This window comes from Caballeronia hypogeia, assembly GCF_001544875.2.
GTDB classification, from domain to species: Bacteria; Pseudomonadota; Gammaproteobacteria; order Burkholderiales; family Burkholderiaceae; genus Caballeronia; species Caballeronia hypogeia.
This window is the reverse complement of record NZ_FCOA02000010.1, coordinates 167,031-222,794: the sequence shown is the minus strand read 5'-3', so window position 1 is coordinate 222,794 and position 55,764 is coordinate 167,031. Positions and strand designations below refer to the sequence as shown.

Genomic DNA, 55,764 nt, shown 5'->3' with positions numbered 1-55,764 from the left:
GGGTTCGTCTTGGCCAGGTTCGTCTGGCTGCTTTGGTAGACGATCGAATCGTCGACGATACCGTACAGCGTGACGCTGCTCTGCGCGAACGCCGGCGCAGCGGCTGCGAACGCCGTGGCTGCGACGATTGCGACCTTGGTCATCGTGAAACCCTTCATTTTTTCTCCTCAAGCGGTGGGCGGTTACTTCCGTGCGAGTCTTGGAACCGGTGCCGCAATAACGGCTTAGTTATGTTTCAACTCGTAACTTTTATCGAGCGCAAGTGTATGGCTTACAGACAGAATGCGAAAGAAAGACGCAATTCTGTGTCGTTTTTTTTCACTGTCTGGTTAACCAGTATTTTCTGTCTTGCAGATATTAGGCAACCGGGCACGAAACTGACGGCGAGCTGACAGAAAGATGGCGTAGAAGCGGCTTCACGGGCGTGCTGCAACGCCGCTCAGGGCCGGCGGCGCGCGTCTTGGGAAGAGGTGGAGCTTGACGGAGAAGGCTGTCGCGAATGTTGCAGCGCAAGGCTCGCGGCGACTATCGGGGCGGGATGATGACTTGACCAGCGGTGCGACGCAACCACGCGCGCGCCGCGTCAAACGATGATTCAGGCGTCGAGAAAACGACCGCGCAACGAAAGCAATATGTAAATTAATCCGACGTTGCGCCGACGTAGATATAGCTCCGGGCGTTCTCGGGGCATCCTTACATTGCCCGTACAAATCTGTTAATGCTCGATTTTCGCGCGCAGCTCGCGTGCCGTTTCGAGCAGGCCTTCGTAGCCTGAGCGCGCGTGCGCCGGCAAGTCCGGATCTCCGACCAGCGTGCCGAGCGTTTCGATGATGCTGTACAAGATGCCCTTCGCCGCGCCCGCGGCCATCTTGCCTGCGGCGTAGGACTCGTCGACGTGCGAGATCGCCGCGTTGAAATGCTCGACTTCGGGGTGGGCGTCTCCGATCTCCGATGCATCTTTGCGCGGCTCGGTCGGGTCGCTGTTCATGATGATGATCCTCCGTAGATGGTCTTTAGCTTTCTGTATAGCGCCACGACGCCGCGCGCGCAAATCGCGGATCGCTGCCCGCGTCACGACGCGGGCAGCTCCTGCACCGGCTGGATGAAATGCACGCGCCGCGGCTCGCCCGCGCTCTTTCCTGTGCCATGCGCCACGCCGCGCTCCATCAGCAGCGCGCGCAACTCGATGATCACCGGAAATACCTCATGATTGTGATCCGCGCCCTGCCGGTCATGCGCCTCCTGCTCGCGCTCGACGATCCAGCGATCTTCCGTGAAGATGCGTTCGGTGAACCACACGAGGAGCGGCCAGGCGGCGTCGAGCACGAACGGCACCTTCGGGCGACGAACCGACAAGAGCCCGAAGGTGCGATTGGTGCGCTGCTCGGCGTCGAGCGGCACGTAGGCAATCCACAGGTCCATGACCATGGTGTCGTCTTTCGTGCGGATCTTGAGCGTCTGATACGGATACTCGGTGCGGATCGTCATCACGTCTTGCTGATCGTCGCGGGGGGCGGCGCCGCGCTTCTGACCGAAGACCAGCGCCTCGCCGATCGGCTGCTTGCCCGCTTCGCGCTCAAAGGTGTAATCGACCTCGATCCAGTCCTCGCCGCGCCGCCGTCCGAGCGAACGCGCGCGCATGCTGCCCATCTGCCGGCGATGCAGGAACTGATGGTTCATGTCCATCAGATTCTCGTGCATGAACGTGTAGTGGCACTTCACTTCGCCGCCGAAGCGGCGCGTCTTGTAGGCGCGATCGGTGACGGAGCCGAGCTCGGGAAACTTCGCCGTTGCCGCGAGCGCCGGGTCGCCGGTGAACACGAAGATGAGTCCGCCCGACTCGCGGCACGGATACGCGCGCACGCCGTTGGGCAGACGCTCGCGGCCGAGATAGGGAATATCGGTGCAGCGGCCGGTGCAGTCGTAGGTCCAGCCGTGATAGCAGCAGCGAATCGATTCACCGTCGACGACGCCCGCCGACAGCGGCACCTGCCGATGCGCGCACCGGTCCTCCAGCGCGAACACATTTCCCGATGCGGTGCGCACGAGCACGATCGGCTCGCCCGCGAAGCGCACGCCATGCGCACGGCCGGTCCTCACTTCGCGCGACCACGCGAGCGGATACCAGTGATCGGGATGAATGTCGACGCGACGCAGATCGCGCGGCGGCCTGGACGATGTGTCGATGGAACCGGCTTCCTGCTCGCCTTGCGGCAACGCTGCGTGCATGTACGACGCCTCCGGTGAAATGGAGATCGGATGGAGCGCCGCGTTCCCATGCGGCGCAATGAACGACCATTCGCAGTCAGTCTACACGGCGATTCTCGTTTCGGCGCAGGCCCGCTCGCTGGGGAATACGCCCATGAGCCTGGGCGTCACGCTTGCTGCCCGAGATGCGCGTGCAGATGATCGATCAGCGCGCGCACCTTCGGCGGCAGAAAGCGGTTCGGCGGATACAGCAGCCACACCGGCCCCTGATATGCGCGCGCCTGCATTTCCCAGTCACCGAGCACGACCTGCACGCTGCCCGAGGCGAGCGCGTCGCGGGCGGCGAACTCCGGCAACGTCGCGATGCCCAGACCGCCCTCCGCCGCTTCGAGCCGCGCGCCCGCGTGGTTGGCGATATAACGTCCGCGCACGGTGACCGTCACGGTCTCGCCGCTTTTCGTTAAGCGCCAGCGGTTGTCGTCGGCGGTTTCGCCCAGCGGGATGCAGACATGCTGCGCGAGTTCGCGCGGATGCGCGGGCGCGCCGCGTTCCCGCAAATAGTCCGCCGACGCGCACAAGAGCCAGCGCACACGCCCGAGCTGCCGTGCCGCGAGCCCTTGCGGCGGATGACTCGTCGCGCGGATGACGAGATCGAGATCGCTATCGAGCGGATCGACGTCGTGATCGGTGAACACGAGTTGCAGGTCGACGTCGGGAAACGCCGCGAGAAACGCCGGCACGAGCGGATGAATGACGGATTTCGCGTACGCCGTCGGCGCGGACAGCGCGACACGCCCCTGCGGCTTGCCCGACGAACGTCCCGCTGCATCGACCGCGCCCGACGCGGCCGCCGCCATGTCACGGCAATGCCGGTAGACCTGATCGCCCGATTCCGTCACGCGGACCTTGCGCGTCGAGCGTTCGAGCAGCCGCGTGGCGAGCGCCTCCTCGAGCCGCTTGATGCGGCGGCTGACCGTGGATGGCGTACTGCCGAGCTGGCGTGCGGCGACCGAGAAGTTGCCCGCATCGACCACGCGTGCGAACACGGCCATGTCGGGCAACAGATCGAAGAGATCGGCGGGGTTCATTTGTGCATTCTCGACAATAAGTCTATGCATCGGAACCCGATTATCGCGCCAGCTGCACCATTCGACAATGACGGCTCCCACATCCGAGGAGCCGACGCATGACAACCCAATCGACCGTCCGACGCCTGCTGCCCATATCCGATCTGCTGCTTTTCGCCGTCGCGATGGTGTGGGGCAGCAGCTACGGCATCGTCAAGAGCGCGCTCGCGTTCTATCCCGTGCTCGCGCTGCTGGCGCTGCGTTTCGGAATCACCTTTGCGCTGCTCGCGATGAATCTGCGGCATCTGCGACGCGCGAGCGCCGCGACGCTCGGCGGCGTGTTCGTTCTCGGTCTTCTGCTGCTTTCGATCTTCCTCGCCGAGACCTTCGGCGTGCTGCACACGCGTGCCGCGAACGCCGCGTTCCTCATCAGCCTGTGCGTGGTGCTGACGCCGCTCGTCGAATGGGCGCTGCTCAAGCGCAGGCCCGGTTCGTCGGAATGGCTCGCGGTGGGCGTGTCGTTCGCGGGCGCATGGCTGCTCGCCGGCGACGGCGCCCTCGCCTTCGACTTCAACCCGGGCGATGGACTGATCCTCGTGGCCGCCGTGCTGCGCGCGCTGACGGTCTGCGTGACCAAGCGCGTGCTGCGCGCCGCACCTCTGCCGGCGCTCACGGTGACGGCCGTGCAGGCGGGCGTCGTCGCGTCGGGAAGCGCACTGATCGCGTTGATGTTCGCGCCCTCGCAGTGGCAGCCGCTGCCCGCGCTGTCCGGTCACGGCGTGTTCTGGGGCTCGGTGCTCTATCTGGTTGGCGCATGCACGCTTTTCGCGTTCTTCGCGCAGAACTACGCGATCAGCCGCAGCAGTCCGACACGCGTCTCCTTGCTGATGGGAAGCGAACCCGCTTTCGGCGCGCTCTTCGCGAGCGCCTGGCTCGGCGAGCACGTCTCGACGACCGGCTGGATCGGCGGCGCGATGATCGTCGCGGCCTCGCTGATGGCCACGGTGCCATGGAGCGGCATGTTCGCGACGCGCCCAGAGCGGGCGTAAGCGGGCATGAGCGCCGCGTGCGCTATTCGCGCTTCACGAACACCAGACTGAAGTTGTTGGCCGGCATCGCCACGCTCTCCGCGATCCTGAAACCGGCCTCCTCGCCCAATGCCTCGACCGCTTCCATGTCGCGCACGCCCCAGCGCGGATCGTTCGCGCGCAACTGCTGATCGAAGGCTTCGTTGCTCGGCGCGGTATGCGCGCCATTGCGCCGGTACGGCCCATAAAGGTACAGTACGCCCCCCGCGTCCAGTCGCGCGCCTGCGCCCCGAAACAGCGCGCATGCGGCTTCCCACGGCGCGATATGGATCATGTTGATGCACACGATGGCCGCGGCTTTCGCGATGCCCCAGTCGTCGCTCATCACGTCCAATGCGAGCGGTGAGTTGAGATTCGCGAGCGCTGCGTGAGCGCGCCACGCGGCGATCGAATCGCGCGCGCCGGCATCGGGATCGCTCGGCTGCCAGACGATGTCGGGCAACGCCGTCGCGCAGTGCACGGCGTGCTGACCGGTGCCGCTCGCGATCTCCAGCACGACGCCGCTTCGGGGCAGCACGCGCGTGAGGACCGCCAGAATCGCGTCGCGGTTACGTTCGGCGGCGGGCGCGCGCCGGCGGATCGTCGCGTCGGAACCGGATGCGGCGTCGTTCATGCCGGACGGGGGCTGATTGGTGTGCGTCATGTGCGGGGGCGCTGTGCGTGCGTGGATGGCGAGAGTCGCATCGAGGCTAAGCGCTCGCGCGGCGCAGCGTCAAGCGTGGTGTATCGCGGCGAGCAATCACGGCAGTGAAGGTGCTACGGGATGGCGCGTTTCGTGCTACCGGATGACGCGCTTCGCGCTGCCCTGTCCCGGGTGAATACGCGGCCGGCGAGCAAACCTGTGTATGCTCCCGGTTGATTCCGCGCCGCGGCCGGCAGTTTTAGGCGGCCGATCGCGGCTACGCGCACCCGCATGCGTTTGCGTTTTGCATGCATTCGGATTGCATTTCGAATGCCAGATTGAATGCATTCCACACGCATGCAAAATACCCGCTAAAGAGACGGAGGGACTGCGGGCACGCGAGGCATCCCGACCACACAGGACCGCGCACGCGGCGCGATCGAAATGGAGTGAACCATGCAGGATGATCCCGACGGCAAAGACGCCAATGCATCGAACGACGGTCCCGACGCCGACATGATCGCGTTCGCGAGCGAAGTGTTCGACGTGGCGCGCCGCGGCGATGCCGCGATGCTCGATGCGCTGTTGGTAAAGGGCCTGCCGCCCAACCTGCGCAACGACAAGGGCGACAGCCTCGTCATGCTCGCGAGCTACCATGGCCATGCGGATGCCGTGCGCGTGCTGCTGGAGCACAAGGCGGACCCGGACCTGCGCAACGACAATGGCCAGACGCCGATCGCGGGCGCGGCGTTCAAGGGTTTCGCCGCCGTGATCGAAACTTTGCTCGATCACGGCGCGAGCGTGGAAGGCGCATCGCCCGACGGACGCACCGCGTTGATGATCGCGGCGATGTTCAATCGAGTCGAGATCGTCGACTTGCTGATCGCACGCGGCGCCGACCCCGACGCGCGCGACGCCGGCGGTTTTTCCGCACGCGACGCCGCCGAGAAAATGGGCGCGCCCGACACCGCCGCGCGGCTCGCCAGGGCGACCGATGCACCAGACGCGTGAAGCATCGTCGATGAGCACAGGAACGAACGCAGCCGCAAAGCTGGTTCTTTGCATGCACGATTCAATCCGCCTGCGCCGCGCGCCTGCAACGAACCAACGAGCCGGCGCGCGTGTCGCTACGATCCGACCAACTAACAGGACAAGCAGGTAACTCGGAACCATGGAGCTTTTGCGATGACAGGCGGTATTTCGCATCGGGGTGATGCGCAGTCGGCCGGCCTTCACACGCGTGGAAGAGCGCATCCGTCGTGCACGGGCGATCGCGTGCGCTGCTTGGCGGCGCGCCTCATGCTGCACGCGGCCGCCTTCATCGCCGCGCTATTCAGTTCGATTCCGCGCGCGCTGCACACGTTGCGGCTCACGACGAGCCTTTCCATCGCCGCCGCATTCGCGCTGTCCGCGTGTTCAGTGATACAGCCGCAGACGCCCGCGCCGATCGTCGAGCACTCCTATATCCCGGCGCCCGACGAGGCCGGCTCCGGCGAACCCGAGGAGCCCTTGCCCGCCGTGCAGGCGCCCGAGCCCGCGTCCACGGTGAAGCCAGCGCCCGCGCCTAAGCCCAAGCGCCGCGTCGTCAGGCCGAAGCCGCCCGAGCCCGCCGTCACGCCACCGCCCGAGCCGCCCGAACCGCCGCCACCGCCGCAGATCATCTCGACGCGCATCATGCAGCACGAACAGGTGCACGGCCTGCTCGACGCCGAGGTGCAACGGCCCGACGGCAAGATCGTCGGCCGCGCGGTGGACATGTATATCGACGCCGCCGCGAAGCCAAAGCTGCTGATGGTCAATCTGGCTGGGTTCATGGGCGTCGGCGACCGCAAGGTCAACTTCCCGTGGACGGCCTTCCGCTTCACGCCCAACTCGAAGACCGCGCCGATCACCTTCGTGCCGCCTCCGCCGCCCGCCAAGGGCAAGCCGGCCGAGCCGGTGCCGAAGCCGCAGACCGTCACCGACGCGCCCGCGAATCTCTTGCAACTCGTCGATTCGACGGTGACGCAGAAGAACGGCGCGCGCATCGGACGCGTGGTGGACGTGCTGGTCGATTCGCAGGCGCAGCCACAGGCGCTGGTGCTCGATCTCTCCAGTTCGCTCGCGGGCGACAAGCGCCATGTCGCGGCCAACTGGGGCGACCTGCACGTTCTCTCACGCAACAAGCAATGGCAACTGCAGATGGATTTCAATGACGCGCAACTGAAGGCCACACCGACCTACGCCCCCGAGCAGCCGATCAAGATCGTGTCGCCGGTCGTGCCCGCGCCGGCATCCGCCGCGAGCGCGGCGTCGGCGCCGGCATCGTCGGGGGCCGCCGGCGCGACGGCGTCGGGCGCGGTATCGGGGGCGCCCGCTTCGGGCGCGCATCCGGCCAGATAACGGATAACGACATCGAGAACAGATTCACAACATGGTAATTGCACGCAGTCTGCGCGCGCTCGACTGGCTGAACTTCTTCGTCGCCAACGTGCAGACCGGCTTCGGCCCTTTCATTGCTTCGTACCTCGCGGCCAACAAGTGGACGCAGGGCGAGATCGGCCTGATGCTCTCCGTCGGCACGATCAGCGCGATGGCGAGCCAGTTGCCGGCAGGCGCGCTCGTCGACGCAATGCGCAACAAGAAGTTCGCCGCGCTCTCCGCGATCGTCGCGATCATCGTGAGCGCGCTTTTGCTCGCCGCGAGTCCGACCTTCGTCCCCGTGTTCGCCGCCGAGGTGCTGCACGGCTTCGCGAGCTGCATGCTCGTCCCGGCGATGGCCGCGATCTCGCTCGCCCTCGTCTCGCGCGCCGATCTCGGCGACCGGCTCGGACGCAATGCGCGCTGGGCGTCGATAGGCAGTGCGCTGACCGCGGCGCTGATGGGCGCGTTCGGCGAGTATCTGTCCCTGCGCTCGGTGTTCTTCCTGACGGCCGCGCTCGCGCTGCCGGCGATCGTCGCGCTGCGCATGATCCACTACGATGCGCCGCCGGTCGTGCCGCGCGCGCCGCCGGGCAAGCCGAAACTGACGCCTGAAGGCGAAGAGCGCGAATCGTTGCGCGAGCTGCTCAAGGACCGGCGGCTTTTGATTTTCGCGGCCTGCGTGGTGCTGTTTCACCTCTCGAACGCGGCGATGCTGAATCTCGCCGCCGGCGAAGTGACTGCGCACATGGGCGACAACGTTCAACTCGTGATCGCGGCGTGCATCATCGTGCCGCAGTTCCTGGTTGCGGCCATGTCGCCGTGGGTCGGACGGCAGGCGCAGAAGTGGGGGCGAAGGCCGGTGCTGATACTCGGCTTTTGCGCGCTCCCGGTGCGGGCTATCCTGTTTGCCGGCGTGAGCAGCCCTTACCTGCTGGTGCCGGTGCAGATGCTCGATGGCATCAGCGCGGCGGTGTTCGGCGTGATGCTGCCGCTGATTGCGGCCGACGTCGCGGGTGGGCGCGGACACTACAACCTGACAATCGGCTTTTTCGGGCTTGCGGCCGGCGTCGGCGCCACGTTATCCACGGCGGCGGCCGGATTTGCCGCCGACCGGTTCGGCACTGCGATGAGCTTCTTCGGGCTCGCGGGCGCGGGCGCGCTGGCGGTCGTCATGGTGTGGCTCGCCATGCCCGAGACGCGCCCCACGCATGCGCTCGAGGAGACGGAGAAGCCACCGGTGAAGGTCTAGATCGCCGGGCTTTCCTGCGCTTTCGAGGACCACGAAAGCCCGGCCACAAGTCCCCGCGCGGCCGTCCGCGCCGCATTTGGGCTATGATCGAACTCTATCCGCAGGAGTCAAAATATGTCACAGATCGCTGATTCGGCGCATCTCGAAGCCTCATCCTCCAACGCTCCGACACCGGCCTCGCTCCCCTGGATCGAGCGCCTCGTTTCCATCGACACCGTCAGCCGCAATCCGAATCTGGGCCTGATCGAGACCGTCCGCGACGAACTGCGCAAGTCCGGCGTCGACGCCGTCATTACCACCGATCCGCGCGGCCAGTGGGCCAATCTCTTCGCCACCGTGCCCGCGCACGACGGCGAAACCAATGGCGGCATCGTGCTGTCGGGTCATACCGATGTCGTGCCCGTCGACGGTCAGGACTGGCAGAGCGACCCGTTCAAGCCCGAAGTCCGCGACGGCCTGCTGTATGGCCGCGGTTCATGCGACATGAAGGGTTTCATCGGCGCGGCGCTCGCCATGTTGCCGAAGATGCAGGCGACGAAGCTCGCCAAACCCATCCACTTCGCGCTTTCGTACGACGAAGAAGTGGGCTGCGCCGGCGCGCCGCTGATGATCGCCGAGCTGCAAAAGCGCGGCGTGAAGCCGGACGGCTGCATCGTCGGCGAACCGACGTCGATGCGCCCGGTCATCGCCCACAAGGGCATCAACACGTATCACTGCTGCGTGCGCGGCTTCGCGGCGCATTCGTCGCTGACGCCGAAAGGACTCAATGCGATCGAATATGCGGCGCGGCTCATCTGCCATATCCGCGATCTCGTCGATGAATACCGCGCGAAAGGTCCCTTCGACGAACTGTACGACGTGCCCTTCACCACCGGCCAGACGAGCACGATCAAAGGCGGCAACGCGATCAACACCGTGCCCGCCGAATGCAACTTCGAGTTCGAGTTCCGCAATCTGCCGACCATCGACCCCGAGCAGATTTTCAGGCGCATCGAATCGTACGCGCACGACACGCTGCTGCCGAAGATGCTGAAGGAACATGGCAGCGCCGCGATCGAATTCACGAAGCTCGCCTCCGCGCCCGGCCTCGACGCCACCGAACAGGCCGCGATCACGCAACTCGTGCGGGCGCTCACGCAGAATCAGGAGAAGCGCAAGGTCGCGTACGGCACCGAGGCCGGCCTGTTCGCCAACGCGGGCGTGCCGAGCATCGTGTGCGGGCCGGGCAATATCGAGCAGGCGCACAAGGCGAACGAGTACGTGTCGCTGGAACAACTGGCGCAGTGCGAGGCGTTCCTGGGCAAGTTCATCCACAGCATGTCCGTCGAAGCACAGGCGCGCTGATCTCATCGAGAGCACAAGAACCGCCATGTCCACCGCCACGCAGCATTCCGACAATACGATCGACGGCACGCCGATTCCGACACTCGACGAAATCGCCGAGCAGCACATGGCGCTCACGCCGTGGGTCGCGCGCACGCCGACCTTCGAGCGCCACGACTTCCCGACGCTCGAAGGCACGCCGATCACGTTCAAGTTCGAACTGCTGCAGGCGAGCGGCACGTTCAAGGCGCGTGGGGCGTTCTCGAACATCCTCGCGCTCACCGACAGCGAGCGCTCGGCGGGCGTCACCTGCGTGTCGGCGGGCAATCACGCGGTCGCGGTCGCGTATGCCGCGCAGCGCATGGACGTCGGGGCGAAGGTCGTCATCATCAAGAGCGCGAGCCCGGCGCGCGTCGCGTTGTGCCGGCGCTTCGGCGCGGAAGTCGTGTTCGCGGAGAACGTGGCCGAGGCGTTCGATGTCGTGCGGCGCGTGGAAGCGGAGGAAGGACGCGTATTCATCCATCCGTTCAACGGTTATCGCACCGTGCTCGGCACCGCGACGCTCGGCTACGAATGGACCTCGCAGGCGCCCGATCTCGATGCGGTGATTCTGCCGATCGGCGGCGGCGGGCTCGCCGCCGGCGTATCCACGGCGATGCGACTTGCCAATCCATCGCTGCGTGTGTACGGCGTGGAGCCGGACGGCTCGGACGCGATGAAACGCAGCTTCGAGGCGAATCACACGATCAAGATGGGCGCGATGCACGGCATCGCCGACTCGCTGATGGCGCCGCATACCGAGCAGTACAGTTACGAGCTGTGCCGACGGCATATCGACGAGATCGTGACCGTGTCGGACGACGCGCTTCGTCACGGCATGCTGCAGCTATTCAACGAGCTCAAGCTCGCGGTCGAACCGGCGTGCGCGGCCGCCACCGCCGCCCTGCTCGGGCCGCTGCGCGAACGTCTGCAAGGCAAGCGCGTGGGCGTGCTCTTGTGTGGGACGAACACCGATCCGGCGACCTTTCACAAGCATCTGTCGAACGTCGTCTGAAACGCAAACGGCCCCGTCAGGGGCCGCGTTCTTTTCAGGCGCTACAAGCGTTACAGCACCGCCGCGAGCCTGCGCCGCTCGCTGCGCTGCATGAAGTAATTCGCCGCGAGCACACCGATCGTCACCAACGCGATGAACAGCGTCGCCAGTGCGTTCATCTCCGGATTCAAGCCCAGACGCACGCGCGAGAACACGACGAGCGGCAGTGTCGTCGAACCGGGACCGGACAGGAACGCCGACAGCACGAGGTCGTCGATCGACAGCGTGAACGACAGCAGCCAGCCCGCGACCAGCGCCTGCGAGATCAGCGGCAGCGTGATCGAGAAGAACACGCGCAAAGGCGTGGCGCCGAGATCGAGCGCGGCTTCCTCCAGCGACGGATTGAGCTCCCGCACGCGTGACTCCACGATGATCGCGACATACGAAATGCAGAGCATCACGTGGCCGATGAAAATCGTGAAGAAGCCACGCCCCGGCCAGCCGATCAGCTTCGCCATTTCGACGAACAAGAGCAGCAGCGAAATGCCCTGAATGACCTCGGGAATCACGAGCGGCGCGTTGATCATGCCGGTGTAGAGCGTGAAGCCGCGAAAGCGCCCCATGCGCGCCAGCACGAAGCCCGCCCAGGTGCCGATCACGACCGACGCGCACGCCGTGACGAACGCAATGCGCAAGGACAGCCACGCCGCGTTGATGAGTTCGTCGTCGTTGACGAGCGCGCGATACCACTTCAGCGACGGCTCGGTCCACACGGTGACGAGCGGCGAGTCGTTGAACGAATAGACGATGAGACTCAGGATCGGGATATACAGGAACGCGAACCCGATCCCGAGCGCGGTGATTTGCAACGGGCGGCTGGGCTTGATCATCGCTTTTCCTCCAGTTGCTTCGCCTGGAAGTGCTGGAAAAGCGCCATCGGCACGAGCAGCAGGAGCACCATCGCGCAGGTGACGGCGGAGGCCATCGGCCAGTCGGCGTTGTTGAAGAACTCGTTCCACATGACACGGCCGATCATCAGCGTGTCCGCGCCGCCGAGCAGCTCGGGAATCACGTACTCACCCACCGCCGGAATGAACACCAGCAGGCAGCCCGCGATAATCCCGTTCTTCGACAAGGGCAGCGTGATCTGCAGGAACGCTTTCCAGGGCTTCGCGCCGAGATCATAGGCCGCTTCGAGCAGCGTGAGATCCATCTTCACGAGATGCGCGTACAGCGGCATCACGAGAAACGGCAGATACGAATACACCATGCCGATATACACCGCGATGTTCGTGTGATACAGCTCGATCGGCGAATGCAGAAGACCGATCGACATCAGAAAGTTGTTCAGCAAGCCGTTGTTCTTGAGAATGCCGATCCACGCGTACACGCGGATCAGGAACGACGTCCAGAACGGCAGCATCACCGCCATCATCAGGATGTTGCGCGAGGCCGGATTCGAGCGCGCGATGTAATACGCCATCGGATAGCCGAGCAGCAGGCACAGCAGCGTCGAAATCGCCGCGACCAGCAGCGAGTTCATGTAGGTCGCGAAGTACAGGCTGTCCTGCACGAGGAACGCGTAATGCGCGAAGTCGAGCGCGATGTGCATCACGCCCTCTTCCATCTTCACGATGTCCGTGTACGGCGGAATGCCGAGCTGGCTGTCCGCGAAACTGATCTTCACGACGAGCAGGAACGGCACGAAGAACAGCGCAAGCAGCCACAGATACGGCCCGCCGATGACCAGCGTGCGCCCGCTGATGCCGAAGCGATTGAGCAGCCTGGACATCATGACGTCAGCACCACGCCCGCGGACGCGCTCCAGCGAACATAGACTTCGTCGTCGAACGTGGGCGAATCGATCTCGCCGATCGCGAGGCTCGACAGGTTCGCGACCACGACCTTGCCGCTATCGAGCGTCACGTGATAGAGCGTGTAACCGCCCATGTAGGCGATATTCGTCACCTTGCCGCGGCCCCAGTTGTACGTGCCTTCGGGCGGCTTGCGCATCAGCGCGATACGTTCCGGGCGCACGGAAATGGACACCGGCATGCCGAGCGGCCCGGTGATGCCGTGGCTCACATACAGCCGAACCGGCAGATCCGGCGATTCGACGAAGATATGATCCGGCTCGTCTTCCACGACATTGCCGTCGAAGAGATTGGTCGAACCGATGAACTGCGCCGAAAAGCGGCTGCTCGGATACTCGTAGACCTCGTGCGGCGTGCCGAGCTGCACGATCTGCCCTTCGCTCATCACGGCGAGACGGTTCGCCATGGTCATCGCCTCTTCCTGATCGTGCGTGACCATGATGCAGGTCACGCCGACCTGATCGAGAATGTTGACGAGCTCGATCTGCGTGCGCTGGCGAATCTGCTTGTCGAGCGCGGACATTGGTTCATCGAGCAGCAGGAGCTTCGGACGCTTGACGAGGCTGCGCGCGAGCGCGACGCGCTGCTGCTGACCGCCCGACAGCTGATGCGGCTTGCGCTTCGCGTACTGCGCCATCTGCACGAGCTGCAACGCGTTGTGAACGCGATCCTTCAGCTCGCCGCCTTTCACGCCTTCCTGCTTCAGCCCGAACGCGACGTTCGACTCCACGCTCATGTGCGGAAACAGCGCGTAGGACTGGAACATCATGTTCACCGGCCGGTTGTACGGCGGCATCTTCGCGAGGTCTTCGCCGTCGATGAGAATCTGTCCTTCGGTCACCGACTCGAGCCCGGCGAGCATGCGCAGCAACGTGGACTTGCCGCAGCCCGAACTGCCGAGCAGCGCGAACAGCTCGCCCTTCTTCACCGAAAGATTGACGCCCCGCACAGCCGTCGTCTCGCCGAATTTCTTCACGACGTCGACGATCCGCACGAAGCTGTCGTCCGTGCCCAGGTCCGATGGGAAACTGCCCGGCTCTCGCCGGCCGGAATTAGGCGCTGCCTTGAACGCGCTCGACTGCTCACTCATGATTGCCTGTTCGACTCCTTGCTTCCATGTGTCCTGTGTGGCTCGCCGCGCGCCGCGCCGCGACCACGAACAAAGCCCCCGGCGGTCCAGGGGCTTCGTCGATTCAAACGAATAACCGGCTTGCCAGTTTCATCGGCCGGACTTGAATTCCGTCCAGAGCCGCGTCTGCAGGCGCTGGATTTCCGGCGGCAGCGGCTTCAACAGGAACAGCGTCTTGATGACGTCCTGCGGCGGATACACGGCCGGGTCGTTCGCCACGTCCTTGTCCACGTACTTGCGCGCTTCCGCGTTGGCGCTCGGGTAATACACCGCGTTGGTGATCGCCGCGTGAACCTGCGGCGTCTCGATGTAGTTGATCCACTCGAGCGCCGCGTCCTTGTGCTTCGCGTCCTTCGGAATCGCCATCACGTCGAACCACACGGGCGCGCCGCCCTTCGGAATGTAGTACTCGATCTTGAACGGCTTTTTCGCATCGATCGCGCGATGCTTTGCGATCACCACATCGCCCGACCAGCCGAAGGCGAAGCAGATGTCGCCGCCCACCATGTCGTTGATGTAGCCCGACGAGTTGAACTGCGTGATGTACGGGCGGATCTTCTTCATCATCGCGAGCGCCTCGCGATAGTCGGCCGGGTTCGTGCTCATCGGATCCTTGCCGATGTAATGCAGCGCGGCCGCGAACATCTGGTCCGGTGCGTCGAGCACCGAGACGCCGCACGCCTTCAGCTTCGAGATGTTCTCGGGCTTGAAGAGAATGTCCCAGTTGTTGAGTTCGGCGTTCGCGCCAAGGATCTTCTTTGCCTTGTCGACGTTGTAGCCGAGGCCGGTCGTGCCGTACGCCCAGGGCACCACGTACTTGTTGCCGGGGTCCGCGCCCTCGACGAGCTTCATCAGGTCGGGGTCGAGATATTTGAGGTTCGGCAGCTTCGACTTGTCGAGCGGCGCGAAGATGTTGGCGGCGATCTGCTTGCCGGCGTAGTTCGACGTCGGCACGACGATGTCATAGCCGGAATTGCCGGTGAGCAGCTTGGCCTGCAGGGTGTCGTCGCTGTCGTAGTTGTCGTACTTGACCTTGACGCCGGTCTGCTTCTCGAAGTTGGGAATCGTGTCCTTGGCGATATAGTCCGACCAGTTGTACACGTTCAATTGCGTGTCCTTCGCCGACGCTGCGAGCGGAGTCAACATCGCGGCGCATGCCAGTGCGCCCGCCAGCTTCGCCATGGGGCGCGCCAGTTTCTCGTTCATCTCGATTCTCCCTTGTTCCGACTTGTCACGGCGTCGTGCCGCGCGGACCCGGCGTACGGCCTGACGCCCGTTTGTGGCCCGCGACTCCCTTTAAAACCCCGAAAACTACCATTAAACGCAAGTGCGACAAAAATTAATGCGCCGCCTGTCGCGCAAAATGGACAGGCCCTGGCGCATTGCGGCCCCGCAGTCTTGCTGTGCGCGCTTCCCCAAGGTTTTCGGGGGCTCGGCGGCAGGCGCAAAGACGGCGCATTTTAGCCCCTAATCGGCTGCTGCGGCACCTGATAAAACCACACTCGTCAAAGTGGCGCGACGCCGTGTAAGGCCAATGCAATGTCATTATTCGTGATCGGTCGCCGGGATGCCGCCGCGCGCCGCCGTCCATGCTTTCGGACGAGCGTCGCGAGCGCGTTCGCCACCTTCGCGCCGAGCCAACGAATAGCCAGCGGAACAGTTGTTGCGAGCCAATTCGCCGTGCGCCGCCGTCGCGGCGCGTCCTGAACCGGCAACGCACGCTGCTGCATGTTCGTGCTACAGGCACGACGCCGCCGTTACTCCGCTATTCGAGGCTGCTATCGCATGAACACCAATCCGTCCGCACTCGCCCGGTTGTCCGCCGCGAACTCCGACGCGCAAGCGCCCGTGGCAAACGGCGACGAGCGCACGCGAACTTCGCGCCCGCACGGACGCTGGTATTCGTTCGCGGGCGCGGGAGCGCTCGTCGCGGTCGGCTACATGGACCCGGGCAACTGGGCGACGGCGCTCGCGAGCGGCGCGCGCTACGGCTACGCGATGCTGTGCGTGGTTTTGCTCGCGAGTCTGATGGGCGTGTTGCTGCAATGGGTCGCCTCGCGCGTGGGCGTGGTGACCGGACGCGATCTCGCGCAACTGTGTCGCGAGCGTTACAGCCGGCGCATGACGTTCATGCTGTGGATCGCGTGCGAGATCGCGATCATCGCATGCGACGTGGCCGAAGTCGTCGGCAGCGCCGTGGCGCTGCAGATGCTCTTCGGCCTCTCGCTCACGGCGGGCGTGCTGATCTCCGCCTTCGCCACCTTCGCCATGCTCGCGCTGCAAAGCCGCGGCAGACGCCCTCTGCAATGCGCCGTAACGATGCTGATCCTGTTCGTGAGCCTTTGCTTCGTGATCGAACTGGCGCTCGCGCATCCCGCATGGGGCGACGCCCTGCGCGGCATGGCGCCGTCGCGCGAACTGGTGCGTGACGCCGGCATGCTGTGGCTCGCGGCGGGCATCCTCGGCGCGACGGTCATGCCGCACAACCTCTATCTGCACTCGGCGCTGGTCAAGGAACACGCGAACGTCGGCGACGACGCGGCCATCCGACGCGCGCTGCACGGCGTGAACATCGACACTTTCTCGTCGCTCGGGCTGGCGTTCGTCGTCAACGCGTCGCTGCTGGTGGTCGCGGCCTCGGTGTTCCACGCGAACGGCCACACGGAAGTCGATGATCTCGCCGACGCGCACCGGCTGATCGCGCCGCTCGTCGGCAGTCATTGGGCGGGCGCGGTGTTCGCCGCGGCGCTGCTTGCCTGCGGCCTGAATGCGACGGTCACCGGCACGCTCGCCGGCCAGGCCGTGATGGAAGGTTTTCTGCGCCTGAAAATGGCGCGCTGGGCGCGCGCGCTCGTGACACGCGCCCTCGCGATCGGTCCCGCGCTCATGGCTGTCGCGAGTTTCGGCCAGCACGGCTCGAATGCCTTGCTGGTCGCCACCCAAGTGGTGCTGAGCCTGCAATTGCCGCTTGCGGTGATTCCGCTTGTGCGCTTCGCCTCGGACGCCGGGCTGATGGGCCGCTGGCGCGTCGCGCGCGTGCCGCTCGCGCTGGCTTGGGCTTGCGCGGGCGTGATCGTCGCGTTGAACGGCGCGATGTTGTGGCAGGCGGCGTTTGCGGCCTGAGCGCGGGTTTCAGGTGGCGGGTTTCAAGTCGCTTTCGTATCTATTTCGGGAAGCTGGCCCGGCGCGTGCTCCCACAGCTTTCTGGCTCGCGATCCGCGCGCCCTCGCTCCGCTCGAACTGGAACCGAACTACATGCCCCACGGCTTACGACCGCGCTTTCTGAAATCCGCCCCTCGTTCGATCTCACTTCTTCTCGCCGGGCTTTGCATGACCGGCGTCGCGCACGCCACGGTCGCCGTGCTTCAGCCCGCACGGGAAGCCGCCGCCGCACAACCGCTCGAACTGACGCTGCTTTACACCGATGACGACGCAAAGCCCCTCGCTGTCGAAGTACCGAAGCAACTCACCGTGAATCTCACCAACGGCGACCTGCCGCCAGCGCCGCTGACTCTCGCGCGCGATCCCGCCGTGCCCGATCGTCTGCGGCTCGCGCCGGGCCAGTATCGCCGCGTGCGCTTCTCCGCGCCGTGGCCCGACGCGGCGCGCGGCACGGTCAAGATCGACCCGGTGGGCTTCGATGCGTCGCCGATGCTGGTCACGCTCAATCGCGGCGAAACGCAGTTGCAGGTTGCGGCGGCCGAACAACGAGAAACGCAGGCGACGACGCCCGCGCAGGCCGCGAGCGCGAGCGCCGCGGCAAACGCAGCGCCCTTGCCCGCGTCGACCAACGACACCATGCTCTCGGGCCGCTTCTCGACCTTCGAACCGTCCTATTTCGCCGATGGCAAGAACGGCGACAACCTCGCGAAATTCCAGTTCAGCTTCAAGTACCGGCTGCATCTGCCGGACGATCCGCGCTCGCGCGGCTTTCTCGACAACCTCTACTTCGGCTATACGCAAACGGCGATCTGGAATCTCTCGGCCGAGTCCGTGCCGTTTCGCGACATCAGCTTTCAGCCGCAGTTGTTCTACTACGTGGAGGACACCGGCTGGAAGAGTTCGCTGTTCACGCGCATGGGCGTGGCGGCGGGCATCGGGCACGAGTCGAATGGCAAGAGCGGCGACGATTCACGCGCGATCAACATCGCGTTCGTGCGCCCGACGTGGGATTTCGGCGACCTGAACGGCAATCACCTGACGCTCTCGCCGAAGTTCTATTACTACCTTTCGAAGGCGGGCAACGAGGACATCGCGGATTATCGCGGCTATGTGGACTTTCTTGTGAAGTACGGCAGCCCGGATGGCTGGCAGCTCGCGACGACCTTGCGCAAAGGCACGAAGCACTGGTACGGCAGCGTCGAATCGCAACTGACGTATCCGCTCGCGAAGCTGATTGGCAGCGCCTGGGGCGGCTATCTGTTCGTCAGTTATTTCAACGGTTATGGTGAGGACATCCTCGACTACAACCAGCGACATCACTGGATCGCGCGGATAGGCTACAGTATCGCGCGCTGAGTTTTTTTACGATTTTTCCGCCGTGTTGTCGCCCTTTTTTAGCAATGACGCGGTCAAGAGTGAGTCCAATGTCTTCGAATCTTCACGACCTGCCTGATAGCCCGTGCATCGGCGTTTGCTCCACGCTCTTCGACGAAGTCTGCAAAGGCTGCGGCCGCACGGCCGGCGAGGTGTCCAACTGGGTGTTTCTGAACGAAGAGGAAAAGCGCGCGATCTGGGAGCGGATCAAGCGCGAAGGCACGGCGATGCGGTTCCGAAATGACAGGTTGTGAACTTTCGCGCCGTCTTGCGGAATGCTTCCGTCGTATAAGATGGGGACCGGCGGACCCGGAAATGATGTCATCCGCCTCCGCCATGGCGAAACCCGGGATGGGCTGCTGATGCGGGGTTGCCGGTTTCCTGACACAACAAAACCGGCGCATACAGACGAAAAAAAAGCCGCGTGTGCGGCTTTTTTCGATTCTGCGGCTGACGGCGCTGAACTTACTGAATGCCCTGGCTCGACAGAAAATCCTCGTAGTTGCCGCCGAAATCGCGCAGCGTACCATTGGTCTTCACTTCGATGATGCGATCCGCCAGACCGCTCACGAACTCGCGGTCGTGCGAAACGAAGATCAGCGTGCCTTCGAACTTCTCCAGCGCGATCTGCAGCGACTCGATCGACTCCATGTCCATGTGGTTGGTCGGCTCGTCCATCAGCAGCACGTTGTGGCGGCCGAGCATCAGCTTGCCCCAGATCATGCGGCCCTTCTCACCGCCCGACAGCACCTTCACGTTCTTCTTGATGTCGTCCGCGTTGAACAGCAGACGGCCGAGCGTGCCGCGCATCATCTGCTCGTCGTCGCCTTCTTTACGGTACTGGTCGATCCACTCGGTCAGCGTCTCTTCCTTCGGAAACTCTTCGTACGTGTCTTGCGGCATGTAGCCGACGTTCGCGTTCTCCGCCCACTTCACCGTGCCGTGATCGAGGTCCAGCGCGCCCTTGAGCGACTTGAGCAGCGTGGTCTTGCCCGCGCCGTTCTCGCCGATGATCGCGATGCGCTCGCCCGGCTGCACGCTGATGCTGAAGTTCTGGAAGATCGTGCGGTCGTACTTCTTCGTGATGTCCTCCGCGACCACCGCGATGTTGTGCAGCTTCTTCTCGTACTCGAAGCGGATGAACGGGTTCTGACGCGACGACGGCTTGAATTCCTCGATCTTGATCTTGTCGATCATCTTGAGACGGCTGGTGGCCTGGCGCGCCTTCGACTTGTTCGCCGAGAAGCGGCGCACGAAGTCCTGCAGGTCGGCGACGCGCTCCTTCGCCTTCTGGTTCGCGGCCTGCTGACGCTCGCGCGCCTGCGTGGACGCGAGCATATAGTCGTCGTAGTTGCCCGGCCAGACCTTGAGCGTGCCGTAGTCCATGTCCGCCATGTGCGTGCAGACCTGGTTCAGGAAGTGCCGATCGTGCGAGATGATGATCATCGTCGAGTTGTACTGGTTGAGCACGTCTTCCAGCCAGCGGATCGAGTTGATGTCGAGGTTGTTGGTCGGCTCGTCGAGCAAGAGCACGTCGGGCTTCGAGAACAGCGCCTGCGCGAGCAGCACGCGCAGCTTCCAGCCGGGCGCCACGTTGCTCATCGGGCCGTTGTGATCGTTGATGTCGATGCCGATGCCGAGCAGCAGCTCGCCCGCGCGCGCTTCGGCCGTGTAGCCGTCGTATTCGGCGAACTTGGCTTCGAGATCGGCCGCGCGCATGTAGTCGTCGTCGGTGGCGTCGGGGTTCGCGTAGATCGCGTCGCGCTCGGTCATCGCGGCCCACATTTCGGTGTGGCCCATCATGACGACGTCGAGCACGCGCATATCTTCATATGCGAACTGGTCCTGACGCAGCTTGCCGAGACGGACGTTCGGCTCGAGCATCACGTTGCCCGCGGACGGCTCCAGATCGCCGCCGAGGATCTTCATGAACGTCGACTTGCCGCAGCCGTTGGCGCCGATCAAGCCATAGCGGTTTCCTTCGCCGAACTTGACCGAGATGTTCTCGAAGAGGGGCTTGGGCCCGAATTGCATGGTGATATTGGCGGTAGACAGCACGGCGCGTCCTTTTGATTGGGGTACGACGAAAAACCTAAGATTTTAACAGCTTTTGGCGGGCTTTAATGCGATTCGGGCGCTGCGCCCGCCTCTCACGCCTGCCGAAGAAAAAAGGGCGCGGCCCATGTGGCCGCGCCCCGTGCGTCTTCGCAAACAGTCCGCACGAGGCGGATGCGCCCCTTTATGTCAGGTGCGCTCGGCAATGAACGCCTTCACCACGCCTGCATCCGCAGGCACGATATCGAACCTTTGTGGCAGTTTTTCAAGTCCCGCGAACGCCGCCGGACGCTCCGGCTCACGATTGAGCGCCTCGCGGATCGTCTCGCCGAACTTGATCGGCTGCGCGGTTTCGAGAACGATCATCGGCACCCCGGGCTTCAGATTCTCGCGCGCGACCTTCACGCCGTCGGCCGTGTGGGTGTCGATCATCGTGTGATAGCGCTCGAACACGTCGCGAATCGTCTTCACGCGGTCGTCGTGGCCGCTCTTGCCCGAGACGAAGCCAAACTGCTTGACGCGCGCGAAATCGCCGCTCGCCGCGAGATCGAAGCCGCCCTTCTCTTCCACGTCGCGGAACAGTTGCAGCACGCGCGCCGGATCGCGCCCGAGCAGGTCGTACACGAAACGCTCGAAGTTCGACGCCTTCGAGATATCCATGCTCGGGCTGGTCGTGTGATACGTCTCCGCCGCGCCGCGCACGCGATACACGCCAGTCTTGAAGAACTCGTCGAGCACGTCGTTCTCGTTCGTCGCGACGACGAGCTGATCGATCGGCAAACCCATCATGCGCGCGATATGTCCCGCACACACATTGCCGAAGTTGCCCGACGGCACCGTGAACGACACGCGCTCGTCGTTGCTCTTCGTCGCGGCGAAATAGCCCTTGAAGTAGTACACGACTTGCGCGACCACACGCGCCCAGTTGATCGAATTCACCGTGCCGATCTTGTGCTTCGCCTTGTAGGCGTGATCGTTCGACACAGCCTTCACGATGTCCTGGCAGTTGTCGAAATTGCCTTCGACGGCCAGGTTGAAGATGTTCGGGTCCTGAAGCGAGAACATCTGCGCCGTCTGGAACGCGCTCATCTTCTTGTGCGGCGAGAGCATGAACACGCGCACGCCGGTCTTGCCGCGCATCGCGTATTCGGCGGCGCTGCCGGTGTCGCCCGAGGTCGCGCCGAGAATGTTCAGCGTCTCGCCGTGCTTGGCCAGCGCGTACTCGAACAGGTTGCCGAGCAGTTGCATCGCCATGTCCTTGAAGGCGAGCGTCGGGCCGTTCGAGAGTTCCAGCAGCGAGATCGTCGTGCCGTTCTCCTCGCCGAGCGTCTTGAGCGGCGTGATCTGCACCGCGCTCTCTTCATGGCGCACGTTGCTGTACACCTGCGCGGTGTAGGTCTTGCGCGTGAGCGAGCGCAGGTCGTCGGCGGGAATGTCGTCGCTGAATTTCGACAGCACTTCGAACGCCAGATCCGCGTACGACTGCGTGCGCCAGCGCGCGAGTTCGTCGGCGCCGACTTGCGGATACTCGTTCGGCAGATACAGCCCGCCGTCCTTCGCGAGGCCGCCCAGCAGGATGTCGGAAAACGTGTGGCGCTCGTTGGTGCCGGCGCCGCGCGTCGAGATGTAATTCATGTCACGTACCTGATCAGTTCAGCGCTTCCATGCGCAGCTTCGTCACCTTCGAGACGACCGTCGACAACGCCTCGATCTCCACGATCGCCGCATTCACGTTCTTCTCAAGCGTCTCGTGCGTGATGAGGATGATGTCCGTCTCGCCCTTGTTCGCGCCGTCCACTTCCTCCGACTCCTTCTGCAGCAAGGCGTCGATGGAAATGGCCTTGTCCGCCAGAATGCGCGTGATGTTCGCCAGCACGCCCGTCACGTCGGCGACGCGCAGGCGCAGGTAATAGCCGCTCGTCACTTCGTCGATCGGCAGGATCGGCGTGTTGGAGAGGCTGTCCGGCTGGAACGCCAGATGCGGCACGCGATGCTCCGGATCGGCCGTATGCAGGCGCGTCACGTCGACGAGATCGGCGACCACGGCGGAAGCGGTCGGCTCCGCGCCGGCACCCTTGCCGTAGTACAGCGTCGTGCCGACCGCATCGCCGTGCACGACGACCGCGTTCATCGCGCCTTCCACGTTCGCGAGCAGACGCTTGGCCGGAATCAGCGTCGGATGCGTGCGCAGCTCGATGCCCTTGTCCGAGCGGCGCGCGATGCCGAGCAGCTTGATGCGATAACCGAGATCCCCGGCGTATTTGATGTCGATGGCCGCCAGCTTGCTGATGCCTTCCACATACGCGCGCTCGAACTGCACCGGCACGCCGAACGCGATCGCGCTCATGATCGTGACCTTGTGCGCGGCGTCGACGCCTTCGATGTCGAAGGTCGGATCGGCTTCGGCGTAGCCCAGCTCCTGCGCGGCCTTCAGCGCGGTCGCGAAGTCGAGCCCGCGGTCGCGCATTTCCGAAAGAATGTAGTTCGTCGTGCCGTTGATGATGCCGGCGATGTACTCGATGCGGTTCGCCGTCAGCCCCTCGCGCAGTGCCTTGATGATCGGAATGCCGCCCGCCACCGCCGCTTCGAACGCGACCATCACGCCCTTGGCGCGCGCGGCTTCGAAAATCTCCGTGCCGTGCACCGCGAGCAGCGCCTTGTTGGCCGTCACGACATGCTTGCCGTTCGCGATCGCGCGCAGCACGAGTTCGCGCGCGACGCCCGTGCCGCCGATCATTTCGCACACGATGGAAATCGACGGGTCATCGACGACCGCGCCAAAGTCGTCCGTCACCGCGATGCCTTCGGCGGCGGCGGCCTGAGCCTTCGCCGGCGTGCGCACCGCGACGCGCGCGATTTCGATGCCGCGGCCCGCGCGACGTTTGATTTCTTCCTGGTTACGGCGCAGCACCGTGAAGGTGCCGCTGCCGACCGTGCCGAAGCCCAAGAGTCCTACTTTGATCGGTTCCATGCAGCGCGAGTCTTAAAAGAGAAATTAAACGGAATGTCGTTTGCGATAGCCGTCGAGGAAACGCGCGATGCGGTTGATCGAATCCGCGAGATCGTCGACGTTCGGCAGGAAGACCACGCGGAAATGATCCGGCGTCGGCCAGTTGAAGCCCGTGCCCTGCACCAGCAGCACCCGCTCCTCGAGCAGCAGGTCCGTAATGAACTGCTGGTCGTCCTGGATCGGGTACATCTTCGGATCGAGCTTCGGAAACATGTACAGCGCGGCCTGCGGCTTCACACAGGAGACGCCCGGAATGGCCGTCAGCATGTCGTACGCGAGCTCGCGCTGCTTGAACAGGCGCCCGCCCGGCACGATCAGGTCGTTGATGCTCTGATAGCCGCCCAGCGCCGTCTGGATCGCGTACTGGCCGGGCACGTTCGGGCACAGCCGCATCGAGGCGAGAATGCCCAGGCCTTCCAGATAATCCTTCGCGCGGCGGCGGTTTTCCTCGATCAGGCCCGAAATGGCCATCCAGCCCGCGCGATAACCGCACGAACGGTAGCTCTTGGAGAGGCTGTTGAAGGTGACCGTGATGACGTCTTCGGACAGCGCCCCCATCGACGTGTGCGTCTTGCCGTCGTAGATGATCTTGTCGTAGACCTCGTCCGCGAAAATGATCAGGCCGTGCTCGCGCGCGATTGCGATCAGATCGCGCAGCAGTTCGTCCGAGTACAGCGCACCGGTCGGGTTGTTCGGGTTGATGACGACGAGCGCCTTCGTGTTCGGCGTGATCTTCGCGCGGATGTCGTCGAGATCGGGCATCCAGCCGTTGCTCTCGTCACACAGATAATGGCGCGGCGTGCCGGCGGACAGGCTCACCGCGGCCGTCCAGAGCGGATAGTCCGGCGCGGGCAGGAGCACTTCGTCGCCGTCGTTCAGGAGCGCCTGCATCGCCATGACGATGAGTTCCGACGCGCCGTTGCCAATATAGATATCGTCGAGTTCGACGCCCGTGACGCCCTTTTGCTGCGTGTAGTGCATGATCGCCTTGCGCGCGGCGAACACACCCTTCGAATCCGAATACCCCGACGAACCCGGCAGATTGCGGATCATGTCCTGAATGATCTCGTCCGGGGCCTCGAAACCGAACGGCGCCAGATTGCCGATATTCAACTTGATGATGCGATGGCCTTCTTCCTCGAGACGCTTCGCGTGTTCGAGCACGGGCCCGCGAATGTCGTAGCAGACGTTTTGCAGCTTGTTGGATTTTAGAATCGGTTTCACGGCTGGCACTCTGAGTCTGTGTGGTTTTTGAGATCGATCGGGTGCGGCTCGGTATTTACGGTGTTCGGGCAGCCGGTCCCGCGCGCAGTGGGCGGCCAGGCGCTTGAAGCCCGGAGGGAAGCCTGAAAGCGGTTCGCCGGGGCGGTTCGCCCGTTCCCGAGCGCCGAACGATGCATTGTAGACGCCGCGCCAGGTAGAGCGTGGGCGTTGCGGACCGGATTGCGTGTCGGAGGCGGCTTGTGGCGGCACGCGAGCGCAACGGATGGCGCACGAGCGAGCCCGGCAGCCGAAAAGTTATAATTTACTGATTATGACTCAGTTCCGCAATGCACCAAAGGAACACGCGGGAACGCGCCGAACGACGCGCAAACCGTGGTGAAAATGCTGGCCGAAGCCGGTTTCAGGCCGATTTCGCGGACACCGGGTCGCTCCTCTTTCCCTTGCCGGACCACTGTTTTGAAACTTCACCAGGAATCCAACAGCGCGCTCAACACCATTACGAGCTACGGAGATGGTTTCGTGGCGGTCAATCTCGAAAGGCACGAAGGCAGCGTGATCATCATGCCCGAGTCGCCCGTCGTGCCATGGCCGGTGTCGTCGTTCGAGGCGCTCGCGCCCGAGCATTTCGACGCACTGGTCGAAGCGGCGCCGGAAGTCGTCATTTTCGGCAGCGGCGCGCGCCTGCGCTTTCCGCATCCGCGTCTCACGGCGCAGCTCGCGAAACATCGCATCGGCATTGAAACGATGGATTTCGGCGCGGCCTGCCGCACCTACAACATCCTGATGTCCGAAGGGCGACGTGTCGCCGCCGCGCTCCTGATCGAAGGCTAAGGAAACGCTAAGGCAGCGCTGCGAGACTCCGCCCGCCCGTTCGATTTCGGTGCAGTCCGACGCCTGCCGCGTATCAATTTCACGAACCGCTGGGCCGCGTGCGCTACACTCCCGCCCGGCGCTCAGCGTTATCTGGCGCGGCGCGCACGGCGGGCCTGCGCCGGAACGGTCGAGGGATCGCGCCGCCGCAGGCCGTCGGCGGCGATGAATATCGCCGCTTAGAGCGGGCATGCGCGAACTTGCGCCGAAAATACGTGCCTGAGCATGACCGTGAGCATGCGCCCCGTATTTCGGCGCTGCCCATTCACCGCCCATTTCGTTTCACTAGCGCCGCGCATCGCGGCATCGGACAGGTCGATTTCATGAACGATACGCCTTCGCGGCTACCGCTCACACGTCTTTCACTCATTCTTCTCGTTCTCGCGCTCGCGGTCATCTGGTTCGCGCCGCTCGGGCTGCGCCATCTGGTGCCGAGCGACGAAGGCCGCTACGCCGAAATGGCGCGCGAAATGTTCGTGACCGGAGACTGGATCACGCCGCGCTACAACGGCTACAAATACTTCGAAAAGCCGCCGCTGCAGACCTGGGCGAACGCGCTCACGTTCGCGTGGTTCGGCATCGGCGAATGGCAGGCGCGGCTTTACACGGCGCTCACGGGCTTCGTGGGCGTGCTGCTGGTCGGCTACACCGGCTCGCGCGTATTCAACGCGATGACCGGCTTCGCCGCGGCTGTCATCCTCGCGACCTGCCCGTACTGGAACCTGATGGGCCATTTCAACACGCTCGACATGGGTCTGGCGTTCTGGATGCAACTGACGCTCTGCGCGCTCCTGCTCGCCCAGCGTCCGGGCCTTGCGACGCGCGAAGTGCGCCTGTGGATGTGGCTCTGCTGGGCCGGGATGGGCGCTGCAGTGCTCTCGAAGGGTCTGGTCGGCCTGATCCTGCCGGGCGCGGTGCTCGTGCTCTACTCGCTGATTTCGCGCGACTGGGCCCTGTGGAAGCGGCTCTATATCGGCAGCGGGCTCATCGTGTTCCTGATCGTGACCGGTCCGTGGTTTGCGCTCGTGCAGATGAAAAACCCCGAGTTCTTCGATTTCTTCTTCATCGTCCAGCAGTTCAAGCGCTATCTGACGCCCGAGCAGAACCGCCCCGGCGCGTTCTATTACTTCGTGCCGGTGCTGATCGTGGGCTTTCTGCCATGGCTGTCGATCGCCTTTCAGAGCGTGCGCCACGGTTTCAAGACGCCGCGCCAGCCCAACGGCTTCGCGCCGGTCACGCTCCTGCTGATCTGGACAGCGTTCATTTTCCTGTTTTTCAGCGCGTCGCACTCGAAGCTCGTGTCTTACGTGCTGCCGGTCGCGCCCGCCATTGCGCTGGTGATGGGGCTGTATTTGCCGTCGCTTACGAAGTCGCAGTACCGCAAGCACCTGATCGGCTACGCGGTGTTCCTGATCGCGGCGGCGCTCGGCGCAATCTTCATCGGCCGCGCGGGCAGCGCGACCACGCCGAACGCGCTCTACCGCGCGTTCCAGGTGTGGGTCTGGGCCGGTATCGCGGTGGCGTTCGTCGTGACGCTGATCGCGATCGGGCTGAACCGGCGCGGCGTGCTGGCGGGCGCCGCGGGCCTCGGCGCGGCGTGGCTGCTGCTCGGCACGATCGCGGGGACGGGCCACGACGTCTTCGGCACGCAGAGCTCGGGCGTGAAGCTCGTGCCGGCCGTCAAGGCCGCGATGGCGAAACTGCCGCCCGACACGCCGTTCTACTCGATCGCCAAGCTCGATCACACGATGCCCTTCTACCTCGGCCACACGATGATCATGGTCCAGGAAGCCGACGAGCTGACCTTCGGCGTGCAGACCGAGCCGCAAAAATGGGTGCCGAGCATCGATCAGTGGGTCAAACTCTGGGACTCGGAACGCTATGCGCTCGCGCTCATGCCGCCCTACCGCTACGACGAACTCCTGGCGCGCCATGTGCCGATGCAGGTCATCGCGCGCGACGAACGTCGCGTGATTGTGGAAAAGCCGCAGCCGTGACGCACTTCCGACGCCGGACGCCTCCTGTGTTGCACTGCACGATCGTTCGGCATTTCCCGAAGAACCGGGTATCCTTGATCCGCCATTGAAAAACGCGCGATGAACCTGATTTCCTTTATTTGCATCGTCATCGGCGTATCGTTGAATGCGTGCGCCCAGCTTCTGCTCAAAGCCGGCGTGAACGCGGTGGGCCACTTCGAATTCACGCCCGCCAATATCGTGCCGGTCGGGTTCAAGATCGCGACGCAATTGCCCATCATCGGCGGGCTCGGCTGCTATGTGCTGAGCGTGGTCGTCTGGATCGTCGGGCTGTCGCGGGTGGATGTATCGATCGCCTATCCGATGCTCTCGCTCGGCTACATCGTCAACGCGTTCGCGGCCTGGTATCTGTTCGGCGAAGTGCTCTCGATGCAGCGGCTCATCGGCATCGGCATCATTCTGATCGGCGTGGTCGTGCTCGCGCGCGGCTGAATCGTCCAACCGGATCGCCCGGGCACAGGCAAGCCGATGTGCAACCGGATCGACTCACTTTTTTAAGCGCCTAGTCCATGACTCAAACATCGCGGCCGTTCCTGCCGTTCGTGAAGCCCGAAATCGACGAAGAAACCATTCAGGGCGTGGTCGACGTGCTGCGTTCGGGCTGGATCACGACCGGTCCGCAGAATCAGCAGTTCGAAGCCGAGTTGTCGGCGTACTGCGGCGGCCGTCCGGTGCGCGCGTTCAATTCCGGCACCTGCACGATGGAAATCGGCTTGCGGATCGCGGGCGTCGGCGCGGGCGACGAAGTCATCACCACGCCCATGACCTGGGTCTCCACAGCCAACGTGATTCTCGAAGTAGGCGCGACGCCGGTGTTCGTCGACATCGATCCGGCCACGCGCAACATGGATCTGGACTTGCTGGAACGGGCAATCACGTCTAAAACGAAGGCCATCATGCCGGTTTATCTCGGCGGCCTGCCGGTCGACATGGACCGGCTCTACGAAATCGCGCGCGCCCGCAAGCTGCGCGTGATCGAGGACGCCGCGCAGGCGTTCGGCTCGAGCTGGAACGGCAAGCGCATCGGCGCGTTCGGCGATCTGGTCTCGTTCAGCTTTCACGCGAACAAGAACATCACGTCGATCGAAGGCGGCGCGCTCGTGATGAACAACGAGGACGAAGCCGAACTCGCGCGCAAATATCGCCTGCAGGGCATCACGCGCACCGGTTTCGACGGCATGGATTGCGATGTGCTCGGCGGCAAGTACAACCTGACGGACGTCGCCGCGCGCGTGGGGCTGGGATCGCTGCGCAAGACCGACAGCATCACGGCGCACCGCCGCGAACTCGCGCGCCGCTATTTCGACGCGTTCGAAGGCGGCGCCGCGGAAAAGCTCGGCATGGGCCTGCCGCCGAAGAACTTCACGGACCACAACTGGCACATGTTCCAGATCGCATTGCCGCTCGAGCGTCTCAAGCTTTCGCGCGCGGAGTTCATGGGGCAGTTGAAGGAGCGCAATATCGGCAGCGGCGTGCACTATCCGGCGCTCCATCTGTTCACGCTGTATCGCGAGCGCGGCTTCAAGGAAGGCATGTTCCCGCATTCGGAGCGGTTCGGTGCGTCGAACGTGACGCTGCCGCTCTTCACCGGCATGAGCTCGGACGATGTCGAGTACGTCGTCAAGTCGATCGACGAGATCTGCGAACAATTCGGCACCCAAGGGTAACCAAGGACGATCAGCGCACAATGAGTCATATGGATTTTCCGGCGACCTCCCCCGAGCTTTCGGTGATCATCCCGGTGTACAACGAGGAGGCCGGCCTCGCCGCGCTGTTTCAGCGCCTCTATCCGGCGCTCGATGCGCTCGACACCTCGTATGAAGTAATCTTCATCAACGACGGCAGCCGCGACAAATCGGCCGCGCTGCTCGCGCAGCAGTTCCACGTGCGCCCGGACACCACGCGCGTAATTTTGCTGAACGGCAATTACGGCCAGCACATGGCGATCCTCGCGGGCTTCGAGCAGTCGCGCGGCGATATTGTCGTCACGCTCGACGCCGACCTGCAGAATCCGCCTGAGGAGATCGGCAAGCTCGTCCAGAAGATGCGCGAGGGCTACGACTACGTCGGCACGATCCGTCAGCAGCGTCAGGACAGCCTGTGGCGCAAGAAGGCGTCGCGCGCGATGAACCGCCTGCGCGAGCGCATCACGAAGATCAAGATGACGGATCAGGGCTGCATGCTGCGTGCGTACAGCCGCCATATCATCGACACGATCAATCGCTGCGGCGAGATCAACACCTTCATTCCGGCGCTCGCGTACACCTTCGCGCAGAACCCCATCGAAGTCGATGTCGCGCACGAAGAGCGCTTCGCGGGGGAATCGAAGTATTCGCTCTATAGCCTCATTCGCCTGAACTTCGATCTCGTCACCGGCTTCTCGGTGGTGCCGCTGCAATGGCTGTCGTTCATCGGCGTGATTTTGTCGGTCGGCTCGGCGGGCCTGTTCCTGCTGCTGTTGATTCGCCGCTTCATGTTCGGCGCGGAAGTTCAGGGTGTGTTCACCCTCTTCGCCATCACGTTCTTCATGCTCGGCGTGATCATCTTCGCGCTCGGACTGCTCGGCGAGTACATCGGCCGCATCTATCAGCAGGTGCGCGCGCGTCCGCGTTATCTCGTCCAGACGATCCTCGAACAGCGCGACGGCCTGTCGGTCGCGACCAAGCCGCTGCAGGACACCGTGCAGCAGGTCGTCGCCGTCACCCGCGAGGAAGACGGCCGATGAAACCGCGCGCCGTCGTCTTCGCCTATCACAACGTCGGCGTGCGCTGCCTGCAGGTGCTGCTCGCGCGCGGCGTCGATGTCGCGCTGGTCGTCACGCACGAGGACAGCGCCAGCGAAAACATCTGGTTCGGCAGCGTGGCGCACGTCGCGGCGGAACATGGCATCGAGACCGTCACGCCCGCCGATCCGAAGTCGCCCGAACTCTTCGACAGAATCGAGAAGATCGCGCCCGAGTTCATCTTCTCGTTCTATTACCGGCACATGCTGCCGGTGTCGCTGCTCTCGCTCGCGCGGCGCGGCGCGTACAACATGCACGGCTCGCTGCTGCCGAAGTATCGCGGCCGCGTGCCGACCAACTGGGCGGTGCTCAACGGCGAGACCGAATCCGGCGCGACGCTGCACGAAATGGCGGAGAAGCCCGACGCCGGCGCGATCCTTGCGCAGACGCCCGTGCCCATTCTCCCCGACGACACTGCCGCGCAAGTCTTCGATAAAACCGTGGTCGCCGCCGAGCAGACGCTCTGGCGCGTCCTGCCCGCGCTGCTCGCGGGCGAGGCGCCGCATCTGCCGAACGATCTCGCCTCGGGCAGCTACTACGGCGGGCGCAAGCCCGAGGACGGCCGCATCGACTGGTCGCAGCCGGCCCAGCGCGTCTACAACCTGATCCGCGCGGTCGCGCCGCCGTATCCGGGCGCGTTCACGGATATCGGAAGCGAGCGCTTCATCCTCGCGCGCGCGCGGCTCGTGCCGGAAACCGGCGCGCCGGGCGCTCCGCCCGAAAGACTCGGTGAGCTGCGGGGTTTGCGCCCGGGCCTCACGGTGGCGGATAATGCGCTGTTTGGCGTCTGCGGCGATGGCCGCGTCATCGCCATCCACGAATTGCGTCATCGGCCGCTCGCAGGTTCCGGCGCCGACGCGCAACCCGTGGGTGAAGAGCGCGCCGTCGATCCCGCCGAATTCGGCCGAATCATTCAATCCTCTCGTCATTCATGAAAAAAGTTCTGATCCTGGGCGTCAACGGCTTCATCGGCCACCACCTGTCCAAGCGCATCCTCGAAACGACCGACTGGGAAGTCTTCGGGATGGACATGCAAACCGATCGCCTGGGCGACCTCGCGAATCACGAGCGGATGCATTTCTTCGAAGGCGACATCACGATCAACAAGGAGTGGGTCGAGTATCACGTGAAGAAGTGCGACGTGATCCTGCCGCTGGTCGCCATCGCCACGCCCGCGACCTATGTGAAGCAGCCGCTGCGCGTGTTCGAGCTCGACTTCGAGGCGAATCTGCCGATCGTGCGTTCGGCCGTGAAGTACGGCAAGCATCTGGTGTTTCCGTCCACTTCCGAGGTGTACGGCATGTGCTCCGACGAGCAATTCGACCCGGAAGAGTCGATGCTCTCCTATGGCCCCATCAACAAGCCGCGCTGGATCTACGCGTGTTCCAAGCAGTTGATGGACCGCGTGATCTGGGGCTACGGGATGGAAGGCCTCAACTTCACGCTGTTCCGCCCGTTCAACTGGATCGGGCCGGGCCTCGACTCCATCTACACGCCGAAGGAAGGTTCGTCGCGCGTCGTGACGCAGTTCCTCGGGCATATCGTGCGCGGCGAGAACATCAGTCTCGTCGACGGCGGCGCGCAGAAGCGCGCGTTCACGGATATCGACGACGGCATCGGCGCGCTGATGAAGATCATCGAGAACAAGGGCGGCGTGGCGACGGGCAAGATCTATAACATCGGCAATCCGAAGAACAACTTCTCGGTGCGCGAGCTCGCCAACATGATGCTCAAACTGGCGAGCGAATTCCCCGAGTACTCGGACAGCGCGAAGAAGGTGCAGCTCGTCGAGACCTCGTCGGGCGCGTACTACGGCACGGGCTATCAGGACGTGCAGAATCGCGTGCCGAAGATCGACAACACGATGCAGGAGCTCGCCTGGAATCCGCAGGCCACCATGGACGACGCGCTGCGCAAGATTTTCGAAGCCTATCGCGGGCACGTGGGCGAAGCCCGCAAGCTGGTCGAGCAATCGTAAGGGCACGCGCGTGGCCCGCATCGTTCTCAAGATCGACGTCGATACGCTGCGCGGCACGCGCGAAGGCGTGCCCAATCTCGGCCGCCTGCTCGACAAGTACAGCGCCCGCGCGACGTTCCTCTTCAGTCTCGGACCCGATCACACCGGCTGGGCGCTCAGGCGCGTGTTCCGGCCGGGGTTTCTGAAGAAGGTGTCGCGCACCTCGGTGGTCGAGCATTACGGCGTCAAGACGCTGATGTACGGCGTACTGCTGCCGGGGCCGGATATCGGCCGCGAAGCCGTGTCCGAAATGCGCGCGATCCACGAGGCCGGCTTCGAATGCGGCATCCACACGTGGGATCACGTGTACTGGCAGGACAACGTGCGCGCGCGCGACCGTGACTGGACCGTCGCGCAGATGCGGCAGAGCCATGCGCGCTTCATCGAGATCTTCGGCGCGCCGCCCGTCACGCACGGCGCGGCCGGCTGGCAGATGAACGGCTACGCGTTCGAGCAGATCGACGCGTGGGGCATGCGTTATGCATCCGACGGGCGCGGGCATACGCCGTATATTCCCGTGCTCGACGGTCGCACGCTCAATCACGTGCAGATGCCCACCACCCTCCCCACGCTCGACGAGGTGCTGGGCGTGGATGGCGTCGATGAAAGCAACGTCGCGGCGCATCTGCTCAAGCGCACGGAGCACAATCCGCACGATCAGGTGTTCACGCTGCACGCCGAACTCGAAGGCCAGAAGCTCGCGCCGATTTTCGAGCGGTTGCTCGCGGGCTGGCGCGCGCAGGGACACAGCTTCGCCACGATGGGCGACTACCATGCGGCGCTGGACCGCGCGACGCTGCCCACGTACCCTGTGACCTGGGGCGAGATTCCGGGCCGCGCGGGCGAACTGATCATCCAGCCGGGCTGAAGCGGCGCGTGACCGCTTGCAGTCTCGTCGTTTTTCTCACAGACAATCCAAAAACAACCGGAGAAACCTTCGTGTCAGTCGCAGTCGACCAGTCCGTTCCCGACTTCACCGCACCCGCGACGGGTGGCGAGTTCACACTTTCGAGCCTGCGCGGCACGAAGGTCGTGCTCTTCTTCTACCCGAAGGACAACACGCCGGGTTGCACCACCGAAAGCCTTGGGTTTCGCGACCACTACGACCAGTTCAAGGCGGTCGGCGCGGAAGTGGTCGGCATCTCGCGTGACAGCGTGAAATCGCACGACAACTTCAAGGCCAAGCTGGAGTTGCCGTACACGCTCGTGTCGGACAGCGACGAAGCCATCTGCTCGCTGTTCGATGTCATCAAAATGAAGAAAATGTATGGCAAGGAAGTGCGCGGCGTGGAGCGCTCGACCTTCCTGATCGACGCCAAAGGCGTGCTTCGCCGGGAGTTCCGTGGCGTCAAGGTGCCAGGCCACGTAGAGGCGATCGTCGAGGCTGTACAAGCGATTTGAGGCACGTTATATTGGACCGCAATGAGCGCCTGTCCACCCCATTCCCTTCCATGTAGCGCGAGCCGCCGTACGCCTGCCGGCGCGGTCGGCAGGGATCCGGGCTATGTGGAGCCGGCAAGGCGCAGGCGCTCCGAGAAAAGTGAGCCGCTGGTTCCGGTAGTCGGAACGGCGGCTTTTTTGTTTGGCGTCGCACAAAGGCCCGGCTTGATCGGCTCGCGCGCGACCTGCAGTCATGCAAACTCCAAGGAGCAGATCGAAACCTAGGCGAACCGGCGATTTCGACAACGAAGCGCGCCACCGAGCGCAAACTGCGGGATCCGTATCGCTTCGAGGGCGTACGAGCAGGATGCGACAGGCGGCGCACGATACACGAACCCGATTCCTTTCGAGGGAACACCATGCCTTTGCCTACCGCCCCGGCCAAGCTCGGCCATCTCCTTCCGGCTGAAGAATACAAGGCCAAAGCCCGGCCTTCGAAGCAGTCGAAAAAGCAAGCCGCGACCAGCGACGACGACGCCTATGGCGCGGTCGAAACCGTCGCCGCGGAGCGTCCCGCCGCAGCGAACGCCGCGCACACGCTGCGCGCGATCGCGAGCGAAGTATTGACCCAGATTCCCGCCGAAGCACATGTCGAAGCGGTCGTCCCGCCGCCCGCGCCGGGCAGCGTGCCGACACGCGGCCGTAAATCGAAGCAGACCGCGGCGCTGCTGCAGCCGGCGCCCCCCGCCCGCGAGAAACCGGCCGAAGTCGAAGCGCGCACGCAGCGCGCCGACACGCCCGCAACGCCGGCCGCCGCGCCATCCGCTGCGAGGGACGCGCGCGCGCAGAACAAGCGTCGCAAGAGCGCGACAGCCGAAACCGAATTGCGCAAGCTTTTCGTGCTCGACACCAACGTGCTGATGCACGACCCGAGTTCGCTCTTCCGTTTCGAGGAGCACGACGTCTATCTGCCGATGATGACGCTGGAAGAACTCGACAATCACAAGAAGGGCATGTCGGAAGTGGCGCGCAATGCGCGTCAGGTGAGCCGCACGCTCGACGCGCTGGTGGCGAACGCGGGCAAGATGACGGAAGGCATTCTGCTGTCGTCCCAAGGCAACCGCGATGCGCAAGGCCGCCTCTACTTCCAGACCACGCTCACGGATATCGAGCCGGTTCAGGGCCTGCCCGTGGGCAAGGCCGACAACCAGATTCTCGGCGTTGTGCGCGCGTTGCAGAAGGAGCGGCCGGATCGCCAGGTCGTGCTGGTGTCGAAAGACATCAACATGCGCATCAAGGCGCATGCGCTGGGTCTGCCCGCCGAGGATTACTTCAACGATCAGGTTCTCGAAGACAAGGACCTGCTCTACTCCGGCGTGCGCGCGCTGCCGCAGGACTTCTGGACCAAGCACGCGAAGGGCATGGAAAGCTGGCAGGACACGAAAACCGGCACCACGTATTACCGCGTGACCGGGCCGCTGTGTCCCTCGATGCTCGTGAACGAGTTCGTCTACCTCGAGCCGCAGAACGGCGAGCCGTCGTTCCATGCGGTCGTGCGTGAGCTCAACGGCAAAACCGCGTTGTTGCAGACCTTGCGCGACTACGGGCACCACAAGAACAACGTGTGGGGCATCACGGCGCGCAACCGCGAGCAGAACTTCGCGCTCAACCTGTTGATGAACCCGGAAGTCGACTTCATCACCCTGCTCGGCCAGGCCGGCACCGGCAAGACGCTGATGGCGCTCGCCGCGGGTCTCGCGCAAGTGCTCGACGACAAGCGCTACAACGAGATCATCGTGACGCGTGCGACGGTTCCGGTCGGCGAGGATATAGGCTTTCTGCCAGGCACCGAGGAAGAGAAGATGCAGCCGTGGATGGGCGCATTCGACGACAACCTCGAGGTTCTGCAAAAGACCGACGATGCCGCCGGCGAGTGGGGCCGCGCCGCGACGCAGGAGCTGATCCGCTCGCGTCTGAAGGTGAAGAGCATGAACTTCATGCGGGGCCGGACATTCGTCGACAAGTACGTGATCATCGACGAGGCGCAAAACCTGACGCCCAAGCAGATGAAGACGCTCGTCACGCGCGCGGGTCCGGGCACGAAGATCGTGTGTCTGGGCAATATCGCGCAGATCGACACGCCTTATCTGACCGAAGGCAGCTCGGGGCTCACGTACGTGGTCGATCGCTTCAAGGGCTGGACGCACAGCGGCCACGTGACGCTCGCGCGCGGTGAGCGTTCGCGTCTCGCCGACTACGCGTCCGAGATTCTGTAAGTCTCGTTTTTGAGATGACAGCGGCCCGGCGGAGCAATCCGCCGGGCCGCTTCTTTTTATTCAGACGTTTCTCATCGACAACACTTACGACCGATTCTTCAAGCGTTACGTAAAGTTCTCTTGCCGCACGCCCGTTCGACGGGCTAGTATCGGCAGACTGCCCCCTCTTCCCCTTGGTCGGCGAGATTTCGCTCGCCCGTGTCACATGCGTCGAATCTGGTTGCCGCTTCTCGTCACTGCCCTTCTCGCCGCGTGCGGATCCGCGCCGCAGCAGGCAACGCGCAAGCCGGCCGTCAGCGCCAGCACCAACGCCAGCCGCACCTACAAGCCGCCACCCGGTTTCCCGACTTTCGTGGATCACAGCGTCGGGCGCGAGGAAATCTCCATTCAGGCGATGTCGCTCGTCGGCGTGCCGTATCGCTGGGGCGGCAACACGCCAGAGGCCGGTTTCGATTGCAGCGGGCTCGTGCGTTACGTGGTCGATCGCGCAGCGTCCGTGAATCTGCCGCGCACGACCGCGGAGATGAGTTCGCGCGGCGAATCGGTCGAACCGGACGGCATCGCGCCGGGCGATCTGATCTTCTTCAATACGACCGGACGGCCGCATTCGCACGTCGGCATCTATGTCGGCAAATTGCGCTTCGTGAATGCGCCATCGACGGGCGGCACCGTACGGCTCGACTATCTGACGAACCCGTACTGGGCGAAGCGCTTCGACGGCATTCGCCGCGTCGCCGCGCCGAAGTCCGCGCCCACGCCGTTCGATGCGCCGACGTACGTGGCGTCGCCCGCGCCAGCACCGGTGCCATCGCCCGCGCCGGCCTACGCGCGGCAGACCGCGCCAACCAGCGCCGATGCGTTTGAGCCGCCCCCTTCTTCACTCACCGCCGCGCAGCGCCAGGCACAAAGCGCGGGTGCCACGGCGCCAGCGCCCGCCAACCCAACCGCCGACGCCGACGCCTTCGAGCCGCCGCCGCCTTCCCTGAGCGCGGCGCAGCGTCAGGCGCAGGCCGCGGGCGCCACCGCGCCTTCCATCGCCACGATCAACGCATCGCCGGATCCGATCCGCGCCGCAGCCGATGCCTTCGAACCGCCACCGTCGACATCGAATGCGGCGCGCCAGCAAGCGCGCACCGCGCAGGATCCACCGGTGCACGTCATGCGCGCGTCCACCGGCTCGCTCGCCGCTCCGCATCCCGCCCCCAGCGACGATCCCATCGCCCGCTTCGCCAACGGCAGCAACTGACGCGCGCCGCGCGTCTCTGCTATCGTGTTCCGATCAATCGTCGACGGAGCGCAACGCCATGGACCTGGGACTCGCGGGCAAGGTCGTCCTTATAACGGGCGGCAGCAAGGGAATCGGATTTGCGTGTGCAAGAGCGTTCGCGAGCGAAGGCGCGAAAGTCGCGATCGTCTCGCGCGATGCCGCGAATCTCGCCCGCGCCCGCGAGCAACTCGCCAGCGGCGGGCATCACGTGCATCTCGCGCGCGCCGACCTGCACGAGGCGCATAGCGCGGAAGATGTGGTCGAAGAAGCGAGCGCCGCGCTCGGGCCCATCGACATTCTGATCAACAGCGCCGGGGCCGCGAAACGCTACGATCCCGACGCACTCGACGCCGCCGCCTACAAGGCCGCGATGGACGCCAAATACTTCTCCTACGTCTATCCGCAGCAAGTGGTGCTCAAACGCATGGCCGAGCGCGTGCGCAACGATCCGACCGTCGAGCCGGGCGCGATCGTGAATATCGTCGGGATGGGCGGAAAGATCGCCACCGACATCCATATCGCGGGCGGTGCGGCGAATGCGGCGCTGATGTTGAACACGGTCGGACTCGCGCATCATTACGCGAAGCTCGGCATCCGCATCAACGCAATCAATCCGGGCGCGACGCTTACCGAGCGCGTCGAGGAAGCGCTCGAACTGGAAGCTAAGCGGCAAGGCGTCACGCGCGATCAGGTGCTCGCCGACACGCAGTCGAAAGTGCCGCTCGGGCGCTATGCGAAACCGGAGGAAATCGCCGACGTCGCGCTCTTTCTGGCGAGCCGGCGCGCGAGTTACGTATCGGGCGCGATCATTCCGATGGACGGAGTCTCGTCACCGATCATCTGATGCGCTTCGGCCCCGCATCACGCCAGGCCGAAGGCAGGGAAAGGCTTACAGGAAGCGGTGGCCGACCCACCATCCCGCCGCCGCGAGCGCGGCGGAAGCGGGAATCGTCAGAATCCACGCCCACACGATATTGCCTGCGACGCCCCAGCGCACCGCGCTGAACTTCTGTGTCGCGCCGACGCCGACGATCGCGCCGGTGATCGTATGCGTCGTGGAAACGGGAATGCCCAGGAACGACGCGACGAACAGCGTGATCGCCCCGCCCGTCTCCGCGCAGAAACCGCCGACCGGCTTGAGCTTGGTGATCTTCTGACCCATCGTGCGCACGATACGCCAGCCGCCGAAGAGCGTGCCCAGACCCATCGACAGATAGCACAGGCCGATGACCCAAATGGGCGGCGCGTCGGCGGTGACGGACGCGTAGCCGGTCGCGATCAAAAGCATCCAGATGATGCCGATCGTCTTCTGCGCGTCATTGCCGCCGTGCCCGAGCGAATACAGGCCCGCCGAGACGAGCTGCATGCGGCGGAAACGCCGGTCGACCTTCGAAGGCGGCGTGCGGAAATACAGCCACGACACCAGCAGCATGAAGAACGAACCGAGCACGAATCCCAGCACCGGCGAGATGAAGATGAACGCGACGGTCTTGAGCAGCCCGTCCCAGTTGAGCGCCCCCCATCCCGACTTGGCGAGCGCCGCGCCGACCAGTCCACCGATCAGTGCGTGCGACGAGCTCGACGGAATGCCGTAGATCCACGTGACGATGTTCCAGCCGATCGCGCCCACGAGCGCGCCGAAGATGACGTAGTGATCGACGATCTCGGGATCGATCGTTCCCTTGCCGACGGTGGCGGCGACCTTCAGGTGAAAGATGAAATACGCGATGACGTTGAACGCCGCCGCGAACGCGACCGCCTGCTGCGGCTTGAGCACGCCGGTCGAGACGACCGTCGCGATGGAGTTGGCGGCGTCGTGGAAGCCGTTCATGAAGTCGAACGCGAGTGCGACTATGACGAGCAGCGCGACCGCCCAGATGGCGAGTTGAATCGAATGCATCAGTGGGTGTTGTTGTGACCGGTTCTGGAATGCGGCGCCGATCAGGCGTTTTCCAGCACAATGCCTTCGATGATGTTCGCGACGTCCTCGCACTTGTCGGTGATCGTCTCGAGCAGCTCGTAGATCGCCTTCAGCTTGATGAGCGTCTTCACATCGTCTTCCTCGCGGAAGAGCTTCGACATCGCGGCGCGCAGCACGCGGTCGGCGTCCGATTCGAGACGGTCGATTTCCTCGCAAATCTTGAGGATCTCGCTCGCGCGCTTCATGTCCGCGAGCAGTTCGACCGCCTGCTGAACCCGCAACGCCGTTGCCGTGCAGATATGCGCAAGCTGGCTCGCCTCAGAGGTCACCGCGCGCACGTCGTACAGCGAGATGGCCGTGGCAACGTCCTCCATCAGATCGAGGATGTCGTCCATCGTGGTGATGAGCTTATGGATCTCGTCGCGGTCGAGCGGCGTGATGAAGGTCTTGTGCAGCAGGTCGATGGTTTCATGCGTGAGCTTGTCGGCGCGCTTTTCGTTCGCCTGGACGTTCTGCTTGTGCACCTCGGCGTCCTCGAGGTTATCGATCAGCAATTCGAGCTCGCGGCTGGCATCGACCATGCACTTCGCGTGCGCGTTGAAAATCTCAAAAAATTTGCCCTCGGTGGGCATAAAACGACCGAACATGAAAATCCCGAAAAATGGGTTTTTGAACAGACATCAATCTGACATATTGTACCTGCGTGCACCACCCGACGCACCGCGCGCGGCGCGGCGTATCGTCGGATGTGGCAAGCGCGTGACAGCAGGCGGCGTGCCGCGCGGGCGCTCTCGGCTTTACTCGCTGCCGTAGAAGCTCTGTACGCCGGCGAAGTTGTCAAACTTCGTATATTGACCATGGAACGTCAGACGCACCGGTCCGATCGGACCGTTACGCTGCTTGCCGATGATGATTTCGGCGGTGCCCTTGTCCGGGCTGTCCGGGTTGTAGACTTCGTCGCGGTAGATGAACAGGATCACGTCCGCGTCCTGTTCGATTGCGCCCGATTCGCGCAGGTCCGACATGATCGGACGCTTGTTCGGCCGCTGCTCGAGACCGCGGTTCAACTGCGACAGCGCTATTACCGGCACGTCGAGTTCCTTGGCAAGGCTCTTCAGCGAGCGCGAGATTTCGGAGATTTCGGTCGCGCGGTTTTCGCCGCCGCCCGAACCCGACATCAGCTGCAGATAGTCGACGATGATCAGGCCCAACTTGCCGCACTGCCGCGACAGTCGCCGCGCGCGCGAGCGCAGTTCCATCGGATTGAGACCACCGGTTTCGTCGATGAAAAGCTGCGCCTCGCTCATTTTCTGCACCGCGTGCGTGAGCTTCGGCCAGTCTTCGTCGGTCAGGCGGCCGGTACGCATGCGGTGCTGGTCGAGCCGGCCGACCGAACCGAGCATACGCATCGTGAGCTGCGTGCCGGGCATTTCCATCGAGAACACCGCGACCGGCAAACCGTACTCCACCGCCACGTATTCGCCGATGTTCATCGAAAACGCGGTCTTACCCATCGACGGCCGCCCCGCCACGATGATCAGCTCGCCGCCGTGCATGCCTGAGGTCATGCGGTCGAGATCGACGAAGCCGGTCGGCGTGCCGGTGACATCGCTCGGATTGGCGGTGTGATACAGCGTGTCGATGCGCTCCACGACCTGCGTGAGCAGCGGTCCGATTTCAAGGAAACCCTGCGTGCCGCGCGCGCCGTCCTCGGCGATCGAGAACACGCGCGATTCCGCCTCGTCCAGAATCTGGCGGACTTCCTTGCCCTGCGGATTGAAGGCGTCGGCGGAAATTTCATCCGCGACCGATACGAGGCGGCGCAACACCGCGCGATCGCGCACGATTTCCGCATAGCGGCGAATATTCGCGGCGCTAGGCGTGTTCTGCGCCAGCGCGTTGAGATACGCAAGACCGCCCACTTCCTCGGCCTTTCCGGCCATGTTCAGCGCTTCGTAGACGGTGATGACGTCGGCGGGACGGGTCGCCGCGATCAGCTTGCCAATGTGCTCGTAAATAATGCGATGGTCATAGCGATAAAAATCGCTTTGCGCCATGACATCGGCGATACGGTCCCATGCGGCGTTGTCCAGCAGCAGGCCGCCGATCACGGATTGCTCGGCTTCGATCGAATGCGGCGGGACCTTCAGCGCGTCGAGTTGCGGGTCTTTGGACGGAGCGTTCATGGGGTGGAATTATCGATGAAATACGGCGTGCGCTACTACGTTCAGACGAAAAAAAGCGGGAGTCGTTGAGACTCCCGCTTTTTGTACAGCGACGCGAGGCGCGAGGCCCCGCTACACGCTTACGCGTGCTCGCCGAGCACCGACACCGTGACGTCGACCAGCACGTCCGTGTGCAGCGCCACTTGAACCGGATGGTCGCCGACCATCTTGATCGGGCCTTGCGGCAGACGCACTTGCGCCTTTTCCACTTCGGCGAAGCCTTGCTTCTTCAGCGCTTCAGCGATGTCCGCGTTCGTGACCGAACCGAACAGACGGCCGTCGACGCCAGCCTTCTGGCCGATCTGAACCGTGAAGCCGCTCAGCTTTTCGCCTTGTGCCTGTGCGGCTGCCAGCTTTTCAGCGGCGACCTTTTCGAGGTCCGCGCGGCGGACTTCGAATTCGGCGATTGCGTCCTTCGTTGCACGGCGAGCCTTCTTGCCGGGGATCAGGAAGTTACGTGCGTAGCCGTCCTTGACCTTGACGATGTCGCCCAGGTTGCCCAGATTGACGACCTTTTCCAAAAGAATGATTTGCATTTTTGGCTTTCCTTATTGCGTCGTCTGATTAGGCCTTGTGCAGGTCGGTGTACGGCAGGAGCGCGAGGAAACGCGCGCGCTTGATTGCCGTGTCGAGCTGGCGCTGATAGTGCGCCTTCGTGCCAGTCAGACGAGCCGGCGTGATCTTGCCGTTTTCGCCGATGAAGTCCTTCAGCGTTTCCGTGTCCTTGTAGTCGATGTACTCGACGCCGGCTGCCGTGAAACGGCAGAACTTCTTGCGCTTGAAGAGCGGGTTTTGTTGCTGACGACGCTTGTCGAATTTCTTACCAGTCGGGCGGGGCATGATTAGTCCTTTCCAATGTCCTGCAATTCTGTGATGTGAAACACCAGGGTTCGCGCGTTACGGCTTTTCTTCGCCAGAAAGCCGGTGAAGCGTGTTTCCACGCCCATCGGGCAGCTTTCCAGCTTGCCGCTCGCTTCGCCGGCCGCGACAGCCTGCAGTGTCAGCTCGATCTTGCGGACGATGCCCGCTTCGACGACTTCCGCTGCGTGTTGCAACGTGCAGCTTGCGATCGGGATGCCGGCGGGGGTGTACCGCACCGGTTCGCGTTCCACGACGCTTGCTGTCAGTTGCAGCCGGTTCACTTAATGTGTTCGTTCCCTGATGGCTTGACAGTATTTAACTGTCCTTAAGCCTGCGCTTCGGACGGCTGGCTGGCCGCCTTCTTGGCTTCTTCGCGCTGCACTTCCTTCATCATCGGCGACGGGCCGGTTTCGGCCTTCTTCATCTTGACGATGAGGTGACGCAGAACGGCGTCGTTGAACTTGAACGCGTGCTCCAGCTCTTCGAGCGTAGCTTGATCGCATTCGATGTTCATGCAGACGTAGTGAGCCTTCGCGAGTTTCTCGATCATGTAGGCCAGCTGGCGACGGCCCCAGTCTTCGATGCGGTGGACCTGGCCACCGTGCGACGTGATCGTGCTCTTGTAGCGCTCGATCATTGCGGGCACTTGCTCGCTTTGATCGGGATGCACGATGAAGACGATTTCGTAATGACGCATATTCACTCCTTGTGGATATAAGCCACCCGGGCGTCGGACCGGTGCGGCAAGTGAGAAGCCCACGACTATAACGCGATTTACCACCACGGGCAAGCCGAATCGGTGATTTCCGAATGACTTCGGCTGAAATTTCAAGCAGTTAGCGCGCGTGCGCTTGCTCCGGCTGCGGCTCGCCCGGCAGCGTCAGCGGGCGGCTCCAGTAACCCGGCTGCGTATAGATTTCCTTAAGATAATCAATGAAGTAGCGCACTCTCGCCGGCACGTAGCGCTGCTGCGGGTAGACCGCGAGGATGTCGTAATCGGGCAATTCGAACTCGTCGAGCACGGTTTCCAGTTCGCCCGATTCGAGTTGCCGCTGGATTTCCCAGGTCGAGCGCCAGCCGAGCCCAAGCCCTTCCGATGCCCAGCGGTGCAGCAGTTCGCCGTCGTTGCAATCGAGACTGCCGGACACGCGCACCGTGACGACCTTGCCGTTGCGCCGAAAATACCAGCCGCGGTTCTGACCGCCTTGCAGGTTGAAGGCGAGGCAATTGTGGTTCGGCAGGTCTTCGAGCGTTTTCGGGCGCCCGTGCTTCCTGAAGTACTCCGGCGTGCCGCATACCACGCGCCGGTTGCTCGCCAGCTTCACCGCGACGAAGTTCGGATCGACCGCCCCGCCGATGCGAATCGACAGGTCGTAGCCCTCGCGCACCAGATCGACTACGCGATCCGTCAGATTGAACGACATCTGCAGTTCGGGCTTGTCGCGCACGAACGGCGGCGCGTGCGGCGCCACGTGCATGCGCCCGAACGCGGCCGGCGCCGATACGATCAGATGCCCGCCCACCGCGCGACGCCCCGCCGTCAGCTCGTTTTCGGCCTGATCCCAGTCGGCGAGCAGGTTCTTGCAGCGGTCGAGGAACGCCGCGCCTTCTTCGCTGACGACGAGCCGGCGCGTCGAGCGGTACATCAGCTTCACGCCGAGGCGCTTTTCGAGCGCGTCGATGCGCCGGCCGAGGATCACCGGCGACACGCCCTCCTCCAGCGCCGCCGCGGCAAGGCTGCCCGCCTCGGCCACACGCACGAAGGTTTCTATCTGTTTGAATCGATCCATCTCTGTCTCCTTGATCGGGCGTGGCCGTAAGCCCCGTCGCTCCGTTATTCGATACTTTTTGTTTGGGAAAAAGCGACTCCGGCTGATCTTATCAAACCTTTTTCACGGGCATAAAGTGCAACGGAACCCTGCTTGAATGCAGACAGCGATTTCGGATTGAGACCCCAGGAAGGAGACAACCATGCCCAAGATGAGAGCCGTTGACGCAGCCGTGCTCGTGCTGGAAAAAGAAGGTATCGACACCGCGTTCGGCGTGCCGGGTGCCGCGATCAACCCGTTCTATTCCGCGATGAAGAAGTCGGGCGGCATCAGCCACGTGCTGGCGCGCCACGTCGAAGGCGCATCGCACATGGCCGAAGGTTATACCCGCGCGGCCCCGGGCAACATCGGCGTGTGCATCGGCACGTCGGGCCCGGCGGGCACGGACATGATCACCGGCCTCTACTCGGCTCAGGCCGACTCCATTCCCATTCTCGCGATTACCGGCCAGGCGCCGCGCGCGCGTTTGTACAAGGAAGATTTCCAGGCCGTCGATATCGAATCGATCGCCAAGCCCGTCACCAAGTGGGCCGTCACCGTGCGCGAGCCGGCGCTGGTGCCGCGCGTGTTCCAGCAGGCGTTCCACCTGATGCGCTCGGGCCGCCCGGGTCCGGTGCTGGTCGACCTGCCGATCGACGTGCAGATGGCCGAAATCGAATTCGACATCGACACCTACGAGCCGCTGCCGGTCTACAAGCCGAAAGCGACGCGCGCGCAGATCGAAAAGGCGCTCGCGATGCTCAACGACGCCGAAAAGCCGTTGATCGTCTCCGGCGGCGGCGTGCTCAACGCGGCGGCGGAAGACCTGCTCGTTGAATTCGCGGAAACGCTCGGCGTGCCCGTCATTCCGACGCTCATGTCCTGGGGCGCAATCCCCGACGATCACCCGCTGATGGCCGGCATGGTCGGTCTGCAGACGTCGCACCGCTACGGCAACGCGACGATGCTCGCCTCCGACTTCGTGCTCGGCATCGGCAACCGCTGGGCGAATCGCCATACGGGCAGCGTCGAGGTTTATACGAAGGGCCGTAAGTTCGTGCACGTGGATATCGAGCCGACGCAGATCGGCCGCGTGTTCGGACCGGACCTCGGCATCGTGTCGGATGCGAAGGCCGCGCTCGAACTGTTCGTCGAAGTGGCGAAGGAATGGAAGGCCGCCGGCAAGCTCAAGGACCGTGGCGCATGGGTTGCCGACTGTCAGCAGCGCAAGCGCACGATGCTGCGCAAGACGCACTTCGACAACGTGCCGATGAAGCCGCAGCGCGTCTACGAAGAAATGAACCTCGCGTTCGATCGCGACACCTGCTTCGTGACGACGATCGGTCTGTCGCAGATCGCCGGCGCGCAGTTCCTGCACGTGTTCAAGGCGCGCAACTGGATCAACTGCGGTCAGGCCGGCCCGCTCGGCTGGACGATTCCCGCCGCGCTCGGCGTGCGTGCGGCCGATCCGCAACGCAAGATCGTCGCGCTGTCGGGCGACTACGACTTCCAGTTCATGATCGAAGAACTCGCGGTCGGCGCGCAATTCAAGCTGCCGTACGTGCATGTGGTGGTCAACAACTCGTATCTCGGCCTGATCCGTCAGGCGCAGCGCGGCTTCGACATGGACTACTGCGTGCAGCTCGCGTTCGACAACATCAACGCGCCTGAACTCGAAGGCTACGGCGTGGATCACGTCGCGGTGGCCGAAGGTCTCGGCTGCAAGGCGCTGCGCGTGCACAAGCCGGAAGACATCGCCCCGGCGCTGAAGCAGGCACAGGCGCTGGCCGCGGAACATCAGGTTCCGGTTGTCGTCGAGATGATTCTCGAGCGCGTGACCAACATCGCGATGGGCACGGAAATCGACGCAATCAACGAGTTCGAAGAGCTCGCCGAGTCGAAGGCCGACGCACCGACCGCCGTCACGCCGCTGGACTAAGCATCGCCGCCGCGCGTTCGTTCGAAACGGGCGCGCGGCACCCATTCACTGACCGACCATCAGGAAAGCACAATGCCGAAATTTGCCGCGAATTTGACCATGCTGTTCAACGAAGTCCCGTTCCTCGACCGCTTCGCGGCTGCGGCGAACGCGGGTTTCAAGGCGGTCGAGTTCCTGTTCCCTTACGCGTTCTCGATCAGCGACATCCAGAAGCGCCTGAAGGAAAACGATCTGCAGATCGTGCTGCACAACCTGCCCGCCGGCAACTGGGAAGCCGGCGAGCGCGGCATTGCCTGCCTGCCGGATCGCGTCGCGGAGTTCCGCGAAGGCGTGCCGCGCGCGATCGAATATGCGAAGGCGTTGAACGTGCCGCAACTGAACTGCCTCGTCGGCATTCCGACGGCGGGTGTCTCGGCGGATCAGGCGCGCGCGACGATCATCGAGAACCTGCGCTTCGCAGCGGAAGCGCTGAAGAAGGAAAACATCCGCTTGCTGGTCGAGCCGTGCAACTCGTATGACATTCCGGGTTTCGCGCTGAACCGCTCGAAGGAAGGTCTGGATGTGATCAAGGCGGTCGGCTCGGACAACCTGTTCCTGCAGTACGACATCTATCACATGCAGCGCATGGAAGGCGAACTCGCCGCGACGATCAAAAAGAATCTGCCGCAGATCGCGCATATCCAGCTCGCCGACAACCCGGGCCGCAACGAGCCGGGCACGGGCGAAATCAATTACGCGTTCCTGTTCAAGCTGCTCGACGAGATCGGCTATCAGGGATGGATCGGCTGCGAGTACAAGCCGCTGAACGGCACGGACGCCGGCCTCGGCTGGCTGCAAAGCATCGGCGGCGTGAAGCAACGCGCAACCGCTTAAACCAGACACACAGGAGGAGCTAGAAGTATGGCAACCATCGGTTTCATCGGCCTCGGCATCATGGGCGCGCACATGGCGCGCAATCTCATCAAGGGCGGCCACAAGCTCGTCGTGAACGGCAAGTTTCCGGTGCCGGACGATATCCGCGCGCAGACGCAAGTCGTCGCGGATTCGACCGCAGTCGCACAGGCGAGCGAAATCGTCATCACGATGGTGCCTGACACGCCCGATGTCGCCAATGTGCTGTTCGCCGATGACGGCGTCGCCAAGGGTCTCTCGAAGGGCAAGCTCGTGATCGACATGAGCTCGATCGCGCCGCTGGAGACGCAGGAGTTCGCGAAGAAGATCAACGCGCTCGGCTGCGATTATCTCGACGCGCCGGTCTCGGGCGGCGAAGTCGGCGCGCGCGAAGCGACGCTCACGATCATGGTCGGCGGCCCGGAGAAGTCGTTCGAGATCGCCAAGCCGCTTTTCGAATTGATGGGCAAGAACATCTCGCTGATCGGCGACAACGGCGCGGGTCAGACCACGAAGGTCGCGAACCAGATCATCGTCGCGCTGAACATCGAGGCTGTTGCCGAAGCGCTGCTGTTCGCGGCACGCTCGGGCGCCGATCCGGAGCGCGTGCGTAAAGCGCTGATGGGCGGCTTCGCTTCGTCGCGCATTCTCGAAGTGCACGGCGAGCGCATGACCAAGCGCACGTTCAATCCGGGCTTCCGTATCGAACTGCATCAAAAGGATCTGAACCTTGCGCTCGACGGCGCGCGCAAGATGGGCCTCGCCCTCCCCCACACCGCAAGCGCGCAGCAGTTGTTCAGCGTGTGCGCGGCGAACGGCGGCAAGGCGTGGGATCACTCGGCGCTCGTGCGTGCGCTCGAAATCATGTCCAACTTCCAGGTGGCCGACGAGCCGGCGCAAGCCAAGGCCGCGTAAGTCGACACCTGAACCGTGGGGCGTCCCGCGTATGGGCACGCGGGACAAATGCCGCTCTGGGCTGAGGGCGGCAAGTGGGGTCCGAGAAGCGGCACCTGGCGATGCGCCGGGTAAGCCTTGGTCGGTCAGACGGTTTATCGTCGGGTGTCCGCGTCGGATTGTTGCAGGATGTGTTCTATCGCTGCCGCTCGCGCAGTGCTAAAAATCCCTTTGTCGAAACTCAGAACTATCTGGTAGCGGGCGCGACTAATCTGCCTACACTTCGCGCCGCAGTACAACCACCGTTAATCCAGGAGTCGAACGATGGGAATCCTCAGCTTTATCAAGGAAGCAGGCGAAAAACTTTTTGGCGCAGCCACGCCGAGCGCACAGGCGGCGCCGGCTGCCGCGCCCGTCGATGTCGCCGCGCTGAACCAGAAAGCGGGCGAAGCTATCGCAACCTACATCCGTTCGCAGGGCCTCAACGCGGACAATCTCGACGTGAAGTATGACGGTGCATCGCACACGGTGACCGTATCCGGCCAGGCGCCGGATCAGGCAACCAAGGAGAAGATTCTCGTCGCAGCGGGCAACGTGCAGCACGTCGACAAGGTGGACGACCAACTGACCGTGCCGAACACCGAACCGGAATCGCAGTACTACACCGTCGTGTCGGGTGACAATCTGTGGAAGATCGCGGAAAAGTATTACGGCAGCGGCGCGAAGAACGATCTGATCTTCGAAGCGAACAAGCCGATGCTGAAGAGCCCGGACAAGATTTATCCGGGACAGGTGCTGCGCATTCCGCCGGCGGCCTGATCGTTTCAGTGGCCTGAATGAAGAAAACGCGAACCCCGGTTCGCGTTTTTGCTTTTCAATACGTATCGAAGATGCGTTGCAGGTCTTGCGCGCCCGAAGCGAGCGCGAGCATCAGCAGCACCCGCGCCTTGTACGGATTGAGCGTGCCCGCGCTGACCGTGCCGAGCGCATCGTCCGATGCCGCGCCGTTGCGCATCACATGCCCCGATCCCACGCGCGACGCGCGCACCACGGCCACCCCCTGCTTCACCGCATCGGCGAGCGCCTGCGTGAGCGTCGCGTGCATCGAGCCGTTGCCGGTGCCGGCGACGACGATACCGCGCACGCCCGCCGCGACGAGCGCCTCGACCATGACGCGCGATGCATCCGCGTGGCTCGTGACGATCTCGACCGTCGGCCATTGATCGACGACCGCGAATTCGCTCGCGGCGGTATGCGGCCGCACGACGCCCCGCTGAAATTCCACACGTCCGTCCTGCACGAAGCCGAGCACGCCGGTTTCGGGCGAGCGGAAGGCATCGACGGCGTAGGTGCTCGTTTTGGTGACATCACGCGCACTATGTATCTGGTTGTTGAACGCGACGAGCACGCCCTGCCCTTTGGCGCTCGCGGACCCCGCGACGGTCACGGCATTGAGCAGGTTCAACGGGCCGTCAGCGGAAAGCGCGGTCGACGGGCGCATCGCCGCCGTCAGTACGACGGGCTTCGTGCTCTTCACCGTGAGATGCAGCAGATAGGCGGTTTCCTCGAGCGTATCGGTGCCGTGCGTGATGACGACGCCATCGATATCGTCCTGAGCGAGCAATGCGTCGATGCGGCGGGAGAGCGTCGTCCACAGCGCGGCGCTCATGTCCTTGCTGTCGATGCTCGCGATCTGCTCCGCCTGAATGCGCGCGACCGATGCGAGCGCGGGCACGGCATCGAGCAATTTGTCGACGCCGACGACGCCCGCCTTGTAGCCCGCCGTCTTCGAGGCGTCGCCCGCCTGTCCGGCAATGGTGCCGCCGGTCGCGAGCACGGCGATTCGAGGTAGAGAGGATGTGTTCATGCCGGCGATTGTAAATCAGCCGGCATGTTTTCAAGACACGCGCTCAGGCGGCTTCGCGAAGCTGGGCGGCGATCTGCGTCTCGTCGAGTTGCGGCGCGAACATCTCGATCAGCCGGTATGCATACGCGCGCAGGAAGGCGCCCTTCCTCAGGCCGACGCGCGTCGTGCTCGCTTCGAACAGATGCTGCGTATCGAGCGCGACGAGCTCGCTGTCGCGCTTCGCGTCATACGCCATCGCCGCGACGATGCCGATACCCATGCCCAGCTCGACATACGTCTTGATGACGTCGGCATCGATCGCCGTGAGCACGATATCGGGCATCGCACCCGCGCTCGCGAACGCCTGATCGACGTGCGAGCGGCCGGTGAAGTCGTTGTCGTAAGTGACGATCGGATATTCGGCGATCTGCTCCAGCGTGATGTTTTCAATTCCCACGAGCGGATGATCCTTCGGCACCACGACCGTGTGATGCCACGAATAGCACGGGAACGTGACGATATCCGGATAGCGGTCGAGCGCTTCGGTCGAAATGCCGATATCCGCCTCGCCGTTGATGATCATCTGCGCGATCTGTTGCGGGCTGCCCTGGCGCAGCGCGAGATGCACTTTCGGAAACACCTCCGTGAACTGGCGGATGACCTTGGGCAGCGCATAACGCGCCTGCGTGTGCGTGGTCGCGACCACCAGATGCCCGTTGTCCTGATCCGCGAACTGGCGCGCGACGCGCCGCAGATTTTCGGCATCGAGCAGCATGCGCTCGATCAGCTGATGCACTTCCTTGCCCGGCTCCGTGAGACCGGTCAGGCGCTTGCCGCGCCGGATGAAGATATCGACGCCGAGTTCGTCCTCGAGGTCCTTGATCTGCTTCGACACGCCCGACTGCGACGTGTAGAGCACGTTGGCGACCTCCGTCAGGTTCATGTTCTGACGCACGGCCTCGCGCACGAAGCGCAATTGCTGGAAATTCATGTGAGCCTCTCCGTGATGCTATTTTTTTCTAGTTCATTGCGCTGGAAACACGCGCAGCGCGCGCGGCACCGCCGTCACGCCGTCGCCGATATCGAGCCTGAGCGCGCGCCACGCCTCGCGATCCAGTTCCGCCTCGATCACGCCGCCCGTGCGCCCTTCGAGCTCGACGCGCACCGAGCCGCCCAGCGTCACCACGCGCCGCACGCCGACCACGATGCCATCGCGATGCGCGCCGTCCGCAGGATACAGCGCTAGATCGTGCGGGCGCACATAGGCGAGCGCGCGGCCGCTGAAATGCGCTACTGCGGCGATCGGGCTCGTGGCGCCATCGGCGACGAAGCCGCTGGCATCGACATTGCCTTGCAGCCGGTTCGCGGCACCCAAGAATTCGTAGACGAACGACGTCTGCGGATGATCGTACACGTCTTGCGGACTGCCCACCTGCTCCACCCGCCCGTGATTCATCACGACGATGCGATCCGCCACTTCGAGCGCCTCTTCCTGATCGTGCGTGACGAACAGCGTCGAGATATGCAGATCGTCGTGCAGGCGGCGCAGCCAGCTGCGCAGTTCCTTGCGCACCTTGGCGTCGAGCGCGCCGAACGGCTCGTCGAGCAGCAGCACCTTCGGCTCGACGGCGAGCGCCCGAGCCAGCGCGATACGCTGCCGCTGTCCTCCCGACAGTTCCGACGGAAAGCGTTCCGCGAGCCAGTCGAGCTGCACGAGCTTCAGCAACTCGTGCACCTTCTCGCGGATGACCGATTCCGAAGGCCGCTCGCGGCGCGGCTTCACGCGCAGCCCGAACGCGACGTTCTCGAACACGGTCATGTGGCGGAAGAGCGCGTAATGCTGGAACACGAAGCCGACCTGACGTTCACGCGCGCCGACCGCCGCGACGTCCTCGCCGTGCAGCACGACCTGGCCCGCATCGGCGAATTCGAGGCCCGCGATCACGCGCAGGAGCGTGGTCTTGCCGCAGCCCGAAGGCCCGAGCAGTGCGACGAGTTCGCCCGACGGAAAGTCGAGCGTGACGTTGTCGAGCGCGGTGAAATCGCCGAAGCGCTTCTGCAGATTGCGAACGATGATGCTCATGATGTTGTCGGCCTCTTCAATTCTGTGCGGTGGTTCGGGCTTCGGTGACGGCTTGCGTCATGCGCCGCTCCGCGAGGAGCTTCAGCGCAAGCGTCACGAGGGCGAGCAGCGCCAGCAGCGACGCCACCGCGAACGCGGCCGAGAAGTTGTATTCGTTGTAGAGAATTTCGACGTGCAGCGGCATGGTGTCGGTCTGGCCGCGAATGTGGCCCGAGACCACGGAGACCGCGCCGAACTCGCCCATTGCGCGCGCGTTGCACAGGATCACGCCGTAGAGCAGACCCCACTTCACGTTCGGCAGGGTCACGCGACGGAAAATCTGCCAGCCCGATGCGCCGAGCACATGCGCCGCTTCCTCTTCGTCGTTGCCTTGCGCCTGCATCAGCGGAATCAGCTCGCGCGCGACGAACGGAAAGGTCACGAAGATCGTCGCGAGCACGATGCCCGGCACCGCGAAGATGATCTGCACGTCGTGCGCCGCGAGCCACGGGCCGAACCATCCCTGCGCGCCGAACATCAGCACGTAGATCAGGCCGGAGATCACCGGCGACACCGAGAACGGCAGGTCGATCAGCGTCGTCAACAGCGCCTTGCCGCGAAACTCGAACTTCGCGATGGCCCACGAGGCCGCCAGCCCGAACACCACGTTCAGCGGCACGGCGATCACGGCGGTCAAAAGCGTCAGCTTGATGGCCGACCATGCGTCCGGGTCCTTCAGCGACTCGAAATAGTAGTCGATGCCCTTCGCGAACGCCTGCACGAACACCGCGACGAGCGGCACCACGAGAAACAGCGCGAGAAACGCGAGCGCGATGCCGGTCAGAAGCCAGCGCACGGCGCGCGGCTCGGTGACGGGATTGAGACTGTGCGCGTCGCGATGCGTCGTCGTTTGCAGCGGAACAACTCGGCTCATGCTGTTTCTCCCGCGGCCAGCGCGACATTGACGGGCGCAGCACCGGTCTTGCTGGTGCGCCGCTGCAGGAACCATTGCAACGTGTTGATCAGCAGCAGCATCAGGAACGACACGCACAGCATCACCACTGCGAGGGCCGTCGCGCCTGCGTAGTCATACTGTTCGAGCTTCGTGATGATGAGCAGCGACGTGATCTCCGACTTCATCGGCACATTGCCCGCGATGAAAATGACCGAGCCGTATTCGCCGAGTGCACGCGCGAACGCGAGCGCGAAGCCGGTGAGCAGCGCGGGCAACAGCGAAGGCAGCACGACGCGGCGGAACGTGAGCCAGCGCGTGGCCCCGAGGCACGCGGCGGCTTCCTCCTGCTCGCGCTCGAAGTCCTCGAGCACCGGCTGCACCGTGCGCACGACGAACGGCAAGCCGATGAACGTCAGCGCGACGAGCACGCCCAGCGGCGTGAACGCGACCTTGATCCCGAGCGGCGCGAGATATTGACCGATCCAGCCGTTGCCCGCATAGACCGCAGCGAGCGAGATGCCCGCGACCGAGGTCGGCAGCGCGAACGGCAAATCGACGATCGCATCGACGATGCGCTTGAAGGGAAACGTGTAGCGCACCAGCACCCACGCGACGAGAAAGCCGAACACCGCGTTGATGAGCGCGCCGCCGAGCGCCGCGCCGAACGTGAGCCGGTAAGACGCGAGCACGCGCGGCGAGCTCACCGCGCGCACGAACTGCGCCCAGTCGAGCGTCGCGGTTTTCGCGAAGGTCGCCGCGAGCGGAATCAGCACCACGAGGCTCAGGTACGCCACCGTGATGCCGAGCGTCAGGCCGAAGCCCGGCAACGCGCTCGGCTTTTTGAATGTGAGGGTCGTCATCCTTGATTCATCCTTTGCGCCGGGGAGGCGCTCACCACTTGTGCGACGCGCGGCGTCATTGGCGCGCCGCGTCGTCGTGAGCCGTCTTTATTGCGGTTGATAGATCGAGTCGAACACGCCGCCATCCGCGAAGTGCGTCTTCTGCGCCTTGGTCCAGCCGCCGAACGTATCGTCGATGGTGTAGAGCTTCAGCTTCGGAAACTGCTTCGTCAGCTCGGCGGGCACCTTGTCCGAACGCGGACGATAAAAGTTGCGCGCGGCGATCTGCTGGCCTTCGTCGCTATACAGATACTTGAGATAGGCTTCCGCGAGCTTGCGCGTGCCGTGCTTGTCAACGACCTTGTCCACGACCGCCACCGGCGGCTCGGCCAGAATGCTCACCGACGGCACCACGATCTCGAACTTGTCCGGACCGAACTCCTTCAGTGACAGGAACGCCTCGTTTTCCCACGCGATCAGCACGTCGCCCTGCCCGCGCTGCACGAAGCTGGTCGTCGCGCCTCGCGCGCCCGAGTCGAGCACACCGGCGTTTTTGTAGAGCTTCGTGACGAAATCCTTCGCGGTCTGCTCGTTGCCGCCGGGCTTGTGCTGCGCATACGCCCACGCCGCGAGATAGTTCCAGCGCGCGCCGCCCGAGGTCTTGGGATTCGGCGTGACGATCGACACGCCCGGCTTCGTCAGATCGTCCCAGTCCTTGATGTGCTTCGGATTGCCCTTACGCACGAGGAACACGATCGTCGACGTGTACGGCGACGCGTTGTCCGGCAGGCGCTTCTGCCAGTCCGCGTTGACGAGACCCTTGGAGGCGAGCGCGTCGATGTCGTAGGCGAGCGCCAGCGTGACGACGTCGGCCTGCAGGCCATCGAGGACCGCGCGCGCCTGGCCGCCCGAGCCGCCGTGCGACTGCTTGAAGGTGACGGTTTCGCCCGTCTCGGCCTTCCACTTCTTCGCGAACGCCTGATTGAAGTCCTGATACAGCTCGCGGGTCGGGTCATACGAGACGTTCAGAAACGACGTCTGCGCCGCCGCCTGCGTCACCATGCCGAAGCTCGCCGCCGTCAGCGCCGCCGCCGCGAACAGGCGCCGCGCGCCCTTGCCCAATCCCAAACCGATGCTTTGCATTCCCCGTTCTCCGTCTTATCGAATTGACGGAATCAGTCTATCGACGCGTCTATATGATTAGAAATAATCGTTCTTCACTTTTTTATACGTAAATCTGCTAAGAACCTTATTCCCCGATGGAAAAAGCGTCTTCGCCGATGGAACGAGCGTTCGGCAGGCTCGCGGCCCCGAACTTAAAGTAAAGCTTGAAAAGACGGAAATACTGTATAAAAATACAGTCACCTGTCCATCCATACAGTGCATCAGGGGCTCGAGCCAGTGACCAAGATATCCAAACTAACCGCGCGGCAGCAGCAGGTGTTCGAACTGATCCAGCGCGCGATCGAGCGCACAGGCTTTCCGCCCACGCGCGCCGAGATCGCGGCGGAGCTCGGCTTCAGCTCGGCCAACTCCGCCGAGGAGCACCTGCGGGCGCTGGCGCGCAAAGGCGTGATCGAACTGGCGGCGGGGTCGTCGCGCGGCATCCGCCTTTTGGGCGAAGCGCAGGACTTGCCCCATCAGTTCACGCTGCCGCACCCGAGCATCATGCAGTTGTCGCTGCCGCTCGTCGGACGGGTCGCGGCGGGTAGCCCGATCCTCGCGCAGGAGCACATCTCGCAGCACTACGCATGCGATCCGGCGCTGTTCTCGAGCAAACCTGACTATCTGCTCAAGGTGCGCGGCCTGTCGATGCGCGACGCCGGCATCCTCGACGGCGACCTGCTCGCCGTGCAGAAGCGCACGGAAGCGAAAGACGGGCAGATCGTGGTCGCGCGTCTGGGCGACGACGTCACGGTGAAACGCTGGAAGCGTCATCGCGACGGCGTCGAGCTGATCGCGGAAAATCCGGACTACGAAAACATCTTCGTCCGCTCGGGCAGCGGCGATTTCGCCCTGGAAGGCATCGCGGTCGGGTTGATCCGTTCGGGCGAGCTCTGACGCGGGGTTTGAC

Annotated in this window: 52 protein-coding genes and 1 pseudogene; 26 read left to right on the top strand and 27 right to left on the bottom strand. The window is 63.8% G+C overall.

Going from position 1 to position 55,764, the window contains the following annotated elements:
- The 4 genes and pseudogenes from AWB79_RS39120 to AWB79_RS17540 all read right to left on the bottom strand — a co-directional run.
- Positions 1-158: pseudogene (locus tag AWB79_RS39120) on the bottom strand (porin); the annotation flags it as partial.
- Positions 159-715: 557 nt separating this feature from the next.
- A complete protein-coding gene (locus AWB79_RS17550; RefSeq protein WP_061168682.1) occupies positions 716-988 on the bottom strand; it encodes a hypothetical protein in 273 nt (90 codons plus the stop codon).
- An 83-nt stretch (positions 989-1,071) separates the two neighbouring features.
- A complete protein-coding gene (locus tag AWB79_RS17545; RefSeq protein ID WP_061168681.1) occupies positions 1,072-2,229 on the bottom strand; it encodes a Rieske 2Fe-2S domain-containing protein in 1,158 nt (385 codons plus the stop codon).
- A 146-nt stretch (positions 2,230-2,375) separates the two neighbouring features.
- The gene (locus AWB79_RS17540) at positions 2,376-3,296 is read right to left on the bottom strand and encodes a LysR family transcriptional regulator (RefSeq protein ID WP_061168680.1); all 921 of its coding nucleotides are present in this window, start codon (positions 3,294-3,296) and stop codon (positions 2,376-2,378) included.
- 98 nt (positions 3,297-3,394) lie between these two features.
- Here AWB79_RS17540 and AWB79_RS17535 point away from each other — a divergent pair, with 98 nt between their 5' ends.
- Positions 3,395-4,324, top strand: coding sequence for a DMT family transporter (locus tag AWB79_RS17535; protein ID WP_061168679.1), 930 nt, complete (start codon positions 3,395-3,397; stop codon positions 4,322-4,324).
- 22 nt (positions 4,325-4,346) lie between these two features.
- Here AWB79_RS17535 and AWB79_RS17530 read toward each other — a convergent pair whose 3' ends face one another.
- Entirely contained in the window at positions 4,347-5,006 is a 660-nt protein-coding gene (locus tag AWB79_RS17530) for a DUF938 domain-containing protein (RefSeq protein ID WP_374728550.1), read from the bottom strand.
- A 495-nt stretch (positions 5,007-5,501) separates the two neighbouring features.
- Between AWB79_RS17530 and AWB79_RS17525 the strand changes: the two genes are divergently transcribed.
- The 5 genes from AWB79_RS17525 to AWB79_RS17505 all read left to right on the top strand — a co-directional run bounded on the left by AWB79_RS17525 (position 5,502) and on the right by AWB79_RS17505 (position 11,014).
- Positions 5,502-5,996, top strand: coding sequence for an ankyrin repeat domain-containing protein (locus tag AWB79_RS17525; protein WP_374728552.1), 495 nt, complete (start codon positions 5,502-5,504; stop codon positions 5,994-5,996).
- A 288-nt stretch (positions 5,997-6,284) separates the two neighbouring features.
- Entirely contained in the window at positions 6,285-7,367 is a 1,083-nt protein-coding gene (locus AWB79_RS17520) for a hypothetical protein (protein WP_374728549.1), read from the top strand.
- Positions 7,368-7,398: 31 nt separating this feature from the next.
- Positions 7,399-8,637: an MFS transporter gene (locus AWB79_RS17515; RefSeq protein WP_061168676.1), complete on the top strand. Its 1,239-nt coding sequence runs from the start codon at positions 7,399-7,401 to the stop codon at positions 8,635-8,637.
- Between the two features lie 114 nt (positions 8,638-8,751).
- Complete coding sequence (gene argE, locus AWB79_RS17510; protein ID WP_061168675.1) at positions 8,752-9,981, top strand: acetylornithine deacetylase; 1,230 nt, start codon at positions 8,752-8,754, stop codon at positions 9,979-9,981.
- A gap of 25 nt (positions 9,982-10,006) precedes the next feature.
- Complete coding sequence (locus AWB79_RS17505; protein ID WP_061168674.1) at positions 10,007-11,014, top strand: threonine/serine dehydratase family protein; 1,008 nt, start codon at positions 10,007-10,009, stop codon at positions 11,012-11,014.
- A 50-nt stretch (positions 11,015-11,064) separates the two neighbouring features.
- Here AWB79_RS17505 and AWB79_RS17500 read toward each other — a convergent pair whose 3' ends face one another.
- The 4 genes from AWB79_RS17500 to AWB79_RS17485 form a co-directional block, all read right to left on the bottom strand.
- The gene (locus tag AWB79_RS17500; protein WP_061168705.1) at positions 11,065-11,880 is read right to left on the bottom strand and encodes an ABC transporter permease subunit; all 816 of its coding nucleotides are present in this window, start codon (positions 11,878-11,880) and stop codon (positions 11,065-11,067) included.
- Positions 11,880-12,788: an ABC transporter permease subunit gene (locus AWB79_RS17495; RefSeq protein ID WP_061168673.1), complete on the bottom strand. Its 909-nt coding sequence runs from the start codon at positions 12,786-12,788 to the stop codon at positions 11,880-11,882. The genes AWB79_RS17500 and AWB79_RS17495 overlap by 1 nt, the downstream gene beginning before the upstream one ends.
- Positions 12,785-13,960: an ABC transporter ATP-binding protein gene (locus tag AWB79_RS17490; RefSeq protein ID WP_374728551.1), complete on the bottom strand. Its 1,176-nt coding sequence runs from the start codon at positions 13,958-13,960 to the stop codon at positions 12,785-12,787. Before AWB79_RS17490 ends, AWB79_RS17495 begins: the two co-directional genes overlap by 4 nt.
- Before the next feature lie 126 nt (positions 13,961-14,086).
- Positions 14,087-15,178, bottom strand: a complete 1,092-nt coding sequence (locus tag AWB79_RS17485) for a polyamine ABC transporter substrate-binding protein (RefSeq protein WP_096031558.1) — start codon at positions 15,176-15,178, stop codon at positions 14,087-14,089.
- 603 nt (positions 15,179-15,781) lie between these two features.
- Here AWB79_RS17485 and AWB79_RS17480 point away from each other — a divergent pair.
- The 3 genes from AWB79_RS17480 to AWB79_RS17470 all read left to right on the top strand — a co-directional run bounded on the left by AWB79_RS17480 (position 15,782) and on the right by AWB79_RS17470 (position 18,786).
- The gene (locus tag AWB79_RS17480) at positions 15,782-17,119 is read left to right on the top strand and encodes an Nramp family divalent metal transporter (protein ID WP_061168670.1); all 1,338 of its coding nucleotides are present in this window, start codon (positions 15,782-15,784) and stop codon (positions 17,117-17,119) included.
- Between the two features lie 207 nt (positions 17,120-17,326).
- Complete coding sequence (locus tag AWB79_RS17475) at positions 17,327-18,514, top strand: phospholipase A (protein ID WP_096031554.1); 1,188 nt, start codon at positions 17,327-17,329, stop codon at positions 18,512-18,514.
- A 68-nt stretch (positions 18,515-18,582) separates the two neighbouring features.
- Positions 18,583-18,786 carry a DUF1289 domain-containing protein gene (locus AWB79_RS17470; RefSeq protein WP_061168669.1) on the top strand — a complete coding sequence of 68 codons (204 nt, stop codon included), beginning with the start codon at positions 18,583-18,585 and terminating at the stop codon, positions 18,784-18,786.
- Positions 18,787-18,997: 211 nt separating this feature from the next.
- Here AWB79_RS17470 and AWB79_RS17465 read toward each other — a convergent pair whose 3' ends face one another.
- The 4 genes from AWB79_RS17465 to AWB79_RS17450 all read right to left on the bottom strand — a co-directional run bounded on the left by AWB79_RS17465 (position 18,998) and on the right by AWB79_RS17450 (position 24,830).
- The gene (locus AWB79_RS17465) at positions 18,998-20,590 is read right to left on the bottom strand and encodes an ABC-F family ATPase (protein WP_061168668.1); all 1,593 of its coding nucleotides are present in this window, start codon (positions 20,588-20,590) and stop codon (positions 18,998-19,000) included.
- A gap of 186 nt (positions 20,591-20,776) precedes the next feature.
- Positions 20,777-22,222: a threonine synthase gene (gene thrC / locus AWB79_RS17460; protein WP_061168667.1), complete on the bottom strand. Its 1,446-nt coding sequence runs from the start codon at positions 22,220-22,222 to the stop codon at positions 20,777-20,779.
- Between the two features lie 13 nt (positions 22,223-22,235).
- On the bottom strand, positions 22,236-23,558 hold the full coding sequence (locus AWB79_RS17455) for a homoserine dehydrogenase (protein WP_061168666.1): 1,323 nt from the start codon (positions 23,556-23,558) through the stop codon (positions 22,236-22,238).
- Between the two features lie 24 nt (positions 23,559-23,582).
- On the bottom strand, positions 23,583-24,830 hold the full coding sequence (locus AWB79_RS17450) for a pyridoxal phosphate-dependent aminotransferase (protein WP_061168665.1): 1,248 nt from the start codon (positions 24,828-24,830) through the stop codon (positions 23,583-23,585).
- Between the two features lie 447 nt (positions 24,831-25,277).
- On the opposite strand from AWB79_RS17450, the gene AWB79_RS17445 reads away from it, so the two are divergent.
- From AWB79_RS17445 to AWB79_RS17390, 12 genes are all read left to right on the top strand, one after another.
- Entirely contained in the window at positions 25,278-25,652 is a 375-nt protein-coding gene (locus AWB79_RS17445) for an Mth938-like domain-containing protein (RefSeq protein WP_061168664.1), read from the top strand.
- Between the two features lie 362 nt (positions 25,653-26,014).
- Positions 26,015-27,688: a glycosyltransferase family 39 protein gene (locus AWB79_RS17440; protein WP_061168663.1), complete on the top strand. Its 1,674-nt coding sequence runs from the start codon at positions 26,015-26,017 to the stop codon at positions 27,686-27,688.
- A gap of 99 nt (positions 27,689-27,787) precedes the next feature.
- Complete coding sequence (locus AWB79_RS17435; protein ID WP_061168662.1) at positions 27,788-28,159, top strand: DMT family transporter; 372 nt, start codon at positions 27,788-27,790, stop codon at positions 28,157-28,159.
- A 77-nt stretch (positions 28,160-28,236) separates the two neighbouring features.
- A complete protein-coding gene (locus tag AWB79_RS17430) occupies positions 28,237-29,394 on the top strand; it encodes a DegT/DnrJ/EryC1/StrS family aminotransferase (RefSeq protein WP_061168661.1) in 1,158 nt (385 codons plus the stop codon).
- 20 nt (positions 29,395-29,414) lie between these two features.
- A complete protein-coding gene (locus AWB79_RS17425) occupies positions 29,415-30,452 on the top strand; it encodes a glycosyltransferase (RefSeq protein ID WP_061168660.1) in 1,038 nt (345 codons plus the stop codon).
- Positions 30,449-31,444 carry a formyltransferase gene (locus AWB79_RS17420; protein ID WP_061168659.1) on the top strand — a complete coding sequence of 332 codons (996 nt, stop codon included), beginning with the start codon at positions 30,449-30,451 and terminating at the stop codon, positions 31,442-31,444. Before AWB79_RS17425 ends, AWB79_RS17420 begins: the two co-directional genes overlap by 4 nt.
- Positions 31,441-32,487 carry a bifunctional UDP-4-keto-pentose/UDP-xylose synthase gene (locus AWB79_RS17415; RefSeq protein ID WP_061168658.1) on the top strand — a complete coding sequence of 349 codons (1,047 nt, stop codon included), beginning with the start codon at positions 31,441-31,443 and terminating at the stop codon, positions 32,485-32,487. Before AWB79_RS17420 ends, AWB79_RS17415 begins: the two co-directional genes overlap by 4 nt.
- A gap of 10 nt (positions 32,488-32,497) precedes the next feature.
- Complete coding sequence (locus tag AWB79_RS17410) at positions 32,498-33,394, top strand: polysaccharide deacetylase family protein (protein WP_061168657.1); 897 nt, start codon at positions 32,498-32,500, stop codon at positions 33,392-33,394.
- A gap of 71 nt (positions 33,395-33,465) precedes the next feature.
- A complete protein-coding gene (locus AWB79_RS17405) occupies positions 33,466-33,927 on the top strand; it encodes a peroxiredoxin (RefSeq protein ID WP_061168656.1) in 462 nt (153 codons plus the stop codon).
- Between the two features lie 398 nt (positions 33,928-34,325).
- Entirely contained in the window at positions 34,326-36,182 is a 1,857-nt protein-coding gene (locus tag AWB79_RS17400) for a PhoH family protein (protein ID WP_061168655.1), read from the top strand.
- 205 nt (positions 36,183-36,387) lie between these two features.
- A complete protein-coding gene (locus AWB79_RS17395; RefSeq protein WP_061168654.1) occupies positions 36,388-37,428 on the top strand; it encodes a C40 family peptidase in 1,041 nt (346 codons plus the stop codon).
- A gap of 58 nt (positions 37,429-37,486) precedes the next feature.
- On the top strand, positions 37,487-38,293 hold the full coding sequence (locus tag AWB79_RS17390; protein ID WP_061168653.1) for an SDR family oxidoreductase: 807 nt from the start codon (positions 37,487-37,489) through the stop codon (positions 38,291-38,293).
- Between the two features lie 45 nt (positions 38,294-38,338).
- On the opposite strand, the gene AWB79_RS17385 is transcribed toward AWB79_RS17390, so the two are convergent.
- The 8 genes from AWB79_RS17385 to AWB79_RS17350 form a co-directional block, all read right to left on the bottom strand.
- Entirely contained in the window at positions 38,339-39,349 is a 1,011-nt protein-coding gene (locus AWB79_RS17385) for an inorganic phosphate transporter (RefSeq protein ID WP_061168652.1), read from the bottom strand.
- 41 nt (positions 39,350-39,390) lie between these two features.
- A complete protein-coding gene (locus tag AWB79_RS17380; RefSeq protein ID WP_061168651.1) occupies positions 39,391-40,017 on the bottom strand; it encodes a DUF47 domain-containing protein in 627 nt (208 codons plus the stop codon).
- A gap of 150 nt (positions 40,018-40,167) precedes the next feature.
- On the bottom strand, positions 40,168-41,556 hold the full coding sequence (locus AWB79_RS17375) for a replicative DNA helicase (RefSeq protein ID WP_061168650.1): 1,389 nt from the start codon (positions 41,554-41,556) through the stop codon (positions 40,168-40,170).
- 119 nt (positions 41,557-41,675) lie between these two features.
- Positions 41,676-42,131, bottom strand: a complete 456-nt coding sequence (rplI, locus tag AWB79_RS17370) for a 50S ribosomal protein L9 (RefSeq protein WP_061168649.1) — start codon at positions 42,129-42,131, stop codon at positions 41,676-41,678.
- 28 nt (positions 42,132-42,159) lie between these two features.
- Positions 42,160-42,435 carry a 30S ribosomal protein S18 gene (gene rpsR, locus AWB79_RS17365; protein ID WP_007000150.1) on the bottom strand — a complete coding sequence of 92 codons (276 nt, stop codon included), beginning with the start codon at positions 42,433-42,435 and terminating at the stop codon, positions 42,160-42,162.
- Positions 42,436-42,437: 2 nt separating this feature from the next.
- Positions 42,438-42,737, bottom strand: coding sequence for a primosomal replication protein N (gene priB / locus AWB79_RS17360; RefSeq protein ID WP_050452460.1), 300 nt, complete (start codon positions 42,735-42,737; stop codon positions 42,438-42,440).
- A 44-nt stretch (positions 42,738-42,781) separates the two neighbouring features.
- A complete protein-coding gene (gene rpsF / locus AWB79_RS17355; protein WP_061168648.1) occupies positions 42,782-43,153 on the bottom strand; it encodes a 30S ribosomal protein S6 in 372 nt (123 codons plus the stop codon).
- Positions 43,154-43,292: 139 nt separating this feature from the next.
- Entirely contained in the window at positions 43,293-44,246 is a 954-nt protein-coding gene (locus tag AWB79_RS17350; protein WP_061168647.1) for a LysR family transcriptional regulator, read from the bottom strand.
- A 181-nt stretch (positions 44,247-44,427) separates the two neighbouring features.
- Between AWB79_RS17350 and gcl the strand changes: the two genes are divergently transcribed.
- The 4 genes from gcl to lysM all read left to right on the top strand — a co-directional run bounded on the left by gcl (position 44,428) and on the right by lysM (position 48,807).
- On the top strand, positions 44,428-46,203 hold the full coding sequence (gene gcl, locus AWB79_RS17345; RefSeq protein ID WP_061168646.1) for a glyoxylate carboligase: 1,776 nt from the start codon (positions 44,428-44,430) through the stop codon (positions 46,201-46,203).
- 72 nt (positions 46,204-46,275) lie between these two features.
- Positions 46,276-47,076 (top strand): hydroxypyruvate isomerase, encoded by an 801-nt coding sequence (gene hyi, locus AWB79_RS17340; protein WP_061168645.1) that lies wholly within the window; start codon positions 46,276-46,278, stop codon positions 47,074-47,076.
- 27 nt (positions 47,077-47,103) lie between these two features.
- Complete coding sequence (locus tag AWB79_RS17335) at positions 47,104-48,009, top strand: 2-hydroxy-3-oxopropionate reductase (protein ID WP_061168644.1); 906 nt, start codon at positions 47,104-47,106, stop codon at positions 48,007-48,009.
- A 303-nt stretch (positions 48,010-48,312) separates the two neighbouring features.
- On the top strand, positions 48,313-48,807 hold the full coding sequence (lysM, locus tag AWB79_RS17330; RefSeq protein WP_061168643.1) for a peptidoglycan-binding protein LysM: 495 nt from the start codon (positions 48,313-48,315) through the stop codon (positions 48,805-48,807).
- A 55-nt stretch (positions 48,808-48,862) separates the two neighbouring features.
- Here lysM and AWB79_RS17325 read toward each other — a convergent pair whose 3' ends face one another.
- The 6 genes from AWB79_RS17325 to AWB79_RS17300 form a co-directional block, all read right to left on the bottom strand.
- Positions 48,863-49,855: an asparaginase gene (locus AWB79_RS17325; protein ID WP_074169389.1), complete on the bottom strand. Its 993-nt coding sequence runs from the start codon at positions 49,853-49,855 to the stop codon at positions 48,863-48,865.
- 43 nt (positions 49,856-49,898) lie between these two features.
- On the bottom strand, positions 49,899-50,825 hold the full coding sequence (locus AWB79_RS17320) for a CysB family HTH-type transcriptional regulator (RefSeq protein WP_061168641.1): 927 nt from the start codon (positions 50,823-50,825) through the stop codon (positions 49,899-49,901).
- Between the two features lie 33 nt (positions 50,826-50,858).
- Complete coding sequence (locus tag AWB79_RS17315) at positions 50,859-51,917, bottom strand: sulfate/molybdate ABC transporter ATP-binding protein (protein ID WP_061168640.1); 1,059 nt, start codon at positions 51,915-51,917, stop codon at positions 50,859-50,861.
- 16 nt (positions 51,918-51,933) lie between these two features.
- Complete coding sequence (gene cysW / locus AWB79_RS17310) at positions 51,934-52,830, bottom strand: sulfate ABC transporter permease subunit CysW (protein ID WP_061168639.1); 897 nt, start codon at positions 52,828-52,830, stop codon at positions 51,934-51,936.
- Positions 52,827-53,711 carry a sulfate ABC transporter permease subunit CysT gene (cysT, locus tag AWB79_RS17305; RefSeq protein WP_061168638.1) on the bottom strand — a complete coding sequence of 295 codons (885 nt, stop codon included), beginning with the start codon at positions 53,709-53,711 and terminating at the stop codon, positions 52,827-52,829. The genes cysW and cysT overlap by 4 nt, the downstream gene beginning before the upstream one ends.
- Before the next feature lie 87 nt (positions 53,712-53,798).
- A complete protein-coding gene (locus tag AWB79_RS17300; protein ID WP_061168637.1) occupies positions 53,799-54,833 on the bottom strand; it encodes a sulfate ABC transporter substrate-binding protein in 1,035 nt (344 codons plus the stop codon).
- Positions 54,834-55,100: 267 nt separating this feature from the next.
- Between AWB79_RS17300 and lexA the strand changes: the two genes are divergently transcribed.
- Positions 55,101-55,751 (top strand): transcriptional repressor LexA, encoded by a 651-nt coding sequence (gene lexA, locus AWB79_RS17295; RefSeq protein WP_061168704.1) that lies wholly within the window; start codon positions 55,101-55,103, stop codon positions 55,749-55,751.
- Positions 55,752-55,764 lie beyond the last annotated feature (13 nt).

Bases quoted from the DNA above. Each gene is read 5' to 3' on its own strand.
- AWB79_RS17550 (WP_061168682.1), bottom strand. From the start codon at position 988: ATGAACAGCGACCCGACCGAGCCGCGCAAAGATGCATCGGAGATCGGA.
- AWB79_RS17545 (WP_061168681.1), bottom strand. From the start codon at position 2,229: ATGCACGCAGCGTTGCCGCAAGGCGAGCAGGAAGCCGGTTCCATCGAC.
- AWB79_RS17540 (WP_061168680.1), bottom strand. From the start codon at position 3,296: ATGAACCCCGCCGATCTCTTCGATCTGTTGCCCGACATGGCCGTGTTC.
- AWB79_RS17535 (WP_061168679.1), top strand. From the start codon at position 3,395: ATGACAACCCAATCGACCGTCCGACGCCTGCTGCCCATATCCGATCTG.
- AWB79_RS17530 (WP_374728550.1), bottom strand. From the start codon at position 5,006: ATGACGCACACCAATCAGCCCCCGTCCGGCATGAACGACGCCGCATCC.
- AWB79_RS17525 (WP_374728552.1), top strand. From the start codon at position 5,502: ATGATCGCGTTCGCGAGCGAAGTGTTCGACGTGGCGCGCCGCGGCGAT.
- AWB79_RS17520 (WP_374728549.1), top strand. From the start codon at position 6,285: ATGCTGCACGCGGCCGCCTTCATCGCCGCGCTATTCAGTTCGATTCCG.
- AWB79_RS17515 (WP_061168676.1), top strand. From the start codon at position 7,399: ATGGTAATTGCACGCAGTCTGCGCGCGCTCGACTGGCTGAACTTCTTC.
- argE (WP_061168675.1), top strand. From the start codon at position 8,752: ATGTCACAGATCGCTGATTCGGCGCATCTCGAAGCCTCATCCTCCAAC.
- AWB79_RS17505 (WP_061168674.1), top strand. From the start codon at position 10,007: ATGTCCACCGCCACGCAGCATTCCGACAATACGATCGACGGCACGCCG.
- AWB79_RS17495 (WP_061168673.1), bottom strand. From the start codon at position 12,788: ATGATGTCCAGGCTGCTCAATCGCTTCGGCATCAGCGGGCGCACGCTG.
- AWB79_RS17485 (WP_096031558.1), bottom strand. From the start codon at position 15,178: ATGGCGAAGCTGGCGGGCGCACTGGCATGCGCCGCGATGTTGACTCCG.
- AWB79_RS17480 (WP_061168670.1), top strand. From the start codon at position 15,782: ATGAACACCAATCCGTCCGCACTCGCCCGGTTGTCCGCCGCGAACTCC.
- AWB79_RS17475 (WP_096031554.1), top strand. From the start codon at position 17,327: ATGACCGGCGTCGCGCACGCCACGGTCGCCGTGCTTCAGCCCGCACGG.
- AWB79_RS17470 (WP_061168669.1), top strand. From the start codon at position 18,583: ATGTCTTCGAATCTTCACGACCTGCCTGATAGCCCGTGCATCGGCGTT.
- thrC (WP_061168667.1), bottom strand. From the start codon at position 22,222: ATGAATTACATCTCGACGCGCGGCGCCGGCACCAACGAGCGCCACACG.
- AWB79_RS17455 (WP_061168666.1), bottom strand. From the start codon at position 23,558: ATGGAACCGATCAAAGTAGGACTCTTGGGCTTCGGCACGGTCGGCAGC.
- AWB79_RS17440 (WP_061168663.1), top strand. From the start codon at position 26,015: ATGAACGATACGCCTTCGCGGCTACCGCTCACACGTCTTTCACTCATT.
- AWB79_RS17435 (WP_061168662.1), top strand. From the start codon at position 27,788: ATGAACCTGATTTCCTTTATTTGCATCGTCATCGGCGTATCGTTGAAT.
- AWB79_RS17430 (WP_061168661.1), top strand. From the start codon at position 28,237: ATGACTCAAACATCGCGGCCGTTCCTGCCGTTCGTGAAGCCCGAAATC.
- AWB79_RS17425 (WP_061168660.1), top strand. From the start codon at position 29,415: ATGAGTCATATGGATTTTCCGGCGACCTCCCCCGAGCTTTCGGTGATC.
- AWB79_RS17420 (WP_061168659.1), top strand. From the start codon at position 30,449: ATGAAACCGCGCGCCGTCGTCTTCGCCTATCACAACGTCGGCGTGCGC.
- AWB79_RS17415 (WP_061168658.1), top strand. From the start codon at position 31,441: ATGAAAAAAGTTCTGATCCTGGGCGTCAACGGCTTCATCGGCCACCAC.
- AWB79_RS17400 (WP_061168655.1), top strand. From the start codon at position 34,326: ATGCCTTTGCCTACCGCCCCGGCCAAGCTCGGCCATCTCCTTCCGGCT.
- AWB79_RS17395 (WP_061168654.1), top strand. From the start codon at position 36,388: ATGCGTCGAATCTGGTTGCCGCTTCTCGTCACTGCCCTTCTCGCCGCG.
- AWB79_RS17390 (WP_061168653.1), top strand. From the start codon at position 37,487: ATGGACCTGGGACTCGCGGGCAAGGTCGTCCTTATAACGGGCGGCAGC.
- AWB79_RS17385 (WP_061168652.1), bottom strand. From the start codon at position 39,349: ATGCATTCGATTCAACTCGCCATCTGGGCGGTCGCGCTGCTCGTCATA.
- AWB79_RS17380 (WP_061168651.1), bottom strand. From the start codon at position 40,017: ATGTTCGGTCGTTTTATGCCCACCGAGGGCAAATTTTTTGAGATTTTC.
- AWB79_RS17375 (WP_061168650.1), bottom strand. From the start codon at position 41,556: ATGAACGCTCCGTCCAAAGACCCGCAACTCGACGCGCTGAAGGTCCCG.
- rplI (WP_061168649.1), bottom strand. From the start codon at position 42,131: ATGCAAATCATTCTTTTGGAAAAGGTCGTCAATCTGGGCAACCTGGGC.
- rpsR (WP_007000150.1), bottom strand. From the start codon at position 42,435: ATGCCCCGCCCGACTGGTAAGAAATTCGACAAGCGTCGTCAGCAACAA.
- rpsF (WP_061168648.1), bottom strand. From the start codon at position 43,153: ATGCGTCATTACGAAATCGTCTTCATCGTGCATCCCGATCAAAGCGAG.
- AWB79_RS17350 (WP_061168647.1), bottom strand. From the start codon at position 44,246: ATGGATCGATTCAAACAGATAGAAACCTTCGTGCGTGTGGCCGAGGCG.
- gcl (WP_061168646.1), top strand. From the start codon at position 44,428: ATGCCCAAGATGAGAGCCGTTGACGCAGCCGTGCTCGTGCTGGAAAAA.
- hyi (WP_061168645.1), top strand. From the start codon at position 46,276: ATGCCGAAATTTGCCGCGAATTTGACCATGCTGTTCAACGAAGTCCCG.
- AWB79_RS17335 (WP_061168644.1), top strand. From the start codon at position 47,104: ATGGCAACCATCGGTTTCATCGGCCTCGGCATCATGGGCGCGCACATG.
- lysM (WP_061168643.1), top strand. From the start codon at position 48,313: ATGGGAATCCTCAGCTTTATCAAGGAAGCAGGCGAAAAACTTTTTGGC.
- AWB79_RS17325 (WP_074169389.1), bottom strand. From the start codon at position 49,855: ATGAACACATCCTCTCTACCTCGAATCGCCGTGCTCGCGACCGGCGGC.
- AWB79_RS17320 (WP_061168641.1), bottom strand. From the start codon at position 50,825: ATGAATTTCCAGCAATTGCGCTTCGTGCGCGAGGCCGTGCGTCAGAAC.
- AWB79_RS17315 (WP_061168640.1), bottom strand. From the start codon at position 51,917: ATGAGCATCATCGTTCGCAATCTGCAGAAGCGCTTCGGCGATTTCACC.
- cysW (WP_061168639.1), bottom strand. From the start codon at position 52,830: ATGAGCCGAGTTGTTCCGCTGCAAACGACGACGCATCGCGACGCGCAC.
- cysT (WP_061168638.1), bottom strand. From the start codon at position 53,711: ATGACGACCCTCACATTCAAAAAGCCGAGCGCGTTGCCGGGCTTCGGC.
- AWB79_RS17300 (WP_061168637.1), bottom strand. From the start codon at position 54,833: ATGCAAAGCATCGGTTTGGGATTGGGCAAGGGCGCGCGGCGCCTGTTC.